Raw genomic sequence first — 44,317 nt, forward strand, 5'->3', positions numbered from 1 at the left:
GTGAAGTGGTCGGCCTGCCGGGCGCGACCATACGCTGGGCCATGCTGCGCCATGGCGGGCACCGGGTGGAGTTGTTCAAGTACTACACGCCGGACGGCGACAGGCAGCCGCGCCGCCAATGCGATTTCGGCTACAGCCATATGGCCTTCGAGGTGGAGGACGTGGATGCCGTGTACGAGCAGGCCACGCGCGCCGGCTATGAAAGCGTGTCCTCGCCGCGCGTCATGCGGCAAGGACGTACCAAGGTGTTCTATCTGATGGAGCCTGAAGGCGCCATCACGGAGTTCATCCAGTTCATGAATCCGGCGGCCTGACGCCGCGCTGGCGCAACTCCGCTGGCCGGGGCGCGCGCATCGATCTTCGAAGGAACAAGCATGACGAGAACGCTGGATATGGTCGTCCCGCCGACAGGCGAGGCCCTGGACGCCGCCCGCCTGGTCGCCTGGATCGTGGCGCCTGGGCAGGCCTTCAAGACGGGCGACGTGCTGGTCGAAATCGAGACCGACAAATCCATCATCGAGGTGCCCGCGCACGACGACGGGATCATGGTGGAGCATCTGGTCGCGGTGGATGGCATCGTGAACGCGGATACGGTGATCGCACGCGTGCAGATGGAAGGCGAGGCCGCGGCGGCAAGCGTGGGCGGCGTGACGGCGCAATCCGCGGCGGCAACGCCTGCGGCCGCCGCGCCGGCCGTTGCCGCGGCGGCCGTTGCCGCGCCAGCCGCCGCGCCGGCTGCGTCGCCGCCGTTGGCGCATCCTGCCGTGCAGCCTTCAGCAGAGCGCAAGTTCGCCACCCCCGCCGCCCGCCGCGTCGCGGCCGAGCGCGGCATCGCGCTGGACGGGGTCGCGGGGACCGGGCCCAACGGCCGCGTGACGGTGGCGGATGTCGGCCAGGCAAGCGCCAGCGGTAGGGACAGCATGCTGGCCCGCGGCGCGCCGGGAGAAAAGCGCGAGGCCTGGGCCAGCACCCGCCACGGCGAGGTCCGGTTCACGGTGTGGGAGGGGAGCCGTCCGGACAGCCTGACGGCGGTGCTGATCCATGGCATGTTCGGCGACCGCGATGCCTGGGCCAGCCTGGCGCACGCGCTCAGCCGCGCCGGACTGCGCGTGCTGGCGATGGATCTTCCCTGCCATGGCGCCACGCGTTCGCTGGCCACGCGCTTCGAGCATATCGTCGATGCGGTGGCCGACACGGTCGCATCCCAGTGCATCGGCCCCGTGAACCTGATCGGCCATTCTTTTGGCGCGGCGGTGGCGGCACGGGCGGCATCCCGCCCCGGCATGGCCGTGGACAGCCTGGTCCTGATCGCGCCGGTCGGGCTGGGTACTGAAATCGACCAGAGCTTCCTGACGGGCATGACGCATGCCGGCACCAACGAGGCGGCACAGCGCGAGCTGCAGAAGCTCACCGTCTCCGGCATGACGCCGTCGGGAAACTTCATCGATGCCCTGCGCCAGGGCACGCAGGCGCGGCGCGAGCCCCTGATCGAACTCTGCCGGGAAGTGGGTTGGAACGGCGTGCAGCAACTGAGCATCGCGGCGGACCTGGCCAGTCTGCAATGCCGCTGCACGCTGATCCACGGGCGGCGCGACGCCGTCATTCCTTGGCGCCACGCGCTGAACGCGCCGGCCAGGACCGCGCTGCACCTGTTGCCGGACGCCGGCCACATGCCGCAATGGGAGGCTGGCAAGCTGGTGGCGGATATCGTGCTGGAGGCAGTGGTGCCGCGCTGAGCCGCCGCAAAGCAGGGCCGCCTCAGGCGGGGCTGGCCATCATGTTTTCGCCGCTGGCGAACAGGTCCACCAGCGTCCGGCGCAGCCAGCGCTGCGCTGGCACCGTGTCATTGCGCTGGTGCCAGAACAGTGTGACGGTGCGCGGCGGCGCGAGCATGGGCAGCGGCATGGCGTGCAGATAGGGCGCATGCGGAGTCAACGCGCCCAGATGACGCGGCAGGACCGCAATCATGTCGGTGTGGCGCAGCATCTCGTAGGCGACGTTGTAGTGGTTGACCAGGGCGGCCACGTCGCGCGACAGGCCACGCGCCGACAGGTAGACGTCGTAGGACGGCGGGGTCTGCCCACCGAGGCTGACATCGACATGGCGGGCCGAGAGAAAGGCCCGCGTGCTCAGGCGTTTCATGGCGGCCAGCGGATGCCCGCGGCGCATGAAGCAGGCGTACTCGACCAGCCACAGTGACCGCGAGCGGATATGGCCCGGGTATTGGGCTTCGTTGATGTAGGCGCTGAGCACGCAGTCGGCGCGGTTGTCTTCCAGCTGGTCCGGTATGTCCACCACATTGTTGGGCAGGGTTCGCACGCGGGCCTGCGGCGCAGCCCGGGCCATCAGCCCGCATAGCGGGGGCATGACGATGCCGGCGGTGTAATCCGACATCGACAGGCTGAACTCGACCTTGGCGCGCGCCGGATCGAAGGCGTCGGGGTCGAGCGCGCCGCGCATCCGGTCCAGCGCCTCGGCCAGTTCGTTCCATAGCACGGCGGCGCGCTGGGTCGGCATGACGCCATTGCCGGCGCGCACGAACAGCGGGTCGCCCAGGCTTTCACGCAGGCGGGCCAGGGCGTTGCTGACGGCGGGCTGGGTCATGCACAGCGCGTTGGCCGCGCGGGTGACGCTGCCCTCGGTCATCAGGGCTTCGAACACCTTGAGCAGGTTCAGGTCCAGGGTGCGGAAGGTCATGGATGGGTATTCACATCAGTGATAGAGGGCATCATAACTATAAATTGGATTCATGAAATCCTGCGTGCCTATCATGCGCTTTCTCAGCAAGTACGGCCTCAGCCGTCGACCACAGGGGAACCGCATGTCCATGATCTCGGCGCGGATCGAGCGCCTGCCTTTCGCGCGTTTTCACAAACACCTGCTGCTGATGGGCGGGCTAGGCTACATGTTCGACGCGATGGACGCCGCAGTGTTGGCATTCATCCTGCCGGTGCTGCGCACGGAATGGGGCCTGACCAGCGTGCAGATCGGCCTGTTGGGCAGCAGTACCTTCATAGGCTTCTTCTTCGGAGCGCTGCTCGCTGGCACGTTGGGCGACCTGATCGGGCGGCGCGCGGTGATGATGTGGGCGTTGGCGCTGTATTGCGTGGCGTCGCTGGTCAGTGCCTGGGTGGACAGCTGGCCGCCGTTCTTCGCCGCGCGGGTGGTGGCGGGGATGGGCACGGGGGCCGAAAGCGCGATCATTGCGCCCTACCTCGCCGAGTTCGTCGCGCGGCGGTTCCGGGGCAGCTTCACGGGTGCGCTGGCCGGATTCTTTTCATTCGGCTTCGTGGCAGCGGCGTTGCTGGGCTACTTCATCGTGCCGGCGCACGCCAGCGGCTGGCGCGTCGTGCTGGTCATCACGGCGCTGCCCGTCGTGATGCTGCTGTGGTGGCGGCGGGCGTTGCCCGAGTCGCCGCGCTGGCTCGAAAGCCGAGGCCGCGCGCAGGAAGCGTCAGCGATCCTGGATCGGATCGAGTCGGACTTTGCCCGGCGTGGCCACGCGCTGGCCGAGCCGCGGCCCGAACCCGCTGAGGCTGTGCGCGGCGGCGGCAGCCTGCGGGAGAATTTCGCGCTGCTGGTCAGCGGTCGCCAGGCCCGCATTACCTTCATGACCTGGATCATGTGGCTGTCCATAACCTTCAGCTACTACTCGTTCTTCGTCTGGATCCCGGGCCTGCTGGTCGAGAGCGGGATGAGTATCACCAAGAGCTTTTCATATTCGCTGGCGATGTATTGCGCGCAGGTGCCGGGCTACTTCAGCGCGGCCTGGTTCAATGAGAAGATCGGCCGGCAGGCGACCATTGCCACCTACATGCTGCTGGGCGGGGCCAGCGCGCTGGGACTGGCGCTGTCGCACAGCGATGGGCAGATCATGCTGGCGGGCGTGCTCATGTCGTTCTTCATGAACGGCACCTATGCGGGCGTGTACGCCTATACCGCGGAAGTGTTCCCGACCGCGGTGCGCACCACCGGCGCCGGGTTGGCGTCGGCAATCGGACGGGTGGGCGCCATCGTGTCGCCCATCCTGGTGGGCTTTCTATATCCGAACTTCGGCTTTCTGGGCGTATTCGGCACCACGACGGTGACCCTGTTGCTGGGCGCGTTGGTGGTGGTGCTCATGGGCGTGCCCACGCGCGGCCGTTCGCTGGAGGAAATCGCGGCTGGGGGCGTGAAATGAGCGGCGCCCGCGGCGCGGCGATTCAGGCGCTGGACGCCCTGGCCCGCTCGCATGCCGAGGTCATGCAGCCCAGGGCCGTGTTCGCGGCGGCGGATCATGCCCTGGCCGCCGCGATCGGCCACCGCCTGTTCACCATCCTGTCCTACGACTCTCGTACCTCCCTGGCCACTCGGCTGTATTCGAACCTGCCCGAGGCGTATCCCGCCGGCGGCAGCAAGACGTTGGCGCCAGGGCCTTGGACCGAAACCGTGCTGGATCGGGGCGAGCCCTACATCGGCCGCACGCCCGCCGACCTGCAGGCGGTCTTTACGGATCATGCGCTGATCGCGTCGCTGGATTGCCAGAGCGTGCTCAACATGCCGATACGGTGGCGCGGCCGCACGGTGGGCTCGCTGAACTTGCTGCACGCGGCGCACTGGTATGGACCGGACGAAGCGGCCGCGTGCCGGCCTTATGCGCAACTGGTGCTGCCGGCGCTGTGCTGCGCCTGACGCGTCGGCCTGGACATAGACGCCTTTTCTTCACGCATTCATCATCCTAACCAAGGGAACATCATGGAAAGCACATTGTTCAAGAATGCCGCGCTGCTGGACTCGGCGCAGCCTGATCTGCTGGAAGGGCACGACGTCCTGGTCGAAGACGGCATGATCAAGGAAGTCTCGGACCGGCCCTTGTCGGCGGCAAAGGCGCGGGTCATCGACCTGAAGGGCAAGACCCTGATGCCCGGCCTGATCGATCTGCATGTGCACGTGATCGCGGTGCAGCTGAACCTGCCGCAGCAGATGGCAATGCCGAATGTGCTGGTGACGTTCCGTTCGGCCCCGATCCTGCGCGACATGTTGCGGCGCGGTTTCACCACCGTGCGAGACGCGGGGGGCGCGGGCCATGCCTTCAAGCAGGCGGTGGAGCAGGGCCTGGTGCAGGGGCCGCGCCTGTTCGTGTCCGGCCGGGCCTTGAGCCAGACGGGCGGCCATGGCGACGGACGCGCCCGCAGCGATTTCATGCCGGGCGATTCTCCGTGTCCTTGCTGCGTGCGGGTCGGAGCGCTGGCGCGCGTGGCCGATGGCGTGGACGAAGTGCGCCGCGCCGTGCGCCAGGAACTGCAGATGGGCGCGGACCAGATCAAGATCATGGCGTCGGGCGGGGTGGCTTCGCCGACCGATCCGGTGGGCGCATGGGGCTACTCGGAAGACGAGATCCGCGCCATCGTGGCCGAGGCCCGCGCCCGCCAGACCTATGTTCTGGCCCACGCCTACACCGCGGACGCGATCGCGCGGGCCGTGCGCTGCGGCGTACGCACTATCGAGCATGGCAATCTGGTTGACGCCGAGGCCGCGAGGTTGATGGCGGAGAGCGGCGCCTATGTGGTGCCGACGCTGGTGACCTACGAGGCGCTGGCTACGGAAGGGGCCGATCTTGGTCTGCCGGCGGACAGCGTTGCCAAGATCGCGCAGGTGCGCAATGCCGGCCTGCGGTCGCTGGAAATCTATCGCGATGCGGGCGTTGCCATGGGCTTCGGCACGGACCTGCTGGGGCCGTCGCACCGCTTGCAGAGCGACGAGTTCCGCCTGCGCGCCGAAGTGTTGGGACCGCAGGCCGTGATCGCCAGCGCCACGCGGGTGGGCGCGGAGGTGCTGGGCATGCAGGGCAAGCTGGGCTGCGTCGCACCGGGCGCGATGGCCGACATGTTGGTGGTGGACGGCAACCCGCTGCGCGACGTGTCCTGCCTGCTGGGGCAGGGCGAACGCATTCCGCTGGTGATGCAGGCCGGCAAGGTGCAGTTCGATGAACTGGCTGTTTGAGGCGGCCGGGCTGGTCACCCGCCGGGCACCAGCGTCTCCATATGCTTGTTGAAGCGCTCGCCTTCCACCATTAGCCAGTCGCAGAAGGTCTTCAGCAAGCGGTCGTGGCGGCGTTCTTCGCGGATGATGAGGAAATAGCCCGGCGACTGCACCGTCAGCGGCCCGAAGGGCGCCAGCAGCCGGCCGTCCTCGATGTCGCTGGCCACCAGCGATGAATAGCCTATGGTCATGCCCAGGCCGTCGAGCGCGGCCTGCAGGGCGAAGTACAGGTGTTCGAGCTCCAGCGATTCGGCCGGCACGACCCGGCTGTGCTGCACGCTGGCCAGCCAGTCGTTCCAGGCGCTGCGCCGCGCGCGGCAGTGCAGGAAGGTGTGGCGCGACAGGTCGGTGATGCGTTCCAGCGGCAGCCGTCGCAGCAGGCCGGGCGCGCATACGGGAAAGAAGCTCTCGTTCAGCACGCGGCGCTTGTAGAGGCCAGGGGTGGGCTCGGCCTCGCGCCGGATCACCACGTCCAGATTCGCGGGCAGGCGGCTGAAGGGCTCCAGTCCGGTGGAGATCTCCACTTCCACCTCGGGATACTGCTCACGGAACCGGGCCAGCCGGGGAAACAGCCAGCGCATGGTGAAGGTGGGCAGGGCATTGACCCGCAGCACCTCGCGCGAACGCAGGCTGCGCGAGGCCGAGGCGATGGCGTCCAGCGCCGGGCTGATGGTGTCCAGATAGAGCCGGCCCTGATCCGTCAGTTCGATCTTCTTGCCCAGGCGGCGGAACAGCTTCACGCCCAACCAGTCTTCCAACGCCTTGATCTGATGGCTGACGGCGCCATGCGTGACGGACAGCTCGTCCGCGGCCTGGGTGAAGCTCAGCTGGCGGCCCGCCGATTCGAAGGCGCGGATGGACGTCAGCGGCGGCAGTCTGGGTTTCATTGTGAAATTACCTCACAACAGTCGCTAGAAATGATGCCTGGCCCCGGCGCCCGCCCCGTGCTGGAATACGCCGCAGGGTTGCATACCGGGAAATCGGGGCGGCGGATGCCGCGCCGGAGAACGCTGTGAATTTAACTCACCGGAAAGGGAGCAGGCATGCTGCAGGGCAAGGTCATACTGGATCTGACGTGGGTGCTGGGCGGGCCGTTCGCCGGCCAATTGCTGGCGCAACTGGGCGCTGAGGTCATCAAGGTCGAACCGGTGGGCGGCGATTACGCGCGCTCGGTGCCTCCCGTGTCCGACGCGCAGGATTCGCCGTTCTTCCTGTCGGTGAACCGGGGCAAGCGCAGCGTGGCGCTGGACCTGAAGCATCCTTTGGGCCGCCAGGCGTTCCAGGATCTGGTGCGCGAGGCGGACGCGGTGATCTATGGCTTCGCCTCGGATGTGCCGGCGCGGCTGGGACTGGATCACGACACGCTGGCCGCAATCAATCCGCGCATCGTGGTCGGCCAGCTGATCGGGCTGGACGACCGCGGCCCCTATGCAGGCGCGCCGGCGTTCGACCTGATGCTGCAGGCCATGTCCGGTTTGATGAGCATCACGGGGGAGGCCGGCGGCAAGCCGGTGCGTGTCGGTTATCAGGTGGCGGATCTGGCGGGCGGACTGTACCTGGCGTTGGGGGTTGCCGCCGCGCTGGTGCAGGCGCAGGCCAGTGGCGTGGGGGAGCAGGTGCAGGTGTCGCTGTTCGACGCGCAGATGGCCATGCTGACCTGGCAGGCCCAGGGCTATCTGCAGGGCGGCCCCGTGCCGCGCGCCAGCGGGGCGCGCCACGGCATGATCGCGCCCAGCGACATCTACCGCACGTCGGACGGGCGCTGGATCGCCTTGGCGCCCACCGGCGATGCGTTCTGGCAGGCCTTGTGCGCTGCGATCGGGCTGCCGGAGCTGGCCACGGACGCCCGCTACGCCACGCCCGCGGCGCGCGTGGCCAACGTGGATGCGCTGACCGAGGCCTTGTCAGGCGCCATCGGCGCGCGCGGCGCGCAGGAATGGCTGGATATCTTCGAGGCGCGGCGCGTGCCCGCCGCGCTGGTGCTGGGCGTGGACGAGGCGCTGGCGCATCCGCTGGCGGCGTCGCGCGGCATGGTGGAAGAGGTGCCCAGGCCGCAAGGCGGCGAGCCCGTGCGCATGCTGGGCAACCCCTTCAAATTCGCGGGGCAGCCGCGGCTGGATTATCCGCCGGCGCTGGGGCAGGACACCGAGGCGTTGCTGCGCGCCATGGCGGGTTATGACGACGCCAGCCTGGCCGCCTTGCAGGCGGCGGGCGTGATCCGGACTGGCGCCGCGACGGCGGGAGCATTGCAATGAACGCCGCACCGGACGAGCGCGACGCGGACCTGGGCGAGGACGAGCGCGCGCTGTTGCGCGGCCTGGCGTCGTTCGCGCAGGAAGCGGTGGCGCCGCTGGCAGCGGCCGGCAGCGGCGCGCAGGATTGGGCCGGCGCGCAGATCCGCGACGCCTGCCGGCGCGGATATGGCGGCATCGAGATCCCGGCGCGCGACGGCGGGCTGGGGTTGCCCTACCGCATGCGGGCCCGGGCGGCGGAGACGCTGGCGGCGACGGACTTCGCCTTCGCCTTCGCGTTCATCAATCAGCACAACGTGGCCTTGCGCATTGCCGAGCATGGCAGCGCCGTGGCGCGCGAGCGTTACCTGCCGGGGCTGCTGGCGGGCGACCTGATCGGAGGCACCGCCATGTCGGAGCCGCGCGCGGGCAGCGATTTCGCCGCCATCGCCACGCGGGCGCGGCGGCAGGATGGCGGCGGGTGGATCCTGGACGGCGAAAAGGCCTGGGTGGCCAACGCCGCGGGCGGCGAGCTGGCACTGGTGTTCGCGCAGACCGATGCGGCGCGCGGGCCGGCCGGCATCGCCTGCTTCATCGTCGACCTGCGCGCGCCGCAATGCCAGCGTCTGACGGGCGCGGCGCTGGAGGGGCTGGGCGCGGCCGGCATCGCCGGCATCCGCCTGGAGGGCTATCGGGCCGAGGACAGCGACATGCTGTATGCGCCGGGCCAGGGTTTCCAAATGGCGCTGGCGGGCGTGAACAAGGCGCGCACGCACATCGCGGCGATGGCGGCGGGCCTGCTGGACAGCGCGTTGAGGCTGGCGCTGCGCCACGCGTCCACGCGCCAGGCTTTCGGCCGTCCCATCATCGAACAGCAGGGGTTGCGCTGGTCGCTGGCGGATGTGTCGATGCGGCTGCAGATCCTGCGCATGTTGACGGACCGCGCCGCCGGCCTGATCGATGCCGGTTCGGACGAGGCGGTCCCGGCCGCGGCCATGGCCAAGAAGTACGCCGGCGAGGAATGCCTGGACGGCGTTTCCGCCTGCATCCAGGCGCTGGGCGCAAGCGGCTTGTTGCCGGCACAGGGCATGGGACGGCGGCTGCTGGCGGCCAAGGCATTGTGCTTTGCCGACGGCACCACCGAAATGATGAACGAGCGCATCGCGGCCGGCCTGGCCTTGCGGTTCGCAGGGGCGGCGCCCGCCACGGCGGCCAGCGCCACGATGCACAGGGAGGAAGGGATGTCGTATCAGGCCTTGAAGCTGACGCGAGGCGAGGACGGCGGCACGCAGGCTCGCCTGACGCAGATCGGGCAAGACGAGCTTCCCGAGGGCGAGGTGCTGGTGGAGGTGGCGTACTCGTCGCTGAACTACAAGGACGCCCTGGCGATCACCGGCAAGTCGCCGGTGGTGCGCAGTTTTCCCATGGTGCCTGGCATCGATTTCGCCGGCACCGTGCGCCGCAGCGCCGATCCGCGCTTCAAGCCGGGCGACGCGGTGCTGCTCAATGGCTGGGGCCTGGGCGAGACGCGCTGGGGCGGATTGGCGCAAGCCGCGCGCGTGCCTGCCGATTGGCTGCTGCCCTTGCCGGCGGGCCTGGATGCCCGCCAGGCCATGGCCATCGGCACGGCCGGCTACACGGCCATGCTGTGCGTGATGGCGCTGGAACGCCACAACGCCACGCCCGAAGGCGGGCCGGTGCTGGTGACGGGCGCCAACGGCGGCGTCGGCACCGTCGCCATCGCGCTGCTGGCGGGCAAGGGGTATACGGTCACGGCGAGCACGGGACGTCCACAGGAAGCGGACTACCTGCGGGGCCTGGGCGCCAGCGGCATCCTGGACCGCGCCGCGTTGTCGGCGCCGGGCAAGCCGCTGCAGAAGGAGGCTTGGGCGGCGGCGGTCGATTGCGTCGGCAGCCACACGCTGGCCAATGTGCTGGCCGGCATGCGGTACGGCGCGCCCGTGGCGGCTTGCGGACTCGCCCAGGGCATGGATCTGCCGGCCACGGTGGCCCCGTTCATCCTGCGCGGGGTGACGCTGATCGGCGTGGACAGCGTGTATGCGCCCATGGCGCTGCGCGCGGAGGCCTGGCGCAGGCTGGCCGATGAATTGCCGCGCGGCATGCTGGAGGCCAATACGCAGGAGCTGGGCTTGTCGGAAATCGCGGCCGCCGCCGCGCCGTTGCTGGAGGGCAGGATACGCGGCCGCATCGTCGTCGACGTGAATCGATAAGGGCCGCAGCATAGCGGCCCGCATACCACCAAAGGAGACTGGGCATGATGAAGCAACGATGGCGTTCCGTCATCGCTGCGGCGGCGCTTTGCGCCGCTGCCGGCGCGGCATGGGGGCAGGGATATCCGGACAGGCCGGTGCGGCTGATCGTGCCGTTCCCGCCTGGAGGCTCGGTGGATTACGTGGCGCGCAACATCGCGCCAGTGTTGTCGCAGAAGCTGGGCCAGACCGTGGTGGTGGATAACAAGGGCGGCGCGTCCGGCACCATAGGCACCGCCGAGTTTGCGCGCGCGCCGGCCGACGGCTACACGCTGATGCTGGCTTTCGACTCGCACGCGGTCAACGGCTCGCTGTACAAGAATCTGTCGTACGACGCGATCAAGTCCTTCGACTACATCAGCCTGATCGGCACCATGCCCGCGGTGCTGCTGACGGCCAAGAAGACCGGCATCACCACCTTGCAGCAATTTCTGGACTATGCGCGCGCGCATCCGGGGCAGGTGAACTATGGCTCATCCGGCGTGGGCGGCTCCAATCACCTGAACCTGGCCGCCCTGGCGGCGCGCACGGACATCAAGGTGACGCACGTGCCGTACCGCGGCGGCGGACCGATGTTCAACGCGGTGCTGGGCGGCGAAGTGGACGTGGTGATCGCCAGCCTGCCGACCATCGTGGGCTTCGTGCAGGGCGGGCGCCTGAACGCGCTGGCGATCGGCACGGCGCAGCCCGCGCCCGCGTTGCCGGACGTGCCGCCCATTGCCACGCTGGTGCCCGGTTTCGAAGCCTATTCCTGGGTCGGCATGCTGGCGCCGGCGGGCCTGCCGCCCGAGGTGCGCAAGCGTGTGCAGCAGGCGCTGCGCGACACGCTGGCGACCCCGCAGGTCAAAGACAGCATGGAGCAGGGCGGCTTCAACATTGTGTCCAGCACGCCGGAGGAATTTCAACGGCGAGTGCAGGCCGAATCGCAGCGCTGGGGCAAGCTGATCCAGGACACCGGCATCAAGATCGAATAGCGGCCTGCCACGGGCCGCGCCGCGCGGGCTGCCGATGCCCGGCGCGGCGCCTCAGCTCTTGAGGCCGATGCGCCGCGCGAGCTTGTGGAGATTGCTGGAGTCCACGCCCAGCGCGCGCGCGGCATGGGCCCAGTTGCCCTGGTGCGTTTCCAGCGCCCGGCGGATGGCCTGGCGCTGGCAGGCGTCCACCGCTTCACGCAGCGTCTGGTCAGGACCGGCGGGCGCGTCGGCATCCTCTTGCGGCGCGGCCAGCGGCATGTCGCCGTCGGACAGATCCAGCAGCTTGGCGCCCAGCGTCACGATTTCATTGCGCGTGGCGCCGTGGCTGACGGCCTTGATGGCGGCGCGGCTGATGACGTGCTCCAGTTCGCGCACATTGCCGGGCCAGCGGTAGCGGCGCAGCATGTCCTCGGCCTCCGGCGACAGCCGCAGGCTGCGCAGGCCCAGCCGCGCGCGGTTCAGTTCCAGGTAGCGGCCGGCCAGCAGCAGCACGTCGTTGCCGCGGTCGCGCAGCGGCGGAATGGGGATGGGATAGACCGACAGCCGGTGATAGAGGTCGGCGCGGAAATCGCCGGCGCGCACCAGGTCGCGCAGGCTGCGGTTGGTGGCGGCCAGGATGCGCACGTCGACGCGGCGCGGGCGGTCGTCGCCCAGGCGCTGGATCTCGCCGTTCTGCAGGGTGCGCAGCAGCTTGGCTTGCACCAGCAGCGGCAGTTCGCCCACTTCGTCCAGGAACAGCGTGCCGCCGTTGGCGGCCTCGAAGCGGCCGGGGCGGTCGGCCACGGCGCCCGAGAAGGCGCCCTTGGCGTGGCCGAACAATTCGCTTTCGGCCAGCGATTCGGGCAGGGCGGCGCAGTTCACGTGGACCAGCGGCTTGTCGCGGCGGCGCGAGAGCCGGTGCACGCGATGCGCGAACAGTTCCTTGCCCACGCCGGTCTCGCCTAGAAGCAGGATGGGCAGCTCCGAGTCCGCCACCACCTGGATCTCGTGTAGCAGGCGGCCGATGGCTTCGCTTTGTCCCAGGATCTCGTTGTTGTCGGCGACGGCGCTGTCGGCCGGCTCGGCGCCGCGCGCCACGCGCAGCGCGCGGATTTCCGCTTCCAGGCGCGTGGTGCGCAAGGCGGCTTCCAGCAGCACGATGTAGTCGCGCAGGTCGGACTGGGCCTCGGCGTCGAAAGTGCCGACCTCCAGCGCGTCCAGGGTCAGCACGCCCCAGGGGCGGCCTTCGATATGCAGGCTGGTGCCCATGCAGTCGTGCACCGGCAGCGGTTCCCCGGCCATGCCGTTGATCAGGCCGTCATAGGGATCGGGCAGGGTGCTGTCGTGGTGAAAACAGGTGACGCCGCGCCGCGCCAGGATGGCCGCCAGCCGCGGATGCTGCTGCACGGCGAAACGGCGGCCCAGCGCGTCCTGGGTCAGGCCGTCCACCGCGATGGGGCGCAGATGGTCTTCCTCCAGTTGCAGCAACGCCACCGCGCCGCAGCGGAAGTGCGTGCGCAGGCTGGACACCAGCCGCTGCAGGCGGACGGCGGGGGGCAGGTCGGCGACCAGATCGGCGAGCAGGAGGTTTTGCATGGGGTGAATTTTACCGTCCGGGGTGGATAGAACCGCGATCAGTCAGGGTGATATTCACCCTTTAATCTGCAATTCCTTGATAAATAGCAAGTTTTTCCTGGCATGGATTTCGCGTTGGTTTCTGTACCCGTCACGAACTATGGAGAGACGCGATGAGCATGGTTGAGCAATCCCTGGGGCAATTGGCCCGTAGCATCCCTGGCGCCACGCAGGTGTTTCATGAGTACCAGCTGGATTTCTGCTGTGGCGGCAAGAAGAGCCTGGCCGAGGCGGCGGCCCAGCGCTCGCTGGACGCGGCGCAGATCGAGGCCCGCCTGATGGAGCTGGCGCGTAGCCCGTCCCACGAGACGGATTGGGGGCTGGCGTCGCCGGCCGAACTGGTCGACCACATCCTGGCGCGCTACCACGAGGTGCATCGCCAGCAATTGCCCGAGCTGATCCGGCTGGCGCTGAAGGTGGAGCAGGTGCACGCCGACAGCCCGGACTGCCCGACCGGCCTGGCCGATCACCTGCGCGTGATGCAGCAGGAACTGGAAAGCCATATGCAGAAGGAGGAACAGGTGCTGTTCCCGATGCTGGCCCGCGGCCATGGCGCCATGGCCGGCATGCCCATCATGGTCATGCGCGCCGAGCACGACGACCACGGCGTGGCGCTGGAACGGTTGCTGGCGCTGACCCACGACATCACGCTGCCGCGCGCCGCCTGCAACACCTGGCGGGCGCTGTACCTGGGGCTGCGCACTTTCAAGGAAGACCTGATGGCGCACATTCACCTGGAAAACAACATCCTGTTCGAGAACGCGGCCAGCCCGGCCGCGCACGCGCGCAGTTAGCGCCCGCGCTCAGGCGCCGCAGCAGCTAGCGGCGTTCCGGCGGAATGCCGTCCAGACTGCGCCGCAGGGCCTCGTGCGCGGCCAGGTCGGCCGGGCGGTGCTTGCGCTCGGTGCTGGCCGGGTACTTGCCCAGGAAATTACCGCCCTTGCGGTCGCTGGCCGGGCGCACGGGGCGGGGCGTGAAGCCGCCGCCGCAATTGGGGCAGACATTGCCCAGCAACCCCTCGGCGCAAGTGGCGCAGAAGGTGCATTCAAAGCTGCATATCCGGGCGACGGTGGAGTCCGGCGGCAGCGCCGCATCGCAGTGTTCGCAACTGGGTCGCAAGGCAAGCATGTGGCCTCCTGGGGCTGAAGACGGGTCCAGGCGCCAGGGTAGGCCGGGATGCCCGGCCGCGCCATCGGGGTTACGGACAGAAAAGAAGTGAAAACGGCCAGGCGGACGGCGCCTGGCCGGCGTGCGCCGCCTGTACACTCGAAAATCTTTCGGGGCACAGGGGATACTTGATGGCGGGAAGCAGCTTCTTCGCACTGTTCGACGATATCGCGACCATATTGGACGACGTGTCCGTCATGACCAAGGTCGCGGCCAAGAAAACGGCCGGGGTGCTGGGGGACGACCTGGCGTTGAACGCCCAGCAGGTCACGGGCGTGCCGGTCAACCGGGAACTGCCGGTCGTCTGGGCGGTGGCCAAGGGCTCCTTCATCAACAAGCTGATCCTGGTGCCGGCGGCGCTGTTGATCAGCGCCTTCGCGCCCTGGGCCGTGACGCCCCTGCTGATGGTGGGCGGGGCTTTTCTCTGCTACGAAGGCGTGGAGAAGCTGGCGCACAAGTTCCTGCCGCACGGCGATTCGGACGAAGGCAACCACGCCGCGCGGGCCGAAGCCCTGCAAGACGACTCGGTCGACATGGTGGCCTTCGAGCGCGACAAGATCAAAGGCGCGGTGCGCACGGACTTCATCCTGTCGGCGGAAATCATCGTCATCAGCCTGGGCGCGGTGGCGGACGCAGACTTCACCCGCCAGGTGCTGGTGCTGTCGGTCATCGCCATCGCGATGACGGTCGGGGTCTACGGCCTGGTGGCCGGCATCGTCAAGCTGGACGACCTGGGCCTCTACCTGAGCCAGAAGTCGTCGCAGGTCATGGCCTGGCTGGGCCGGCGCATCGTGGGTGCGGCGCCCTATCTGATGAAGACGCTGTCGGTGGTTGGCACCGCAGCCATGTTCATGGTGGGCGGCGCCATCCTGACGCACGGCATTGCCCCGGTGCAGGCCGCGGTCGACCAGGCTGCCGCCGCGGTCGGTGGGGGCGGGGTGGTGCAGGCGCTGACGGCTACCGCCCTCAATGCCCTATTCGGCATCGTGGCGGGCGCCGTGGTGTTGGGGGCGGTCAGCCTCATCAAGCGGCTGTTCAGGAAAAACTGAAACGCGCGGACGCCGAGGGCGCGTCCAAGCCATCCAGGGGAGCGCCGCGGCGCTCCTTTTTTACGTCCCTAGGGAATCCCCTGCCTTGTCGCACCGGAATGCGTGCGCCTAAAATTGGCGCCAATTTATGTGATCATTATTTCGACCACCGGCATAGACCATTGGCCCTCGCGGCCATGGAAACGAGGAAATCATGCAGTCCAACGCAGCACTTGCCATCCAGCCCGACGCCGCCCGCGCGCGGGCCATGTACGACCTGGGCCACAGCACCGTCTTCGCCGCCCGCTCCGACCCGCGCTTTTCCTATTGCACCTATGTCCCGCCGCACATCGACAGCGCCAGGCATCCGATGCAGCTGGTGGTGATCATGCACGGCACCGGCCGCGCCTTCGTCGAATACCGCGACGCGTTCGCGGAGTTCGCCCGCTGGAACGACTGCATCGTGCTGTGCCCGCTGTTCCCCGTGAGCCCGCTGGGCGACGGCAACCGCGACGGCTTCAAGCAATTGCGCGAAGGCGACATCCGCTATGACGAGATCCTGCTGGACATGGTGGCGGAGGTGGGCGAGAAGTTCGGCTGCGACTTCAAGAGGTTCGGCCTGTTCGGCTACTCCGGCGGCGGCCAGTTCGTGAATCGATTCGCCTATCTGCACCCGGAAAGCCTGTGGGCCGTGTCGATCGGCGCGCCGGGCTCGGTCACGCTGCTGGATCCCAGCCAGGATTGGTGGGTGGGCGTGCGCGATGCCGAGGCCCGTTTCGGCAAGCGCATCGACATCGAAGCGCTCAAGCAGGTCGCGGTCCACATGATCGTGGGCAAGGCCGACCTGGAAACCTGGGAAATCACCCACCGCGAAGGCGGCAAGTTCTTCATGCCCGGCGCCAACTCCGCCGGCAACACGCGTCCCGAGCGCCTGGAGTCGCTGCGCCGCTCGTTCGAAGCGCAAGGCGTGAACGCGGTGCTGGACGTGGTGGAAAACGTGCCGCACGACGGCTTGAAGTGCGTGGGCCAGGTGCAGGACTTCCTGGCCGCCGCCCTGCGCAAGCTGCGGCATGAAGACAACTGAGACCGGCGGACGCGGCGCTTGCGGGCATCCGCGAGTCCGCGGCCAGGAATAGGAGAGGGGCATGCTGCGTTTCGCGCTATCCCGGATCGTCATGGCCATACCGACACTGCTGATCGTGGCGGTGGCTGTGTTCGTGATGATCCGGCTCATCCCGGGCGACCCTGCCCAACTGCTGCTGGGCGACCTGGCGACGCCGGCCGCGCTGGCCGACCTGCGGGAGCGGCTGGGGCTGGACCAGACCTGGCTCACCCAGTTCGGCATCTGGTTCGGCAACATGCTGCACGGGGACCTGGGTTCGTCCATCAATACCGGCCAGCCGGTGCTGCCGCTGGTGTGGGACCGCTTCCTGATCAGCGGCCGCGTGGTGGTGGTGGCGGTGCTGTTCGCCGCGCTGGTGGCGGTGCCGGCCGGGATGATCGCCGCCTGGAAGCAGAACAAGGCGCCCGACCTGCTCCTGGTCGGCACGGCCACGCTGCTGGTGTCGATCCCCACCTTCTGGCTGGGCCTGCTGTTGCTGATCTTCTTCGGCCTCAAGCTGCAATGGCTGCCGGTGGTGGGCTACGTCTCCGTCGGCGAAGACTGGAAGGCCGGCCTGCTGTATTTGGCCATGCCCATCCTGACGCTGTTCCTGCATGAGATCGGCGTGCTGATGCGCATGGCGCGAGCCAGCACGCTGGAAGTGCTGCGGCTGGACTACATCACCCATGCGCGCGCCAAGGGCCTGTCGGAATCCGCGGTGCTGATGCGCCATGCGTTCCGCAACGCCTTCGGTCCCACCTGGACGCTGATCGGCCTGGTGCTGGGCAACCTGCTGGGCGGCATCGCGGTGGTGGAGACGGTATTCACCATCCCCGGGCTGGGACGGCTGCTGGTCGATTCCATCTTCGCCCGCGATTACCCCGTGATCCAGGGCTGTCTGCTGTTCGTGGGCGTGGTCTACGTGATCGTGAACCTGTTCATCGACCTTTGCTATCCCCTCTTTGACCCGAGAGTGACCGCCGAATGAAAAAGCGAATTGCAGCCAACGCGCTACTGGGCGGCGCCATCGTGGCGCTGATGCTGGTGGCGGCCATCATGGGCGCCTTCTGGACGCCGCATGACCCGCTCAAGATCAACTTCGTGGCGCGCCTGAAGCCGCCCGGCGGAGAGTTCCTGCTGGGCACGGATGAATTCGGCCGCGACGAGCTGTCGCGCCTGCTTGCCGGCGCCTCCAGCAGCGTCTGGATCAGCCTGCTGACGGTGAGCTTCGCCATCGTCGCGGGCACGATCGTCGGCACGCTCACGGGTTTCGTGCGGGGCTGGACCGACCGCATCATCATGGCCTTCAACAACGCCCTGCTGGCCTTTCCCGGCCTGCTGCTGGCGCTGGGCCTGTTGGCCGTGGTGGGCGCCAACAAGTACGGCATCATCCTGGCGCTGGGCCTGGCCTATACGCCGTCGGTGACGCGCATCGTGCGCGGCACGGTGCTGTCGCTGCGCGAGAAGGAGTTCATCGAATCCTCGCGCGTGCTGGGCAATTCCGAGCTCTACACCATGTTCCGCCACGTGCTGCCCAATTGCGTGGCGCCATTGACGGTACTGGCGACCTCGATGTTCGGCTGGGTGATCCTGGCGGAAAGCGCGCTGTCCTTCCTGGGCCTGGGCGTGCCGCCGCCGGCGCCCACCTGGGGCAATATGCTGGCCGCCGCAAGGCCGTTCATGGCGCAGGCTTCCTATCTATCCATCCTTCCCGGCCTGGCCATCGCGCTCGCGCTGCTGGGGATCAATCTGCTGGGCGACGCGGTGCGTGACCGCTTCGATCCCCGCATGAGGGGCGTGTAATGAGCGCATTGGTATCGGTATCGAATCTGTCGCTGACCGTCGGCCCCGGCGGGCGCGAAATCGTCAGCGGCGTGTCCTTCGAGGTGGCGCCCGGTGAGATGGTCGGCATCGTCGGCGAATCCGGCAGCGGCAAGACGCAGGCCGCGCGCGCCATCATGGGCCTGACGCCGTCGCCGCTGGTGGTGGCCGGCGGCGCCATCAAGTTCGAAGGCGTGGACGTGACGCAGGCGTCCCCAGCCGCGCTGCGCAAGCTGCGCGGCGCGCGCATCGGCATGGTGTTCCAGGAGCCGATGACCTCGCTGAATCCTTCCATGCCCATCGGCCGCCAGCTGGAGGAGGGCCTGCGGCTGCACCGCAAGGACCTTTCCACCGCCGCGCGCCGCGAACGCATCCTGGAAATGCTGCGCCGGGTCGGCATCCGCGACCCCAAAGGGGCAATGGAGGCCTGGCCGCACGAGTTCTCCGGCGGCATGCGCCAGCGCATGATGCTGGCGTCCGTGATGCTGCTGGAACCCGCGCTGCTGATCGCCGACGAACCTACCACGGCGCTGGACGCGGTGGTGCAGCGCGACGTGCTGGAACTGATGGTCGATCTGACGCGAGAACACCACACGGCGGTGCTGATGATCAGCCACGACCTGCCGATGGTGGCGCGCTACACCGAACGCATGGTGGTGATGCAGCATGGCAAGGTGCTGGAGACCGGCGCCACGGCCAGCATTCTGGAGCGGCCGCAGCATCCCTACACGCGCAAGCTGCTGGACGCCATGCCGCGCCGGCTGCCGGCGCGCCAGCTGGGCAAGGAGGCGCCCATCGTCGAGGTCAAGAATCTGGTGGTCGATTACGCCGGCCACCAGCGCTTGTTCTCGCGCACCGGCGCCAAGCGCGCGCTCAATGGCATAGACCTGCACGTCAAGCCGCGCGAGGTGGTGGCGGTGGTGGGCGGCTCCGGTTCGGGCAAGACCACGCTGGGCCGGGCCATTGCCGGACTGCTGGCGCCGACCTCGGGCCAGATCCTGTTCCGCGGCCAGGCCGTGAACCGCCGGTCGGCCTCCTGGCGCGACTACCGGCTGAATTGCCAGATGGTGTTCCAGGATCCGTATTCCTCGCTGGACCCGCGCATGACCATCGGCCAGCTGGTGGGCGAGGGCCTGCGCATGTTGGACGACATGCCCGCGGCGGAAAAGCGCCGCCGGGTGGACGAAGTGCTGGCCGAAGTGGGGCTGGGTTCCGAATACGCCAAACGCTATCCGCACGAGATGTCGGGCGGGCAGCGCCAGCGCGTGGCGATCGCCCGCGCCATCGTGCGCCGTCCGGCCTTCGTCATCGCCGACGAACCGGTGTCCGCGCTGGACGTGACCGTGCGCGCGCAGGTGCTGGACCTGTTCGCCGACCTGCAGGAACGCCACGGCTTTTCCTGCCTGTTCATCAGCCACGACCTGGGCGTGGTGGAGCAGGTGGCCGACCGCGTGGTGGTGATGCGCGACGGCGGCATCGTCGAGCAGGGCTCGCGCGACGCCGTGTTCGACCAGCCGCAAGAGGAATACACCCGCAGCCTGCTGTCGGCGATTCCGGCGCTGGAATCCACCGATACCGGCGGCGTGCGCCTGCGCTGGCGGCTGGACCAGCAGCAGCCGTTGCGGGCCAGCGCCTGAGGGGCGGGTATCCCTGGGGGCGCCGGCGCCGTCCTCCGGGATACTTACGCATAAAATACGCGCTTCGGATTTGATAGACGGGAGTGGTCCATGCCGAAAGCGGCAACGGCGCAGCCCGGCCTGGTTGATCGCATCGCCCACGATATACAGGCGGGTGTTTACGGTCCCGGCGCCTGGCTGAAACAGATCGACCTGCAGGAACGCTACGACGCCAAGCGTCTGGACGTCCGGCGGGCGCTAGACCAATTGGCCGCCAAGCGGCTGATCGCGCACATCCCGAACCGTGGCTATCACGTCTATGCCATGGATCCGGACCAGCATCTGCAGATCCGCGACATCCGCATCCTGCTGGAAACGGGCGCGGCGGCGGACCTGATGCCCAACGTCACGGCGGCCAAGGTCCGCGCGCTGCGCACCCTGGCCGAACGCTTCGCCAAGCTGCTGCAGGACGGCACGCTGCTGGAGCAGTACGAGGTCAATCTGGCTTTCCATGCGGGCATGTACGACATGTGCCGCAACCGCGAACTGACCGCGCTGATCCAGGAAACTCGGGCCCGCGGCCCGGCGGCGCCGGCCAAGGAATGGGTGACGCGTTCGCGCATCGAGATCTCCGCGCGCGAGCATTTCGACATGGTGGACGCGCTGGAGGCGCGCGACGTCAAGCGCCTGCAGAAGATCATTGCCCAGCACGTGGGGCAGGACATTTCCTGACGCGCCTGGCGCGACCCTCGCCATGCGCATGCGGCGGCCTTCGGAAAGAAGGCCGCCGTTTTTCATTCCGGCGGCGCCTTCAGGGATACCCCCGATAGCGCAGCGGCGCATTCCGCCCATAATGGGCAGCTAATTTTGGCGCCAATATATGCGTGAATTTTGCGCCGCACGCTGGGGAGTCTTTGCATGCACCACGTTTTCGTACCCAGAGCGCTCGCGCTCAGCCTGGCGCTGGCCGCCGCCGGTTCGGCCCAGGCCGCGCTGCTGACCATCGCCCAGCCCGCCGACATCCGCTCGACCAACCCCGGCGTCAACCGCGACAACACCACCGATGGCGTGGTGCTCAATATCGTCGAGGGCCTGGTCGGCTACCGCGAGAACGGCACCGTGGGCCCCTTGCTGGCGAAATCGGTGGACCTGTCGGAAGACGGCCTGACCTATACCTTCAAGCTGCGCGACGGCGTGAAGTTCCACAACGGCGCCGCGCTGACCTCGGCCGACGTGATCTGGAACTGGCAGCGCTACATGGATCCCAAGACGGACTGGCGCTGCCGCAGCGACTTCGACGGCCGCAACGGCCTGAAGGTGACGGACGTGTCCGCGCCCGACGCGCAGACCGTGGTGATGAAGGTGGACCGCAAGTCGGCCGTGTTCCTGGATTCGCTGGCCCGCACCGATTGCGGCATGACCGCCATCATCTCCAAGGATTCGGTCGCGGCCGACGGTTCCTGGATCAAGCCGGTGGGCACCGGCCCCTACATGTTCAAGGACTGGAAGCGCGGCGAATACACCTTGCTGACGGCCTACAAGGACTACGTCTCGCCCGCAGGCGACAAGCCGGACGGCTACGTGGGCTCCAAGCGTCCGCTGGCCGAAGAGGTCAAGTTCCTGGTGGTGCCGGATCCTTCCACCTCCAAGGCAGGCCTGCTGTCGGGCGCGATCGACGCCGCGCAGATCACCAATACCGATGTGGGCGAACTGAAGAACGCCAAGAACCTGACGGTGTTCAGCCCGCATGACGCGGTCAAGCACGTGCTGCTGTTCCAGACCGAGGATCCGGTCCTGAAGAACGTGAAGATCCGCCAGGCCATCGCCGCGTCGCTGGATATTCCGCAGGTCGTGGCCGCCGCCTCCGAAGGCTTGGGCCAACTGAACAACTCCGCCGTCTACGCGGGTTCGGCCTATTACAAGGACGCGGAAAAGCGCGGCTACAAGTATGACCCGGCCCGGGCCCAGCAATTGCTGAAGGAAGCCGGCTACAAGGGCGAGCCCGTGGTCATCTACGCCAACAAGCGCGCCCACGTGCCCAGCTATCAGGTGGCGGTGATCGCGCAGGCCATGATGCAGGCGGTGGGCATCAATGCCAAGATCGAGGTGCTGGAATGGGCCACGCAGCTGGACCGCTACAACACCGGCAAGTACCAGATCAGCTCGTTCTCGTTTTCGTCGCGCCTGGATCCTTCGCTGAGCTTCGAGCAGTTCTCGGGCGACAAGGCCAAGCAGCCGCGCAAGGTCTGGGATGACCCGGCGGCGCAGAAGCTGATCGACGAAAGCTTCCTGGAATCCGATCCGGCCAAGCGCCAGGCGCTGTTCGACCAGTTGCATGCGCTGATGCTGGAACAAACCCCGATGCTGATGCTGTACAACGGCGCCGACGCCTGGGCGTCCAGCAAGCGCGTGGAAGGATTCTCGGTCTGGGAAGGCAAGCCGCGGGCCTGGGAAACCAAGGTCCGCGACGGCAAGTAAGGCGTTCGACTGCGCCGGGCCGCGATTGCGGCCCGGCGCCAACCGCTAGTCGAGCTTCACGCCCGCCTGCTTGATCACCGTCGCCCAATCACGCACTTCATTGCCCAGGAACGCGCTCAGCTCGGCTTGCGTGGACGGCGCCAGGATCAGGCCTTCGTCGGCAAAGCGCTTGCGCAGCTCGGCGTTGGTCAGCACCTTCTCCAGCGCCGGTTGCAGGCGCTGCACCACTTCCGCCGGCACGCCGGCGGGCGCCATCAGGCTGTACCAGGTGGTGGCTTCCAGTCCCTTCACGCCTTGCGACGCGGCGGTCGTCACTTCAGGCAGGGCTGGCGACTTCTCGATACCCGTCACCGCCGCGGCGCCGACCCGGCCGCCCTTGTACTGCGGCAGCATCTCCACCACCTGCGTCACGCCCATGCTCAACTCGCCCGAGGCCACCGCCAGCAGCACCGGCGCGCTGCCCTTGTAGGGCACGTGCACCAGCTTGCCGCCCGTGGCCAGGTTCAGTACTTCGCCGGTCAGGTGGGTGATGCTGCCCGCGCCGGAAGAGCCGAAGGTCAGCTTGCCCGGATCCTTGTTCGCTAGGGCGATCAGCTCAGGCAGGTTCTTCGCCTGCAGGCCCGGATTGACCGCGAACACCAGCGGACTCTTGCCCACCAGCGTGATGGGCGTGAAGTCCTTGACCGGGTCGTAGTTCAGGTTCGGGTACAGGCTGGGTGCGATCGCCAGCGTGGACACGTTGCCGAGCAGCAGCGTGTAGCCGTCCGGCTCCGCGCGCGCCACCGCATTGGTGCCGATGGTGCCGCCCGCGCCGGCGCGGTTTTCCACGATGACCTGCTTGCCCAGCGTGTCGTTCAGTTGCTGCGACAGCGCGCGCGCCAGGGTGTCGGCGGCGCCGCCGGGCGGGAAGGGCACGACGATGCGGATCGGCTTGCTGGGGTAGGCCTCGGCTTGCGTCGCCGGGCTCAGGCCCAGCGCCAGCAACCCGGCCAGGGCCGTGGCCAGCAGGCCGCGGCGATTGATTTTCTGGTACTTCGACATGCTGCTCTCCTGATGAGAAAACGTGGGCGATGCAGAAAACGAATCAGCGCGCGGCGCCCTGGGCGGCCGGATGGTGCGCATGCCAGTGGCGCGCGATGTCGGCGCGCCGGCAGACCCAGACGTCGCCGTGCGCCGCCACATGGTCCAGGAAGCGCGCCAGGCCCGCAGCGCGGCCCGGCTGGCCGACCAGCCGCAGATGCAGTCCCACGGACATCATCTTGGGCGCCGTGGCGCCTTCCTCGTACAGCATGTCGAATGCGTCGCGCAGGTACTCGAACAGGTCCTGCCCCGTGGCCATGCCGCCGCGGATGAACTTGGCGTCGTTGTTGGCCAGGCCGTAGGGCACCAGCAGGTGAGGCTTGCCGCCGACCTCGGTCCAGTAGGGCAGCTCGTCGTTGTAGGTGTCGGAGTCGTAGAGAAAACCGCCTTCCTCGGCCAGCAGCGCACGGGTGTTCAGGCTGGGGCCGTAGCGGCAATACCAGCCCAGCGGACGCGAGCCCACCGTGCGGGTGATCGATTCCACCGTGCGGCGGATGCGCTCGCGTTCTTCTTCCAGCGTCAGGTTCTGGTGCCGTTCCCAGCGCCAGCCGTGCGCGCACACGTCATAGCCCGCCGCCTTGATGGCCTCGCAGACTTCCGGATTGCGTTCCAGCGCCAGGCCGCAGCCCAGTATCGTGGCCGCCAAGCCGCGTTCCTGCAGCAGCCGGTGCACGCGCCAGAAGCCGATCCGGCTGCCGTACTCGAACATCGATTCGGCCGCCAGGTCGCGCCCGGCGAAGCCGCCCGCGCCGCCCTCGGTCAGCCCGGTCTCGGACTCAGCGTCGCCGTCCGGCACCGAAGGCTCGCCGCCTTCCTCGTAGTTGATGCAAAGGTTCAACGCCAGGCGCGCGCCGCCCGGCCAACGGGGATCGGGCGGGTTGGCGCCGTAGCCGACGAAATCGCGGCGCAGGTGCGGATGATCGGTAGTCATAGCGGGGCTAGCCATCGGGATAGGGTCAATCGGAAATCGAAACCAGGGCGTGCGGAGCCGGCGCCTGCCAGAACTCGTCGTCATCGCCGCGGCCGGTCTGGCCCATCAGGACCAGGAACTCCGCCGGCCCCCGCAACACGGTCAGGCCGTGATGCCAGGCGCCCACGCGGTAGCACACGCCCTGGCTGCCGCTCGCGAGAAACGCTTCCAGCCGCGCCATGTCGGGCAGGTCGTCGGCGCCGGTCGGCGCCACCACCACCAGATAGGGCGAGTCCGTCAGCGGCACGAAACTCTGCGCCGCATAGCGGTGGCGTTCCATCAACCGGATCTCCACCGGCCCCGGCGCCGCCGCCTGCACCCGGCTGACCCAGCTGGCGTGCCGCACGACCTCGGGCCCATGCCGCATGGGCTCGGTCAGATGGTGGCGGCGCTCCGCGCCCTGGTGCGCGATCACCTCGCCATACGGCGCGAAGGCCTCCGGCGTGAGCGGCCGCGGTCGGATCATGCGCGGGGATGCATCCATGTCACGCGCCATGGCTCAGATATCCCAGCGAATTCACATAGCTGCGCCGCACGTTCTCCAGATGCGCCGCCATCGCCTGCCGCGCCCGGGCCGATTCGCCCGACAACAGGGCTTCCACGATCGCCAGATGCTCTTCCCGCGCCTGCACCTGCCGCTGCGGCAGCCGCTCCACATCGCACATCCGCACCTGCCGCCGCGTCGCCGTGATCATCGTCGCCAGATTCCGGTTGCCGCAATACGCCGCCACCAGATCGTGCAGCGCGTTATCGACCTCCCAATCCGACTTCTCGTCCGGCGTCTTCGCATCCAGCAAGGCCTGCAACCGCGCCCGCAGCCCTTCCAACGGCTCCGCCGGAATCCGCCCGGTCGCCATCGCCGCGGCCTCGCTCTCCAGCAGGCTGCGGATCTGCAGCAGCTCCAGCAAGTCCGTCACGCCAAACGACCGCACCACGATGGACCCGTTGGACAGCCGCTCCAGCATCCCTTCGCCCAACAACCGATTCATGGCCGCGCGCAACGGCGTGCGCGACACCTCCAACTCATCCGCCAGACGGCGTTCCTCCAACACTTCCCCCGCCGGAATCCGGCGCGAAACGATCTGGTCCAGCAGGGTCTGATAGGTGCGTTGCGTAGCGTTCATGTGTGTTGCGGCGTAAGAAAAAGGCGCGGGCGACAGAGACTTCCAGTTGCCGTCTCGCGCAATGGATGAGAAGGTACCCCACTGGTATCCCAAAGAGATACCAGTAGTATCCCTAATAGGCCGGCCTGATGCCGCCAGCCAATCCGAGAGGAATGAGACGGGGAGAAGAAGAAAAAACCGGAGGGAAAACTGCGGGGAGAGGAAACTGCGAGTAGAGGAAAAACAAGGCCCACGCCAGCGCGCCAGCGCACACTGCCCCGACGCCCCACCACCACGTAAGCTGCTTGCGGCCGCCTGCGCGGCCGCAAGCAGCGGGCCCCGCAAATCTCGCCACTACCCACGGGTCTGACAGCGCAGCGAACCAAGAAACTCGTAGCCCGGCGGCGCGGGCCTGGTGGCTGCGAGCAACCTCGATGCGCCCGAGGGAATCGGAAGGAGTCGCCGAAGGCGAGGACGACGATGACGAAGGGGAAGTCCGGAGCGAACGCTCCGGACCGCAATCGTGGGCGCGAGCAGCCACCAGGCCCGCGCCTCCGGGCGACCTACGAAGACCGCACCGGCACCAGCAACAGCAACAGCAAAAACAACTACAAGAACGCCAGAAGCAACATCAAGGCGCCGACACCCGCTCAACTTCCCATGCCCGCGGCTTCTTAACCGCCCAAGGCTGATACCCCCTGATATCCGCCCGATAAGCCCCAATATCCAACCCGTTATACAAAGGAATACTAGGCACATCCGCCAGGAACAGCCTATGCAGTTGATCAAACGAAGCCTGCCGCTTCGCATGATCCGTATCCGATGACGCCGCCTCGATCAGCTTCAGCGCCTGCGGATTGTCCCAGACCTTGCGCGGCTGCTTCGCCTTGTCCCCCGTCACCATCTCGTAGTTCAGCGCCGCATCCAGCCGCGCCGAATACGGGAACGTCATCATCTGGTAAGTGCCCGCGTTATAGCGGTCCAGCTGCGTCGCCCATTCCACCACCGACAACTGCGCCTTGATCCCCACCGCCTGCAGCATCGCCTGGATGATCACCGCCGAGTTGTACGACTGCGGATAGCGCTTGGTCGTCAGGATCGTCAGGTCCTGACCCTTGTAGCCCGCTTCGCCCAGCAGCTTCTGCGCCAGCGCCGGATCGTAGTTCCAGCCCTGCTTCTGCGCCGCGTCGTAGTAGGGCGACACCAGCGGCACGATCGAATTGTTCGGCTGCGCCAGGCCTTCCGTCACCGCCGCCGCCAGTTGCTGGTAATCGATCGCATGCGCCAGCGCCTGCCGCATCTTCGGATTTGCCAGCACTGGATCCTTGGTCTGCATCAGCAACGCCGTCATGCTCATCACCGGCGCATGCGCCACCTTGACGTTCGGCGTGCCTTGCAGCACCGGCACGTCGCTATTGGACACGTCCTCGATGATGTCGATGTTGCCGCGCTGCAGGGCCGCCTTGGCGGTGGAATCATCCGGCACGATCAGGAAGCGCACCTCGTCCACCAGCGGCCGCTTCGACCCCGTGTAGCCGTCGCGCTTGCCGTCCAGGTTCGAATAGCCCGGGAACTTGGTCAAGCGCACGTACTCGCCGCGCTTCCATTCCGCCAGTTCGAATGGTCCGGTGCCGATGGGCTTGTCCCAGGAACCGTCCGCGCGCACCGAATCCTTGGACAGGATGCCCGTGCCGCCGCAGTCGGCCCGCGCCAGCGTCGCCAGGAACAGGCTGCTGGGCTTTTCGATGTGATAGACCACCGTCTGCGCGTCCGGCGCTTCCACGCTCGTCACCTTGACCGCGCCGCGCCCGTCGAACTCGCTGGCGCAACGCCAGCCCGAATTGGCCGCGGTGTAGTGCTGCCAGGTCCACAGCACGTCGGCCGACGTCATCGGCTTGCCGTTGTGGAACTTGATGCCGTCGCGCAGCTTGAAGGTATAGGTCTTGCCGTCAGGGCTGATGTCCACCGACCTGGCCAGCAACGGCCGCACCTCGGCGTCCTCGCCGTAAGCCACCAGGCCCTCGACGATGTGCAGCACCACCGCATCGCTATTGCTGTCGCGGTTGACGCCGGGCTCGGTGGAGCGGATGTCGGCCGTGAGCGAAATGCGCAGCGGCGGGGCGGATTGGGCCCAGGCCGCGCCGGCCATGGAGCCCAGCGCCAGCGCAACCGCGGCGCTCAATAAATGGTTTTTCATCGATGCGTTTCCTGGGGTAGCGCAGCCGCGCCGCTTCACGCGGCAGCCAGCAGTTCGGGTTCGGCGGTCAGGCTGTAGCGGGTGAAACTGCGGTTCAGCGCCGGCAGCGGCGCGACTTCCATGAGCCCGGCCTCGGGTTCCATGATCACCATCGCCACCGTGGCCGACAGGTTGTCGTGGCTGCCGGGGCGCGGCGGACGGCACACGGAGTAGGGTGCGCCGAAGTCATCGAACAGCGCGCGCTTGAGGTCCTCACGCGTCAGCTTGGATTCCTCGTTCAGCAGGCGGCGCACGCGCCAGTCGCGGTAGGCGCTTTCCGGCGTGCTGGCGCGGCCTGTGTCGCGCAGCTTGGTCAATGCCACTTCGCTGACCCAGTGGTTGGCGTGGACAATGAGGTCGTCGCTGCCCGGGTAGATGGGGAAGGCTTCATCGGTGGTGCATTCGTAATCGACCCCGAAGCCCGCCGCCATGCCGATCATGATGTTGTTCGAGCAGGACTTGGGCGTGGTTGCCACGGCCTTGATGGCCAGCGCGAAGTGTTCCTGTTCCAGCACCTTGCGGCGGATCAGCGACAGCGGCACGCCCAACTGGCGGAAGTCGCGGTCGGATTCCAGGTAGTTGGCGGTGATCGAGACGCCGGCGCTGTTCAGGCCGCTGCGCGCCAGGCCGCCCGCTTCGACGAAGGTCAGCATGTCGGGGCCGTTGTCGTTGCGCACGCGCAGCACGATGGCGGTCTCGGCGCATTCCGCGCGCCAGTCCCAGTTCTGGCCATGGATCAGGCGGCCGTTGGCCGAGCGTGTCGGCAGGATCAGCGCGCCGGTGCAGCCGTCGCCCGGCTCCAGTTCGGCGGCCTTCTTCTTTTCGGCGCGGGCCTTGGCGATGACTTCGGTGCGCGCGTTCACCATCACGATGTCTTCGAAAGGCACGTCGGCGCCCGCGGCGATGCCGCGCATTTCTTCCAGGTAGTGCGGCGCGAAGTTCTCGATCTCGCGGGCGAAGCCATTGATCAGCTGGGTGCGCGCCATGGCGTCATAGCCCAGGTCGACCAGGGTCTGGCCGTACATCTTGGCGCTCTTGCGCACGCGCTCGGCAGCTTGCTGGCCATAGGAGCGGCCGCGGGCCTCGGGCGCGCCCGAAACCGATACGAAGGGGAATTGGGTGATCTGGGTCATGGACTTGGGCGGCGCGCCGCGCCGCAATCTGGGGGGAAATTGGATGGCGAAAAAATGTTAGCTTATTTTGGCGCCAATATTGCTCAGGGTTTACCAGTGCAAGAACGCCATGGGCGTCCTGCGTTCAGCGCGTATGGGGGGAGGCGGCGGCCAGGTCGGCGCAGGTCTTGAAGCTTGCGCCTGCGGCGCGGAAGCGCTCCAGCAGTTGCTCGACTTTCAGCAGCCTGGCCGCGCGGCCGACGCCGTTGTCGGCGCGCGGATGCAGGGTCAGGCACGCATAGCCATCGGCCGCGAGCAGCGCGTCGCCCTGTTCCACCCAGTGCGCGTAGGCGCGGTCTTGCGTCACGCGGCGGCTGAAATGGGTGGCGTCGCACAGGCCTTCGCTCCAGGGGAGCTCCACCATGCCGGGGCCGCCGTCCGCGTCCAGCGCGTAGGGCGCGTCGTCGTCGATGGCGCTGCTGTCGTAGCGATAGCCGAGCTGGTGCAGCAGCGACACGGTGTTGGCGGTAAACGCACTGGCATAGCGAAAGCCCTGCGGGGCGGAGCCGGTCAGTTCGGCCAGCCGGTCGCGGGCCCGTTCCAGCACCTCGCCCTCGCGCTCGCCCAGCGCGGGCAGGTCTTCATAGGCATTGCCCTGCGAGGCCGCCTCGTGGCCGTCACGCAGGCTCTGCTCCAGCAGGCCGCGGCAGCGTTCGGCTTCGAACACCGGCCAGAACAGGGTGGCGCGTATGCCCTGGCGGCGCAGCATGTCCAGCACGCGCGCCAGGCCGCCGCCATAGGTATAGCGGCCATGCGCGTCGCGCCCGTGCAGCGAGGCCTCGGGCTGGGTCGCGGCTTCGGGGCCGATGCCCTGCACATTGATGGTGACCAGTACGGTTTTGTCGGCGTTCATGCGCTTCTCCAGGCGTCGGGACGGGCCAGGCAATGCCGCGCCAGCGCTTCCAGCGTCATGACGTGCACATCGGGTTGAGCGGCCAGATAGGCCAGGAAGCGGTCCAGTGCTACGGCGCGGGCCGGCGTGCCCGAACCGCCGGCGGCCTTGGGGTGCACGGTCAGGTGCACATAGCCTTCGGCCTGGCGCAGCGCCTCGAATTCCTGCACCCAGTTGTCATAGGCTTCCGCCGCGAGGCTGTGGCCTGAAAAGTAGAACGGATAGTCGTCCAGCGAGACCGTGTTGTTGGGCAGCATGATGAAGTCCGCCGTATCCGCCGGCAGGTAGGGGCGGTCCTGGTCCTTTTCGCTGGCGTCGTAGCAGTAGCCCAGCCGCCGCAGCGCGGGCAGGGTGCGATGGCTCTTGCGGCCCGAGGGCGAGCACCAGCCCACCGGCGTCACGCCCAGCTCGCGCTGGATGATGCGGTGGGCTTTTTCCAGGAGCGCGGGCTCGTCATCGCCCAGGTCCCACGCTTCATGCAGATAGCCGTGGGCGGCGATCTCGTGGCCCGCGTCCAGGATGTTGTGGAAGGTCGCCGGATAGTGCTCGACGTCATGGCCGCAGGCAAAGAACGTGGCCGGCATACCGTGGCGCGCCAGGATCTCCAGGTGCCGCGGCACGCCGCGGCGGATGGCATAGCGGCCCGCGGTATGGGGACCGGCCGGGAACTGCTTGCGGCCGACCTCGACGGCGGGGCCGTCGACATGGACGGTGACGCAGACCACCGCGCGCACGGGCGCGGCGCCCGCGGCGCGCAGGCCCTGGGCGCGCAGTTCGCGGTCCAGCGGCAGCCAGGGATTGGAATGGGCGTCCAAGGGGACGCCATAGGGTATGCGTTGCATCAGGTGGCCTTGATGTTGGCGGTCTTGATCAGCGTGCGCCACTTCTCGCTTTCGACGGCGACGAAACGGCTCAGCTCCTGCGGGGTGCTGCCGTGCAGCTCCAATCCGTTTTGCGTCAGTTGATTCATGGCGGGCTGCTTGAGCGCGCTTTGCACCGCGCCGTTGAGCGTCTGGATGATGGCGGCGGACGTGCCTGCGGGCGCGAACACGCCGTTCCAGCCTATGGCCTGATAGCCGGGAAAGCCTGATTCCGCCACGGTCGGCACGTCGGGCAGCGCCTGTGCGCGCTGCGCCGAGGTCACGGCCAGCGGGCGCGATTTGCCGCCGCGGATGAACTGCTGCTGGTTGATCACCACGTCCATCAGGATGGGGAACTGCCCGCCCAGGAAGTCGTTGACCGCGGCTGCCGCGCCCTTGTATGGCACGCCGGGCAGGTCCAGGCCGGCCGTGGCCTTGAGCAGTTCCATGGCCAGGTGGGCAGAGCTGCCGTTCTGCGTGATGCCATAGAAATACTTGCCCGGATTGGCCTTGATGACGGCGACCAGCTCCTGCAGGGTGCGCGCCGGAAACGACGGATGCACCACCAGCACGTTGTTGTAGTAGCAGACCATGGACACCGGTTCGAAGTCCTTGACCGGGTCGTAGCCGATGTTCTCGTACAGGCTCTGGTTCACCGTGTGCGTGCCGGTGGAGCCCAGCGCGATGGTGTAGCCGTCCGGCGCCGAACGCGCGGCCTGCTGGGTGCCGATGTTGCCGGCGGCGCCGCCCTTGTTGATGACGACCACGCTTTGCTTGAGCGCTTCGCCTATGCCCTGGGCCAGCGGACGCGCCACCAGGTCGGTGCCGCCGCCGGCCGGGAAGGGCACGATGAACTGGATGGCGCGTTCAGCCGGATAGCCGGCCGCCCAGGCGCGGCCGGGCCGCGCCAGCGCCGCGCTGGCCAAGGTGGCGGCCGAAGCCCCCAGGAAATGCCGGCGGCTGATGCCGCCCTTGGTGCCGCAAGACTGCTTCATGGATGTTCCCCTTGTGTTTCCCGCAACGGCAGGGGCATATGTGTCGCCTTTCTGCGTATTGCTTGAATATCATTATTCGATAAAAAATAATTCAATCCAATTAGTTTTTATCTATAAATGATAAAAAATAGAAAAACGATAGCCAGGATCTTGTCTCGCGCGAGGTATCGATAGACATCCTCAATGAAGCAGGCGCGGGCCGCGTACCCCTGTGCTACGCTGCGCCCGATCCCGCGTTGTTCCCTGCCCACGACCGCCATGTCCACCCTGAAGCGAGCCCTAGCGATACTTGACCTCTTCAGCCTCGAAACCCCGGTGCTGTCGGCGGAGGAAATCATCTCGCGCCTGTCCTATTCGGCGCCCACGGGCTACCGCTACATCCGCGACCTGACGGACCTGGGCTACCTGCTGCGGGTGACGGGTGAGGGCTACAAGCTAGGGCCGCGCATCATCGAACTGGACCACCTCATCATCGATGGCGATCCGGTGCTGGGCGTGGCGCGGCCCATCATGCGCGAAGTGGTGGACCAGGTGGGCGGCGACGTGCTGCTTAGCGTGATCCATGGCCTGCGCATCCTGAACATCCATCACGAGCGCGGACCGGATGATCTGGGCATTCCGCACGGCCGCGGCCGCGCCCATCCGCTGTTCCGCGGCGCCACGGCCAAGACCATCGTGGCCTTCCTGCCGCGCAAGGACCAGCGCCGCCTGTACGAGGCCCATGCGGACGAGATCCGGGATCTGGGCCTGGGGGCGACGCAGGCCGAATTCACCGGCAAGCTGGACCGGATCCGGGTGCAGGGTTTTTATCTGGGAGTGGGCGAGATCTCACCGGAACGGGCGGGCATCGCGGTGCCGGTGTTCCAGGAGGACCGCCGCGTGTTCGGCGCGCTGACCGTCACCTTTCTTGCGGCCCGGCTCAACACCATCGCGCAGGACAAGACCACGGCCTTGCTGCAGTCGGCCGCCCGCCGCATCGAATCGCTGGCGCTGGCCACGCGCATGAAGGAACAAGCCCCCGCGCCGTGAGCGCGAGGGCTTGCGTGCAGGTCCGCCGCGGCCATGGCCGCATGCCGGATGCGCCTACTGCTGCGCGGCGCGCGTCGGCGACCCCATGGCCTGGAACAGCGCCGCCGTTTCGGTCAGGCGCGCATTGGCGTACTCGATTTCGCGCAGGCGGGCCGCCACGTAATGCTGTTCCGCGGCGTACTCGGTGTAAGGCGCCAGCGCGCCCAGCCGCACGCGGCTGGCGGTGTTGCGGTAGGACTGCTCCGCCGAGCGGCGCGAGGCTTCGGCCGAGGCCAGCGCCTGCCCGTCGGCATCCAGCCGCGACAAGGTGTCGGCGACGTCGCGGAAGGCCGTCAGCACGGTTTGCTTGTATTGCAGCAGCGCGGCCTCATAGCGTTCCTTGGCGGCGCTGCGCTCGGCCAGCAGCGCGCCGCCATGGAAGATGGGTTGCGTGAGCGAAGCGCCGATGGCCCAGATGGCGCCGGCGCCCGACATCGCGGCGGGCCAGTTGAAGCCGCTCTTGCCCATGGACGCGGACAAGGACAGGCTCGGGAACAGCTGCGCGGTGGCCACGCCCACGTCGGCGGCGGCGGCCTGCACCACCGCATCGGCGAACAGGATGTCCGGACGCGCGGCCAGCAGCTCGGACGGCACCACCACTGGCACCTGTTGCGGCACGGCCAACATGCTGAAAGCCAGGTCGGGCGGGGCCTGGTCGGGGTTGCGGCCCAACAGCACCGCCAGCGCATGGCGCGTGGCATGCCAGCGTGCGCGCAGGCCGGGCAGCGACGCTTCCAGCGTGGCGGCGTCCTGGTCCGCGTCCAGCGCGTCGTTCTGCGAGGCCGAGCCCAGTTCGTAGCGGCGCTGCGTGTCGCGCGCCACCTGCCGCGCCAGCACCACTTGCTTCTCCGTCAACGCCACGCGTTCGGCCAGCGCGGCGGCGGTGATGGCGCCGGTGACGATATTGCTGGCGAGCGAACGGCGGGCGGATTCCAGCTGGAAGGCCTGCTGCTCGACTTGCGCCGCCAGAGAGGCGTTGGCAAAGCGAGCCGCGCCGAACAGGTCCAGGTCGTACTTGGCGTGGACCTGGCCGGTGAAGACGTTGTATTGCGCGGTCGGTTCGGGCAGGTTGGGCATGGTCAGCGCGCGCCGGCGGGAGACGTCGGCGCCCGCGTCCACCGAGGGCAGCAAGGACGAATTCACCTGGCCGCGCAGCTGCTCGCGCGCGCCGGCCAGGTTGCGTTCAGCCGCGGCGAGGTCCGGGCTGTGCGCCAGGCCCTCGGCCACCAGCGCGTTCAGCGCCTTTGATTCATAGCGCTTCCACCATTCGGGCACGGGCCGCGCGCCTTGCTCGAAGCGTTGCGCCACGCCCTGGGCGGCGGCGCTGGCGGCGGGCGTGGCTTCGACGCCGTACTGTGGAGGTTGCGTGACAGCGGGCGGCTGGCTGCTCGGCGCGAAGGCGCAGGCGCCCAGCGCCAGCGTCAAGGGCAGGGCGGCCAGGCGCAAGGAAAATCGGTTCATCGTCATGCTCCCCGCTCCACCGTGTCGCTGGCGTTGGCGCCCGGCGGCACGCCTTCGGGCTCGTCGCGCTCGTCATGGCGCACGCGGAACCACGCCGCGTACAAGGCCGGCAGGAAGAACAGCGTCAGCACGGTGGCGATGGTGATGCCGCCCATCAGGGCGGTGGCCATGGGGCCGAAGAAGTTGCTGCGCAACAGCGGGATCAGCGCCAGCACCGCGGCCGCGGCCGTCAACGTGATCGGCCGGAAACGCCGCACCGTGGCGCCGACGATGGCGTCCACGCGCTTGTGGCCGGCGCCGATGTCCTGTTCGATCTGGTCCACCAGGATGACCGAGTTGCGCATGATGATGCCGAACATGGCGATCACGCCCAGCATGGCGACGAAGCCGAAGGGCTTGCCGAACAGCAGCAGCGCCGCGACCACGCCTATCAGTCCCAGCGGCGCGGTCAGCACCACCATCAGCACGCGGGCGAAGCTTTGCAGCTGCAGCATCAGCAGGGTCAGCACGGCCACCGCCATCAGCGGCATCTGGGCATTGATGGAGGACTGGCCCTTGGCGCTTTCCTCCACCGGGCCGCCCACCTCGACGCGGTAGCCGACAGGCAGTCCGGCGCGCAGGGTGTTGAGCTTGGCGTCGATGGCGCGGGTGACGTCTATGCCTTGCGCGCCGGCCGCGACGTCGGCCTGTACCGTGATGGTGGGCTGGCGGTCGCGTTCCCAGATCACGCCGTACTCCAGGTCGTAACGCACATGGCCCAGGCTGCCCAGCGGCACCGCGCCGTTGGGCGTAGGCATGGCCAGGGTGGCCAGGCGCGCGGGATCGATCCGTTCCGCTTGCGGCGCGCGCAGGCTCACGGTGATCAGCTTGTCGCGTTCGCGGTACTGCGTGACCGCGTAGCCGGAAAGGGTCATGGCCAGGAAGTCCGAGATGTCGCTGGAACTGACGCCCAGCTCGCGCGCCTTCTGCTGGTCGATCTCGAAGCGCACCGAACGTTCGGATGGCTCGTCCCAGTCGAACTGCACATTGGTCGAGCGCGCATCGGCGCGGACCTCGGCGGCCACCTGTTCGGCCACCGCGCGTACCTCGGCGATCTTGTCGCCGCTGACGCGGAACTGCACCTGGAAGCCGACGGGCGGGCCGTTCTCCAGGCGTGACAGGCGGCTGCGGATGGCCGGGAACTGCTCGCGCAGCACCGGCTGCAGCCATTGGGCGAGCTTCTCGCGGTCCTCGACGGAATGCGTGGTGATGACCAGCTGCGCGAAGTTCGGGGTGGCGAGCTGCTGGTCCAGCGGCAGGTAGAAGCGCGGCGCGCCGGTGCCGACGAAGCTGACCGAGTGGTCGATTTCGGGGCGGCCTTCCAGCGCCTTTTCCAGCCGTTCGACCTGGCGCAGCGTTGCCGCGAACGACGCGCCTTCCTGCAGGCGCACGTCCACCAGCAGTTCGCTGCGGTCGGAACTCGGGAAGAACTGTTGCGGCACGAAGCGGAAGCAGGCCATGGACACGACGAAGATCAGCGCCGTGGCGCCCAGCACCAGGTAGCGGCGGTCCACGCACCAACCCACCCAGCCGCGCAGGCGCTGGTAGAAGCGCGTGTCGTAGATGTCGTGTTCGTGGTCGTCGGGCAGATGGGCTTCGCGCTTGCGTTCCGGCAGCATGCGGTAGCCCAGCAGCGGAATCAGCACCACGGCGGCGAACCAGGACGTGATCAGCGCGATGGCCGACACCTGGAAGATGGAGCGCGTGTACTCGCCCGTGCTGGACTTGGCCAGCGCGATCGGCAGAAAGCCCGCCACCGTGACCAGGGTGCCGGTCAGCATGGGAAAGGCGGTGCTGGTGTAGGCGAATGCCGCCGCGCGCGCGCGGCTCCAGCCCTGCTCCAGCTTCACGGCCATCATTTCGACCGCGATGATGGCATCGTCCACCAGCAGGCCCAGCGCCAGCACCAGCGTGCCCAGCGAGACCTTGTGCAGGCCGATGCCGAACATGTCCATGAACAGCGCCGTGACCGCCAGCACCACCGGGATCGAGATGACCACCACCATGCCGGTGCGCAGGCCCAGCGACACCAGGCTCACCGCCAGCACGATGGCCACGGCTTCGGCCACGGAGCGCAGGAAGTCGTCGACCGAATGCGACACCGCGCGGGGCATGCTGGAGACTTCCTTCAACGTCAGCCCGGCAGGCAACTGGGCCTGGAGTTCTTCGAACTTGGCGCTCAAAGCGCGGCCCAGATGCACCACGTCGCGCCCCGGCTGCATGGTGATCCCTATGCCCAGCACGGATTCGCCGCCCAGCCGCATCTGTTCGACGGCCGGGTCTTGGTAGCCGCGGCGGATGGTGGCGATATCGCCCAGCCGGATCGATTTGCCGTTGACCCGGATCAGCGTGTCGGCCAGGGCCCGGCTGCTGGCGTACTGGCCGGTGGGCCGCACGAAGATGCGGTCGTCGGCGGTGGTCAAGGTGCCGGCGCCGGTCACGGCGTTCTGGCTGTTGATGGCCTGGGCGATTTGCTGCGGCGACACGCCTAGCCGCGTCAGCTGGGTGTTGGAGATTTCGACGTAGATGTGCTCGGGCTGGTCGCCGAAGTAGTCCACCTTGGCCACGCCCGGCACGCGCAGCAGCACGGTGCGCAGGCGGTCGGCGTAGTCGTGCAGCTGGGCCGGCGAAAAGCCGTCGCCCTGCAGCGTGTAGATGTTGGTGTAGACGTCGCCGAACTCATCGTTGAAGAAGGGGCCTTGCACGCCCGGGGGCAGCGTGGCCGAGATGTCGCCGACCTTCTTGCGCACCTGGTACCACTGTTCGGCGACTGTGCTGGCGGGCGCGGAGTCCTTCATGGTGTAGAAGATCAGCGACTCGCCCGGCCGCGAATAGCTGCGCATGAAGTCCGTGTTGGGGGCTTCCTGCAGTTTCTTGGCGATGCGGTCGGTGACCTGTTCCTGCATCTGTTGCGCGGTGGCGCCGGGCCACAGCGTCTTGATGACCATGACGCGGAAGGTGAAGGGCGGATCTTCCGATTGCGCCAGCTTCGAATACGAGAGCACGCCGAACAGCGTGATCAGCGTGATGATGAAGATGACCAGGGGCTGGTGCCGCAGCGCCCAGGCCGACAGGTTGAAGCGGCCCTCCTCGTGGCGATGCGCCTGGTTCGCAGCGTCCTGCTGCGGGCCGCTCATGAGGCGAAATCCTCGGGATGCAGCGGCGGCACGGCGCGGACCTTTTCGCCGGCGGCCACCGCGTGCACGCCTTGCCAGACCACGCGTTCGCCGGCCTGCAAGCCCTTGGACAGGGTCACGGTGCGGGCGTCGTAGCGCAGCACTTCGACGCGGCGCAGCTCCAGCGTGTCGGCGTCCGCCTTGACGATCCACACCGCGGGCGCGGGGCCGTCATGGAACAGCGCCGTGGCCGGCACGGTGTAGGTCGTCAGGCTTTCGCCGGAGCGGTTGTCGAAGCTGATGTTGGCCGTCATGCCCAGGCGCACCTCCGGGGGCGGGGATTCCAGCGTGAGCTTGACGCGATAGGTGCGGCTCTGCGGATCCGCGGCCGGCGCGATCTCGCGCAGCACGGCGGAAAACGTCTGGCCGGGCAGGGGGCCGAGCGTGACGCTGGCGCGCTGGCCGATGGCCAATCCCGCCAGCACGCTTTCCGGCACGTCGCAGATGGCGTCGATGTCGCCGGACCAGGCCAGGCTGTAGACCGGATCGCCCGAGCCGACGTTCTGCCCGGTGTCGGCCTGCTCCGCGGTGATGACGCCGGCGTGGTCGGCCTGCAGCGTGGTGTATTTGAGCTGGTCGGCTGCCAGCGCCGCCTGCTGCTGCGCCTGGTCGCGTTGCGCCAATGCCGCGGCGTAGGCGTTGCGGGTCTGTTCCAGCTGGGTCGCGGCGATCAGGTTTTCGCGGGCCTGGGCGCGGTCGCGGTCCAGCTGCTGGCGCGCATAGTCCAGCTGGTGCTGGGCCGCCGACAACTGCGCGCGGGCGCTGGCCGCGTTCTTGGCGGCGTCGGCCGGATCCAGTTTTGCGACGATCTGCCCGGGGGCGACGGTATCTCCCAGGCGGACCAGACGCTCGATGATCTTGCCGCCCACGCGGAACGACAGCGGCGTGCTGTAGCGCGCCTGCACTTCGCCCGGTAGGGTCCAGGCGGGCAGGCGCTCATCGGCCTGGGCGGGCATGGCGACCACTGGACGCGGCGCGGGCGGGGGCGCCTCGTTGCGGCCGCAGGCGGCGAGCAGCAAGGCGAGGGCAGCAGCGGCCGGCAGCGACAACAGTCGCGGCCCGTGGCGGAAGCGGGAGGAAGGTGCAAGCGGCGCCGCGGGGGCGGCCGCGGCGGCGCGCGCAGCAAAGCGCGCGGCAGGGCCAGGGCAAGTCACGTAACACCTCGCGGCGCGGAGATTTGGGAATAAGGGCCGGTCCGACCCGATACGGCCTGGATTCTAATACAGGTATGAATTCAGATTCAATAATGAATCTGAAATGAGCCCCAGTGCTAAACTCCCGCCATGTCAAAAATCCGCCTTACGCGAGAGCAAAGCCGTGACCAGACGCGCCAGCGTCTGCTCGATGCTGCGCAATCGATTTTTCTTGCCAAGGGATTCGTGGCTGCCAGCGTGGAGGACATCGCCGAGCAGGCGGGCTACACGCGCGGGGCCTTCTATTCCAACTTCACCAGCAAGTCTGAACTGTTCCTGCAATTGCTCAGGCGCGACCACGAAAGCGTGATGAGCGACATGCGCGCCATCTTCGAGGACGGCGAGTCGCGCTCGCAGATGGAAGCCCGCGTGCTGGAGTACTACTCCACGCATTACCGCGAGAACGACTGTTTCCTGCTGTGGATGGAAGGCAAGTTGCAGGCCGCCCGCGATCCGGATTTTCGGGCTGGCTTCGTGGCCTGCATGCGGGAGTTGCGCGAAGCCACCACGGAATACATCCGCCAGTTTTCCGCGCGGGTAGGCACGCCGCTGCGCATGCCGCCGGAGCAGATGGCGCTGGGCCTGCTGGCCTTGTCGGACGGCATGCAGTTCAGTTATGCCTTCGACCCGCAGGCCGTCACGCCGGAAATGACCGAAGCCGTGCTGGCCGGCTTCTTCCGCAGCGTGGTCTTTGGCGAATCCGGCCCGCAGTAGCGCGGCCGGACGGCGGCGGGCTCAGGCCAGCAGTTCCGAGATTTCGATGAGATTCAGGTCCGGGTCGCGCAGGTAGACCGAGCGAATCTTGCCCGTGGCGCCGGTGCGCGGCACCGGGCCTTCGATGATGCGGGCGCCTTCCCGGTTCAGGTGCGCGATCACTGCTTCCAGCGGGCGGTCGGCAATGAAGCACAGGTCCAGCGCGCCCGGCACGGGCAGGTGGGCCTTGGGTTCGAATTCATGGCCGCGCACGTGCAGATTGATCTTCTGGTTGCCGAAGCGCAGCGCCTGGCGGCCCTCGCCAAAGGTCTCCAGGCGCATGCCTAGGATTCGGGTGTAGAAGTCCACCGTGGCGTCGGGGTCGGTGCAGGTCAGGACCAGATGGTCCAGGTGATCGATCATGGGATATCTCTCCTGAGGCCGGCCCGGCTTGAGGTTTCAGATTGTCAGACGGCCTTGCGCCGTGATAGTAATACTTGCGGCGCGCGGCCGGACTGAGGGGGGACGCGTGCTGGGAATTTTCAACCCTTGGGCGAAAGGAGCGGCAGCATGACTTCAGAAACCCGACCATCCACCATCAATCGCCCCGTGTTTTACCCAGCGGCCGTGTTCACGCTGCTGCTGGTCGGATTCGCGATCCTGGCGCCCAAGGTCGCGCAAAGCCTGTTCGAATCCGTGCAGGGCTGGATACTGGGCAACGCCAGCTGGTTCTACATCCTGGTCGTGGCCATCATCCTGATCGCGGTGGTGTTCCTGGCGGTCAGCCGGTATGGCGACATCAAGCTGGGACCCGACCACAGCGAACCCGACTACCGCAACTTCACCTGGTTCGCGATGCTGTTTTCGGCGGGCATGGGGATCGGCCTGATGTTCTTCGGCGTGGCCGAGCCCGTGATGCACTTCATTGCGCCGCCGGTGGGCGAAGGGGGCACCGCCCTCGCGGCGCGCGAATCCATGAAGATCACTTTCTTCCACTGGGGCCTGCACGCCTGGGCCATCTATGCGGTGGTGGCGTTGATCCTGGCCTTTTTCAGCTACCGGCACGGGCTGCCGCTGACCTTGCGTTCGGCGTTGTATCCGCTGATCGGCAATCGCATCCATGGCCCCATCGGGCATGCCGTCGACATCTTCGCCATCATCGGCACGGTGCTGGGCGTGGCCACTTCGCTGGGCCTGGGCGTGGCGCAGATCAACAGCGGGCTGAACCACCTGTTCGGCATTCCCGTGGGCGTGACCACGCAGATCATCCTGGTCATCGTCACCTGCGGCCTGGCGACCCTGTCGGTGGCCAGCGGCCTGGACAAGGGCATCCGCATCCTGTCCGAGACCAATCTGGTGCTGGCGGCGGTGCTGCTCCTGTTCGTGCTGGTGGTCGGCCCCACGGTGTTCCTGTTCCAGACCTTCGTGCAGAACACCGGCGCCTACCTGTCGGACATCGTCAACAAGACCTTCAATCTCTACGCCTACGAACCCACCGACTGGATCGGCGGCTGGACGCTGTTCTATTGGGGCTGGTGGATCGCCTGGTCGCCCTTCGTCGGCCTGTTCATCGCGCGCATCTCGCGCGGCCGCACCATCCGCGAATTCGTCACCGGGGTGCTGCTGGTGCCGGCCGGCTTCACGCTGTTCTGGATGACGGTGTTCGGCGATACCGCCATCCACATGATCCTGGTCGACAAGGTGCAGGGCCTGGCGGAAGTGGTGCAGGCGGATTCCTCGCTGGCATTGTTTGCGTTCCTTGAACAACTGCCCTGGAGCGGCGTGCTGTCCGTCGTCGCGATTGCGATGGTGGCTGTGTTCTTCGTCACCTCGGCCGACTCGGGCGCGCTGGTGGTGGACCTGCTGGCTTCGGGCGGTTCGGACCGCACGCCCGTGTGGCAGCGCATCTTCTGGTCGGTGCTGATGGGCGCGGTGGCCATCGCGCTGCTGCTGGCCGATGGCTTGACCGCGTTGCAGACCGCCACCATCGCCAGCGCCTTGCCGTTCTCCATCATCCTGCTGCTGTCCCTGTGGGGCCTCTTCAAGGCGCTGAAGCTGGACGCGACCAAGCGCGGCATCCGCTACCAGTCGCTGACGCTGTCGCGCCCGGCGCGGGGCGGGCAGTCATGGGAGCGGCGCCTGCGCAACATGGTCATGATGCCGCGCCGCGCCCATGTGCAGCGCTTCATCGGCGACGTGGCGCGCCCTGCGCTGGAAGACGTGGCGGACGAGCTGCGCAAGCAGGGCTATCAAGTGGAGGTGCGCGAACACGGCAACGACGGCGGCGTGATCATGGAAGTCTCCCATGGCGAGCACCTGGACTTCTCCTATGCCGTGCAGCCCGAAGCCTTCGTGCGTCCTAGCCTCACGCCGGAGGAAGCGGCCGACGAGGAAGAGCGCAAGTACTTCCGCGCCGAGGTCCATCTGCGCGAAGGCGGGCAGGACTACGACATCATGGGCTGGAGCCGCGACGCCGTCATCGGCGACATCCTGGACCAGTACGAACGCCATCGCCACTACCTGCACATGGTGCGGACCTAGCCGCGCCGCGCTTCCCGAGACCGCCAGCCTGCTGGCGGTTTTTTTATGCCCACACGCCTTGCAGGGGCTTGCGGGCCATAGTCCGCCGCTATGCCAGGGATTGGATTAACCCTTTTGACGAAATGCCCGATATCGTGGATTATCCAAGAACATTCTTTGATAAATAGCGAGTCAATCATGAAGGCGAAATCAGGAGCGTGGGCCGCCGGGGTCGTGGCGCTGGCGCTGGCGGGCGGCGGGCTGTACTGGAAGTACGGCGGCGCGCAACAAAAGGGCGGCTGGGCCATGGCGCCGGCCAAGGTCGCGGTGGCCGCCGCGCGGCAGGCGGACTTCCCCGTCACGCTGAGCGGCATCGGCTCGCTGGAGGCCGCGCGCCAGGTGCAGGTCGCGGCCGAAGTGGACGGCCGGGTCGACCGTATCCTGTTCGCCTCGGGCGCGCAGGTCCAGGCCGGCCAGTTGCTGGTGCAGTTGAACGACGCGCCCGAGCAGGGCGAGCTGGCCCGCCTGCAGGCCCAGGCGCGCAATGCGCGCGCCTTGCTGGAGCGCACCCGCCGCCTGTTGCCGCAACAGGCCGCCACGCGTGAACAACTGGACCAGGCGCAGGCCGACTATGACCAGGCCGCCGGCGACATCAGGCGGGTGCAGGCGCTGATCGAGCAAAAGCGCGTCAAGGCGCCGTTCGACGGCGTGCTGGGCGTGCGCCGGGTGAACCTGGGGCAATTCGCCCGCGCGGGCGATGCGCTGGTGTCGCTGACCGATGCCTCTGCCATGTACGCCAACATCACCTTGCCTGAGCAGGCCATGGGCGCGTTGCGCGCGGGCCAGCCGGTGGCGGTGACCGTGGATGCCCATGCGGGACGCGTCTTTGAAGGGCAGATCACCACCGTGGAACCGCAAGTGGACGCGGGATCGCGCACCGTGCGCGTGCAGGCGACCCTGCCCAACGCCGACGGCGCGCTCGCGGCCGGCATGTATGCCCAGGGCCAGATCGGCCTGCCGGCGCGTCCCGGCGTGATCACGGTGCCGGAAACCGCGGTCAGCTACAGCGCCTATGGCGATTCGGTCTACGTGCTGAACCCGCCCAAGGCGGGCGAGGCGTCCGCCGGTATGACGGTGCGCCAGGCCTACGTGAAGACGGCCGAGCGCGTGCGCGGCCGTGTGGTCGTGACCGAAGGCTTGCAGGCGGGCGAGCAGGTCGTGACCTCGGGCCAGCTGCGTCTACACAACGGGGCGGCGGTCGAGGTCGGCGCCGAGGACACCGTGGCGCTGGACGCCGCGCAGCAGACCGTGGCGCAAGTCCGGTGAGGGCGCGGAGCAGAACATGAAATTCACCGATCTTTTCGTGCGCCGGCCTGTGCTGGCGCTGGTGGTCAGCACGCTGATCCTGCTGCTGGGCATCAAGGCCCTGAGCGGCCTGCCGGTGCGGCAGTATCCGCTGACCGAAAGCACCACCATCACCATTACCACCCAGTATCCGGGCGCTTCGCCCGACCTGATGCAGGGCTTCGTCACCCAGCCCATCGCCCAGTCCGTGGCCACGGTGGAAGGCATCGACTACCTGTCGTCTTCCTCCACGCAGGGCCGCAGCGTGATCACGGTGCGGATGAAGCTGAACGCCGATTCCAACAAGGCCATGACCGAGGTGATGGCCAAGGTCAACGAGGTCAAGTACCGCCTGCCGCAGGACGTCTACGATCCCGTGCTGGTCAAGTCCGCCGGCGAGGCGACCGCCGTGGCCTATGTGGGCTTTTCCAGCAGCACCTTGTCGCTGGCGTCCCTGACCGACTATCTGTCGCGCGTGGTGCAGCCGCAGCTCTCGTCCATCGACGGCGTGGCCAGCGTGGAACTGTACGGCGGACAGAAGCTCGCCATGCGGGTATGGCTGGACCCGAACCGGATGGCGGCGCGCGGCATTTCCGCCGGCGAATTGGCCGACGCGCTGCGCGACAACAACGTGCAGGCGGCGCCGGGGCAGGCCAAGGGCCTGTACGTGGTGTCCAACATCCAGGTCAACACGGACCTGGTCAACGTCGCGGAATTCCGCGACATGGTGGTCAAGCGCGAGGGCGACGCGATCGTGCGCCTGGGCGACGTGGCCACGGTGGAACTGGGCGCCGCATCCACCGATTCCAGCGGCCTGATGGACGGCGAGCCGGCTGTGTACTTCGGCCTTAACGCCACGCCGGTGGGCAATCCGCTGGTGATCGTCAAGCGCTTGAACGAGCTGCTGCCCAACATCAAGCAGAACCTGCCGCCCGGCACCAGCGTGCAAGTGCCGTTCGAGCTGGCCCGCTTCATCAGCGCTTCCATCGACGGCGTGGTGCATACGCTGATCGAGGCCGTCGCCATCGTGGTGGTGGTGATCTTCCTGTGCCTCGGTTCCTTGCGCGCCGTGCTGATTCCGGTGCTGACCATTCCGCTGTCCATGCTGGGCGGCGCTGCCATCATGGCGCTGTTCGGCTTCAGCGTGAACCTGCTGACCTTGCTGGCCATGGTGCTGGCCATCGGCCTGGTGG

General features: G+C 67.7%; 38 protein-coding genes and 1 pseudogene (1 of these 39 running past the window's edge). 22 read left to right on the forward strand and 17 right to left on the reverse strand.

The genetic code is table 11. The annotated features are described in order from the left end of the window. Both BRO63_RS06310 and BRO63_RS06315 read left to right on the forward strand, forming a co-directional pair. A protein-coding gene (locus tag BRO63_RS06310; protein ID WP_088138916.1) for a VOC family protein crosses the window boundary here: on the forward strand, positions 1 to 314 show its 3' portion. The gene continues 139 nt to the left of window position 1, outside the view; 314 of the gene's 453 nt are visible here — the last part of the coding sequence; the start codon falls outside the window, past its left edge; the stop codon is at positions 312 to 314. 60 nt (positions 315 to 374) lie between these two features. Beyond that, on the forward strand, positions 375 to 1,736 hold the full coding sequence (locus BRO63_RS06315; protein WP_088138917.1) for an alpha/beta fold hydrolase: 1,362 nt from the start codon (positions 375 to 377) through the stop codon (positions 1,734 to 1,736). 22 nt (positions 1,737 to 1,758) lie between these two features. Here the strand turns inward: BRO63_RS06315 and BRO63_RS06320 are convergent, their stop codons facing one another. Next, positions 1,759 to 2,697, reverse strand: coding sequence for a LysR family transcriptional regulator (locus tag BRO63_RS06320; RefSeq protein WP_088138918.1), 939 nt, complete (start codon positions 2,695 to 2,697; stop codon positions 1,759 to 1,761). A gap of 124 nt (positions 2,698 to 2,821) precedes the next feature. Between BRO63_RS06320 and BRO63_RS06325 the strand changes: the two genes are divergently transcribed. From BRO63_RS06325 to BRO63_RS06335, 3 genes are all read left to right on the forward strand, one after another. Then, positions 2,822 to 4,180 carry an MFS transporter gene (locus BRO63_RS06325; RefSeq protein WP_088138919.1) on the forward strand — a complete coding sequence of 453 codons (1,359 nt, stop codon included), beginning with the start codon at positions 2,822 to 2,824 and terminating at the stop codon, positions 4,178 to 4,180. Next, positions 4,177 to 4,671, forward strand: a complete 495-nt coding sequence (locus BRO63_RS06330; RefSeq protein WP_088138920.1) for a GAF domain-containing protein — start codon at positions 4,177 to 4,179, stop codon at positions 4,669 to 4,671. Before BRO63_RS06325 ends, BRO63_RS06330 begins: the two co-directional genes overlap by 4 nt. 63 nt (positions 4,672 to 4,734) lie before the next feature. Then, a complete protein-coding gene (locus BRO63_RS06335) occupies positions 4,735 to 5,982 on the forward strand; it encodes a metal-dependent hydrolase family protein (RefSeq protein WP_088138921.1) in 1,248 nt (415 codons plus the stop codon). Positions 5,983 to 5,996: 14 nt separating this feature from the next. On the opposite strand, the gene gcvA is transcribed toward BRO63_RS06335, so the two are convergent. Beyond that, positions 5,997 to 6,908, reverse strand: coding sequence for a transcriptional regulator GcvA (gene gcvA / locus BRO63_RS06340; protein WP_088138922.1), 912 nt, complete (start codon positions 6,906 to 6,908; stop codon positions 5,997 to 5,999). Between the two features lie 156 nt (positions 6,909 to 7,064). Between gcvA and BRO63_RS06345 the strand changes: the two genes are divergently transcribed. The 4 genes and pseudogenes from BRO63_RS06345 (at position 7,065) to BRO63_RS06355 (ending at position 11,496) form a co-directional block, all read left to right on the forward strand. Beyond that, positions 7,065 to 8,276 carry a CaiB/BaiF CoA transferase family protein gene (locus BRO63_RS06345; RefSeq protein WP_088138923.1) on the forward strand — a complete coding sequence of 404 codons (1,212 nt, stop codon included), beginning with the start codon at positions 7,065 to 7,067 and terminating at the stop codon, positions 8,274 to 8,276. Continuing rightward, a pseudogene (locus tag BRO63_RS34415) lies at positions 8,273 to 9,415 on the forward strand (acyl-CoA dehydrogenase family protein); the annotation flags it as partial. The gene BRO63_RS06345 and the pseudogene BRO63_RS34415, both read left to right, overlap by 4 nt. A 60-nt stretch (positions 9,416 to 9,475) precedes the next feature. Continuing rightward, positions 9,476 to 10,483, forward strand: coding sequence for an acrylyl-CoA reductase (NADPH) (gene acuI / locus BRO63_RS34420; RefSeq protein WP_373557765.1), 1,008 nt, complete (start codon positions 9,476 to 9,478; stop codon positions 10,481 to 10,483). Positions 10,484 to 10,527: 44 nt separating this feature from the next. Next, a complete protein-coding gene (locus BRO63_RS06355; protein WP_088138925.1) occupies positions 10,528 to 11,496 on the forward strand; it encodes a tripartite tricarboxylate transporter substrate binding protein in 969 nt (322 codons plus the stop codon). A gap of 51 nt (positions 11,497 to 11,547) precedes the next feature. Here the strand turns inward: BRO63_RS06355 and norR are convergent, their stop codons facing one another. Beyond that, positions 11,548 to 13,071 carry a nitric oxide reductase transcriptional regulator NorR gene (norR, locus tag BRO63_RS06360; RefSeq protein ID WP_088138926.1) on the reverse strand — a complete coding sequence of 508 codons (1,524 nt, stop codon included), beginning with the start codon at positions 13,069 to 13,071 and terminating at the stop codon, positions 11,548 to 11,550. A gap of 152 nt (positions 13,072 to 13,223) precedes the next feature. Here norR and ytfE point away from each other — a divergent pair, with 152 nt between their 5' ends. Further along, positions 13,224 to 13,904 carry an iron-sulfur cluster repair protein YtfE gene (gene ytfE, locus BRO63_RS06365; protein WP_054450410.1) on the forward strand — a complete coding sequence of 227 codons (681 nt, stop codon included), beginning with the start codon at positions 13,224 to 13,226 and terminating at the stop codon, positions 13,902 to 13,904. A gap of 25 nt (positions 13,905 to 13,929) precedes the next feature. Here the strand turns inward: ytfE and BRO63_RS06370 are convergent, their stop codons facing one another. Then, positions 13,930 to 14,238: a DUF1272 domain-containing protein gene (locus tag BRO63_RS06370; protein WP_088138927.1), complete on the reverse strand. Its 309-nt coding sequence runs from the start codon at positions 14,236 to 14,238 to the stop codon at positions 13,930 to 13,932. A gap of 170 nt (positions 14,239 to 14,408) precedes the next feature. On the opposite strand from BRO63_RS06370, the gene BRO63_RS06375 reads away from it, so the two are divergent. The 7 genes from BRO63_RS06375 to BRO63_RS06405 all read left to right on the forward strand — a co-directional run bounded on the left by BRO63_RS06375 (position 14,409) and on the right by BRO63_RS06405 (position 22,322). Next, positions 14,409 to 15,326 (forward strand): DUF808 domain-containing protein, encoded by a 918-nt coding sequence (locus BRO63_RS06375; RefSeq protein WP_088138928.1) that lies wholly within the window; start codon positions 14,409 to 14,411, stop codon positions 15,324 to 15,326. A 193-nt stretch (positions 15,327 to 15,519) separates the two neighbouring features. Further along, positions 15,520 to 16,389 carry a hydrolase gene (locus BRO63_RS06380; RefSeq protein WP_088138929.1) on the forward strand — a complete coding sequence of 290 codons (870 nt, stop codon included), beginning with the start codon at positions 15,520 to 15,522 and terminating at the stop codon, positions 16,387 to 16,389. A 61-nt stretch (positions 16,390 to 16,450) separates the two neighbouring features. Next, positions 16,451 to 17,395, forward strand: a complete 945-nt coding sequence (locus tag BRO63_RS06385; RefSeq protein WP_088138930.1) for an ABC transporter permease — start codon at positions 16,451 to 16,453, stop codon at positions 17,393 to 17,395. Further along, the gene (locus tag BRO63_RS06390) at positions 17,392 to 18,210 is read left to right on the forward strand and encodes an ABC transporter permease (protein WP_088138931.1); all 819 of its coding nucleotides are present in this window, start codon (positions 17,392 to 17,394) and stop codon (positions 18,208 to 18,210) included. The genes BRO63_RS06385 and BRO63_RS06390 overlap by 4 nt, the downstream gene beginning before the upstream one ends. Further along, positions 18,210 to 19,865, forward strand: a complete 1,656-nt coding sequence (locus BRO63_RS06395; protein WP_088138932.1) for an ABC transporter ATP-binding protein — start codon at positions 18,210 to 18,212, stop codon at positions 19,863 to 19,865. Before BRO63_RS06390 ends, BRO63_RS06395 begins: the two co-directional genes overlap by 1 nt. 90 nt (positions 19,866 to 19,955) lie before the next feature. After that, the gene (locus BRO63_RS06400; RefSeq protein ID WP_088138933.1) at positions 19,956 to 20,576 is read left to right on the forward strand and encodes a GntR family transcriptional regulator; all 621 of its coding nucleotides are present in this window, start codon (positions 19,956 to 19,958) and stop codon (positions 20,574 to 20,576) included. A 186-nt stretch (positions 20,577 to 20,762) separates the two neighbouring features. After that, a complete protein-coding gene (locus tag BRO63_RS06405) occupies positions 20,763 to 22,322 on the forward strand; it encodes an ABC transporter substrate-binding protein (protein WP_088138934.1) in 1,560 nt (519 codons plus the stop codon). A gap of 45 nt (positions 22,323 to 22,367) precedes the next feature. Here BRO63_RS06405 and BRO63_RS06410 read toward each other — a convergent pair whose 3' ends face one another. The 9 genes from BRO63_RS06410 to BRO63_RS06450 form a co-directional block, all read right to left on the reverse strand. Then, a complete protein-coding gene (locus tag BRO63_RS06410; protein WP_088138935.1) occupies positions 22,368 to 23,363 on the reverse strand; it encodes a Bug family tripartite tricarboxylate transporter substrate binding protein in 996 nt (331 codons plus the stop codon). Positions 23,364 to 23,406: 43 nt separating this feature from the next. After that, positions 23,407 to 24,333, reverse strand: coding sequence for an allantoinase PuuE (locus tag BRO63_RS06415; protein ID WP_088138936.1), 927 nt, complete (start codon positions 24,331 to 24,333; stop codon positions 23,407 to 23,409). 25 nt (positions 24,334 to 24,358) lie between these two features. Continuing rightward, positions 24,359 to 24,856: an ureidoglycolate lyase gene (locus tag BRO63_RS06420; protein ID WP_256943249.1), complete on the reverse strand. Its 498-nt coding sequence runs from the start codon at positions 24,854 to 24,856 to the stop codon at positions 24,359 to 24,361. A gap of 1 nt (position 24,857) precedes the next feature. Continuing rightward, the gene (locus BRO63_RS06425) at positions 24,858 to 25,496 is read right to left on the reverse strand and encodes a GntR family transcriptional regulator (protein ID WP_059375022.1); all 639 of its coding nucleotides are present in this window, start codon (positions 25,494 to 25,496) and stop codon (positions 24,858 to 24,860) included. A 610-nt stretch (positions 25,497 to 26,106) separates the two neighbouring features. Further along, on the reverse strand, positions 26,107 to 27,672 hold the full coding sequence (locus BRO63_RS06430) for an ABC transporter substrate-binding protein (protein ID WP_088138937.1): 1,566 nt from the start codon (positions 27,670 to 27,672) through the stop codon (positions 26,107 to 26,109). A gap of 35 nt (positions 27,673 to 27,707) precedes the next feature. Continuing rightward, entirely contained in the window at positions 27,708 to 28,844 is a 1,137-nt protein-coding gene (locus tag BRO63_RS06435) for a C45 family autoproteolytic acyltransferase/hydolase (RefSeq protein WP_088138964.1), read from the reverse strand. Positions 28,845 to 28,968: 124 nt separating this feature from the next. Then, positions 28,969 to 29,736, reverse strand: a complete 768-nt coding sequence (locus BRO63_RS06440; protein WP_088138938.1) for a polysaccharide deacetylase family protein — start codon at positions 29,734 to 29,736, stop codon at positions 28,969 to 28,971. Then, complete coding sequence (locus BRO63_RS06445; protein ID WP_088138939.1) at positions 29,733 to 30,617, reverse strand: polysaccharide deacetylase family protein; 885 nt, start codon at positions 30,615 to 30,617, stop codon at positions 29,733 to 29,735. Before BRO63_RS06445 ends, BRO63_RS06440 begins: the two co-directional genes overlap by 4 nt. Next, entirely contained in the window at positions 30,617 to 31,630 is a 1,014-nt protein-coding gene (locus BRO63_RS06450) for a Bug family tripartite tricarboxylate transporter substrate binding protein (protein ID WP_088138940.1), read from the reverse strand. Before BRO63_RS06450 ends, BRO63_RS06445 begins: the two co-directional genes overlap by 1 nt. Positions 31,631 to 31,888: 258 nt before the next feature. Here BRO63_RS06450 and BRO63_RS06455 point away from each other — a divergent pair, with 258 nt between their 5' ends. Further along, positions 31,889 to 32,659, forward strand: a complete 771-nt coding sequence (locus BRO63_RS06455) for an IclR family transcriptional regulator (protein WP_088138941.1) — start codon at positions 31,889 to 31,891, stop codon at positions 32,657 to 32,659. A gap of 54 nt (positions 32,660 to 32,713) precedes the next feature. On the opposite strand, the gene BRO63_RS06460 is transcribed toward BRO63_RS06455, so the two are convergent. The 3 genes from BRO63_RS06460 to BRO63_RS06470 are packed head-to-tail and all read right to left on the reverse strand — an operon-like array spanning position 32,714 to position 38,423. Beyond that, complete coding sequence (locus BRO63_RS06460) at positions 32,714 to 34,159, reverse strand: efflux transporter outer membrane subunit (RefSeq protein WP_088138942.1); 1,446 nt, start codon at positions 34,157 to 34,159, stop codon at positions 32,714 to 32,716. Positions 34,160 to 34,161: 2 nt separating this feature from the next. Then, positions 34,162 to 37,335: an efflux RND transporter permease subunit gene (locus BRO63_RS06465; protein ID WP_088138943.1), complete on the reverse strand. Its 3,174-nt coding sequence runs from the start codon at positions 37,333 to 37,335 to the stop codon at positions 34,162 to 34,164. After that, positions 37,332 to 38,423: an efflux RND transporter periplasmic adaptor subunit gene (locus tag BRO63_RS06470; RefSeq protein WP_088138944.1), complete on the reverse strand. Its 1,092-nt coding sequence runs from the start codon at positions 38,421 to 38,423 to the stop codon at positions 37,332 to 37,334. Before BRO63_RS06470 ends, BRO63_RS06465 begins: the two co-directional genes overlap by 4 nt. A gap of 234 nt (positions 38,424 to 38,657) precedes the next feature. Here BRO63_RS06470 and BRO63_RS06475 point away from each other — a divergent pair, with 234 nt between their 5' ends. Continuing rightward, positions 38,658 to 39,281, forward strand: a complete 624-nt coding sequence (locus BRO63_RS06475; RefSeq protein WP_088138945.1) for a TetR/AcrR family transcriptional regulator — start codon at positions 38,658 to 38,660, stop codon at positions 39,279 to 39,281. Positions 39,282 to 39,302: 21 nt separating this feature from the next. Here the strand turns inward: BRO63_RS06475 and BRO63_RS06480 are convergent, their stop codons facing one another. Further along, a complete protein-coding gene (locus tag BRO63_RS06480; protein WP_088138946.1) occupies positions 39,303 to 39,683 on the reverse strand; it encodes a VOC family protein in 381 nt (126 codons plus the stop codon). Between the two features lie 147 nt (positions 39,684 to 39,830). Between BRO63_RS06480 and BRO63_RS06485 the strand changes: the two genes are divergently transcribed. The 3 genes from BRO63_RS06485 to BRO63_RS06495 form a co-directional block, all read left to right on the forward strand. Then, entirely contained in the window at positions 39,831 to 41,801 is a 1,971-nt protein-coding gene (locus tag BRO63_RS06485) for a BCCT family transporter (RefSeq protein ID WP_088138947.1), read from the forward strand. A 177-nt stretch (positions 41,802 to 41,978) separates the two neighbouring features. Further along, a complete protein-coding gene (locus tag BRO63_RS06490) occupies positions 41,979 to 43,106 on the forward strand; it encodes an efflux RND transporter periplasmic adaptor subunit (RefSeq protein ID WP_088138948.1) in 1,128 nt (375 codons plus the stop codon). 16 nt (positions 43,107 to 43,122) lie between these two features. Beyond that, positions 43,123 to 44,317, forward strand: a 1,195-nt coding sequence (locus BRO63_RS06495; protein WP_179215045.1) for an efflux RND transporter permease subunit, incomplete at its 3' end; no start/stop codon positions are given.

The sequence above is a fragment of the Achromobacter xylosoxidans genome, from assembly GCF_002192695.1.
Classification (GTDB): domain Bacteria; phylum Pseudomonadota; class Gammaproteobacteria; order Burkholderiales; family Burkholderiaceae_B; genus Achromobacter; species Achromobacter xylosoxidans_C.

Excerpts from the sequence above, each read along its gene's own strand:
- ytfE (WP_054450410.1), top strand. The coding sequence starts at position 13,224 with ATGAGCATGGTTGAGCAATCCCTGGGGCAATTGGCCCGTAGCATCCCT.
- BRO63_RS06465 (WP_088138943.1), bottom strand. The coding sequence starts at position 37,335 with ATGAGCGGCCCGCAGCAGGACGCTGCGAACCAGGCGCATCGCCACGAG.
- BRO63_RS06450 (WP_088138940.1), bottom strand. The coding sequence starts at position 31,630 with ATGAAGCAGTCTTGCGGCACCAAGGGCGGCATCAGCCGCCGGCATTTC.
- BRO63_RS06345 (WP_088138923.1), top strand. The coding sequence starts at position 7,065 with ATGCTGCAGGGCAAGGTCATACTGGATCTGACGTGGGTGCTGGGCGGG.
- BRO63_RS06325 (WP_088138919.1), top strand. The coding sequence starts at position 2,822 with ATGTCCATGATCTCGGCGCGGATCGAGCGCCTGCCTTTCGCGCGTTTT.
- BRO63_RS06420 (WP_256943249.1), bottom strand. The coding sequence starts at position 24,856 with ATGGATGCATCCCCGCGCATGATCCGACCGCGGCCGCTCACGCCGGAG.
- BRO63_RS06410 (WP_088138935.1), bottom strand. The coding sequence starts at position 23,363 with ATGTCGAAGTACCAGAAAATCAATCGCCGCGGCCTGCTGGCCACGGCC.
- norR (WP_088138926.1), bottom strand. The coding sequence starts at position 13,071 with ATGCAAAACCTCCTGCTCGCCGATCTGGTCGCCGACCTGCCCCCCGCC.
- BRO63_RS06405 (WP_088138934.1), top strand. The coding sequence starts at position 20,763 with ATGCACCACGTTTTCGTACCCAGAGCGCTCGCGCTCAGCCTGGCGCTG.
- BRO63_RS06380 (WP_088138929.1), top strand. The coding sequence starts at position 15,520 with ATGCAGTCCAACGCAGCACTTGCCATCCAGCCCGACGCCGCCCGCGCG.
- BRO63_RS06480 (WP_088138946.1), bottom strand. The coding sequence starts at position 39,683 with ATGATCGATCACCTGGACCATCTGGTCCTGACCTGCACCGACCCCGAC.
- gcvA (WP_088138922.1), bottom strand. The coding sequence starts at position 6,908 with ATGAAACCCAGACTGCCGCCGCTGACGTCCATCCGCGCCTTCGAATCG.
- BRO63_RS06430 (WP_088138937.1), bottom strand. The coding sequence starts at position 27,672 with ATGAAAAACCATTTATTGAGCGCCGCGGTTGCGCTGGCGCTGGGCTCC.
- BRO63_RS06490 (WP_088138948.1), top strand. The coding sequence starts at position 41,979 with ATGAAGGCGAAATCAGGAGCGTGGGCCGCCGGGGTCGTGGCGCTGGCG.
- BRO63_RS06445 (WP_088138939.1), bottom strand. The coding sequence starts at position 30,617 with ATGCAACGCATACCCTATGGCGTCCCCTTGGACGCCCATTCCAATCCC.
- acuI (WP_373557765.1), top strand. The coding sequence starts at position 9,476 with ATGCACAGGGAGGAAGGGATGTCGTATCAGGCCTTGAAGCTGACGCGA.
- BRO63_RS06385 (WP_088138930.1), top strand. The coding sequence starts at position 16,451 with ATGCTGCGTTTCGCGCTATCCCGGATCGTCATGGCCATACCGACACTG.
- BRO63_RS06415 (WP_088138936.1), bottom strand. The coding sequence starts at position 24,333 with ATGACTACCGATCATCCGCACCTGCGCCGCGATTTCGTCGGCTACGGC.
- BRO63_RS06335 (WP_088138921.1), top strand. The coding sequence starts at position 4,735 with ATGGAAAGCACATTGTTCAAGAATGCCGCGCTGCTGGACTCGGCGCAG.
- BRO63_RS06330 (WP_088138920.1), top strand. The coding sequence starts at position 4,177 with ATGAGCGGCGCCCGCGGCGCGGCGATTCAGGCGCTGGACGCCCTGGCC.
- BRO63_RS06370 (WP_088138927.1), bottom strand. The coding sequence starts at position 14,238 with ATGCTTGCCTTGCGACCCAGTTGCGAACACTGCGATGCGGCGCTGCCG.
- BRO63_RS06455 (WP_088138941.1), top strand. The coding sequence starts at position 31,889 with ATGTCCACCCTGAAGCGAGCCCTAGCGATACTTGACCTCTTCAGCCTC.
- BRO63_RS06460 (WP_088138942.1), bottom strand. The coding sequence starts at position 34,159 with ATGAACCGATTTTCCTTGCGCCTGGCCGCCCTGCCCTTGACGCTGGCG.
- BRO63_RS06355 (WP_088138925.1), top strand. The coding sequence starts at position 10,528 with ATGATGAAGCAACGATGGCGTTCCGTCATCGCTGCGGCGGCGCTTTGC.
- BRO63_RS06435 (WP_088138964.1), bottom strand. The coding sequence starts at position 28,844 with ATGACCCAGATCACCCAATTCCCCTTCGTATCGGTTTCGGGCGCGCCC.
- BRO63_RS06390 (WP_088138931.1), top strand. The coding sequence starts at position 17,392 with ATGAAAAAGCGAATTGCAGCCAACGCGCTACTGGGCGGCGCCATCGTG.
- BRO63_RS06395 (WP_088138932.1), top strand. The coding sequence starts at position 18,210 with ATGAGCGCATTGGTATCGGTATCGAATCTGTCGCTGACCGTCGGCCCC.
- BRO63_RS06315 (WP_088138917.1), top strand. The coding sequence starts at position 375 with ATGACGAGAACGCTGGATATGGTCGTCCCGCCGACAGGCGAGGCCCTG.
- BRO63_RS06485 (WP_088138947.1), top strand. The coding sequence starts at position 39,831 with ATGACTTCAGAAACCCGACCATCCACCATCAATCGCCCCGTGTTTTAC.
- BRO63_RS06320 (WP_088138918.1), bottom strand. The coding sequence starts at position 2,697 with ATGACCTTCCGCACCCTGGACCTGAACCTGCTCAAGGTGTTCGAAGCC.
- BRO63_RS06475 (WP_088138945.1), top strand. The coding sequence starts at position 38,658 with ATGTCAAAAATCCGCCTTACGCGAGAGCAAAGCCGTGACCAGACGCGC.
- BRO63_RS06440 (WP_088138938.1), bottom strand. The coding sequence starts at position 29,736 with ATGAACGCCGACAAAACCGTACTGGTCACCATCAATGTGCAGGGCATC.
- BRO63_RS06425 (WP_059375022.1), bottom strand. The coding sequence starts at position 25,496 with ATGAACGCTACGCAACGCACCTATCAGACCCTGCTGGACCAGATCGTT.
- BRO63_RS06375 (WP_088138928.1), top strand. The coding sequence starts at position 14,409 with ATGGCGGGAAGCAGCTTCTTCGCACTGTTCGACGATATCGCGACCATA.
- BRO63_RS06400 (WP_088138933.1), top strand. The coding sequence starts at position 19,956 with ATGCCGAAAGCGGCAACGGCGCAGCCCGGCCTGGTTGATCGCATCGCC.